47 protein-coding genes and 1 pseudogene are annotated in these 55,046 nt (G+C 65.8%); 18 read left to right on the forward strand and 30 right to left on the reverse strand.

Going from position 1 to position 55,046, the window contains the following annotated elements; all coding sequences use genetic code 11:
- On the forward strand, positions 1 to 907 hold a 907-nt coding region (locus JYJ84_RS01835; RefSeq protein WP_240201819.1), incomplete at its 5' end, for a methyl-accepting chemotaxis protein.
- A 112-nt stretch (positions 908 to 1,019) separates the two neighbouring features.
- Here the strand turns inward: JYJ84_RS01835 and JYJ84_RS01840 are convergent.
- From JYJ84_RS01840 to JYJ84_RS01915, 16 genes are all read right to left on the reverse strand, one after another.
- Positions 1,020 to 1,265: a TerD family protein gene (locus JYJ84_RS01840; RefSeq protein WP_175222511.1), complete on the reverse strand. Its 246-nt coding sequence runs from the start codon at positions 1,263 to 1,265 to the stop codon at positions 1,020 to 1,022.
- Positions 1,266 to 1,297: 32 nt separating this feature from the next.
- Positions 1,298 to 1,873 (reverse strand): TerD family protein, encoded by a 576-nt coding sequence (locus JYJ84_RS01845; protein WP_122948120.1) that lies wholly within the window; start codon positions 1,871 to 1,873, stop codon positions 1,298 to 1,300.
- Between the two features lie 28 nt (positions 1,874 to 1,901).
- The gene (locus JYJ84_RS01850) at positions 1,902 to 2,933 is read right to left on the reverse strand and encodes a TerC/Alx family metal homeostasis membrane protein (RefSeq protein ID WP_174958106.1); all 1,032 of its coding nucleotides are present in this window, start codon (positions 2,931 to 2,933) and stop codon (positions 1,902 to 1,904) included.
- 11 nt (positions 2,934 to 2,944) lie between these two features.
- The gene (locus JYJ84_RS01855) at positions 2,945 to 3,394 is read right to left on the reverse strand and encodes a tellurite resistance TerB family protein (protein ID WP_175222512.1); all 450 of its coding nucleotides are present in this window, start codon (positions 3,392 to 3,394) and stop codon (positions 2,945 to 2,947) included.
- A 48-nt stretch (positions 3,395 to 3,442) separates the two neighbouring features.
- Positions 3,443 to 4,651 carry a TerD family protein gene (locus JYJ84_RS01860; RefSeq protein WP_175222513.1) on the reverse strand — a complete coding sequence of 403 codons (1,209 nt, stop codon included), beginning with the start codon at positions 4,649 to 4,651 and terminating at the stop codon, positions 3,443 to 3,445.
- Positions 4,648 to 5,241, reverse strand: a complete 594-nt coding sequence (locus tag JYJ84_RS01865) for a TerD family protein (RefSeq protein WP_122948116.1) — start codon at positions 5,239 to 5,241, stop codon at positions 4,648 to 4,650. The genes JYJ84_RS01860 and JYJ84_RS01865 overlap by 4 nt, the downstream gene beginning before the upstream one ends.
- Before the next feature lie 245 nt (positions 5,242 to 5,486).
- Positions 5,487 to 6,434 carry an HpcH/HpaI aldolase/citrate lyase family protein gene (locus tag JYJ84_RS01870; RefSeq protein ID WP_175222514.1) on the reverse strand — a complete coding sequence of 316 codons (948 nt, stop codon included), beginning with the start codon at positions 6,432 to 6,434 and terminating at the stop codon, positions 5,487 to 5,489.
- Positions 6,434 to 7,528, reverse strand: a complete 1,095-nt coding sequence (locus JYJ84_RS01875) for a cysteine protease StiP domain-containing protein (RefSeq protein WP_175222515.1) — start codon at positions 7,526 to 7,528, stop codon at positions 6,434 to 6,436. The genes JYJ84_RS01870 and JYJ84_RS01875 overlap by 1 nt, the downstream gene beginning before the upstream one ends.
- Positions 7,521 to 8,279, reverse strand: a complete 759-nt coding sequence (locus JYJ84_RS01880) for a trehalose phosphatase (protein ID WP_175222516.1) — start codon at positions 8,277 to 8,279, stop codon at positions 7,521 to 7,523. Before JYJ84_RS01880 ends, JYJ84_RS01875 begins: the two co-directional genes overlap by 8 nt.
- On the reverse strand, positions 8,269 to 9,396 hold the full coding sequence (locus JYJ84_RS01885) for a phosphoribosyltransferase domain-containing protein (protein ID WP_164462737.1): 1,128 nt from the start codon (positions 9,394 to 9,396) through the stop codon (positions 8,269 to 8,271). Before JYJ84_RS01885 ends, JYJ84_RS01880 begins: the two co-directional genes overlap by 11 nt.
- 397 nt (positions 9,397 to 9,793) lie before the next feature.
- Positions 9,794 to 10,252: a hypothetical protein gene (locus JYJ84_RS01890; protein ID WP_236027525.1), complete on the reverse strand. Its 459-nt coding sequence runs from the start codon at positions 10,250 to 10,252 to the stop codon at positions 9,794 to 9,796.
- 71 nt (positions 10,253 to 10,323) lie between these two features.
- Positions 10,324 to 10,815 (reverse strand): hypothetical protein, encoded by a 492-nt coding sequence (locus tag JYJ84_RS01895; protein WP_226217344.1) that lies wholly within the window; start codon positions 10,813 to 10,815, stop codon positions 10,324 to 10,326.
- Positions 10,815 to 11,489 carry a M35 family metallo-endopeptidase gene (locus JYJ84_RS01900; protein WP_175222517.1) on the reverse strand — a complete coding sequence of 225 codons (675 nt, stop codon included), beginning with the start codon at positions 11,487 to 11,489 and terminating at the stop codon, positions 10,815 to 10,817. Before JYJ84_RS01900 ends, JYJ84_RS01895 begins: the two co-directional genes overlap by 1 nt.
- Positions 11,476 to 12,042: a PAAR domain-containing protein gene (locus JYJ84_RS01905; RefSeq protein WP_122948109.1), complete on the reverse strand. Its 567-nt coding sequence runs from the start codon at positions 12,040 to 12,042 to the stop codon at positions 11,476 to 11,478. Before JYJ84_RS01905 ends, JYJ84_RS01900 begins: the two co-directional genes overlap by 14 nt.
- 694 nt (positions 12,043 to 12,736) lie before the next feature.
- Positions 12,737 to 14,206: an NADP-dependent succinate-semialdehyde dehydrogenase gene (gene gabD / locus JYJ84_RS01910; RefSeq protein ID WP_021156413.1), complete on the reverse strand. Its 1,470-nt coding sequence runs from the start codon at positions 14,204 to 14,206 to the stop codon at positions 12,737 to 12,739.
- Positions 14,207 to 14,298: 92 nt separating this feature from the next.
- Complete coding sequence (locus JYJ84_RS01915; protein ID WP_122949629.1) at positions 14,299 to 15,582, reverse strand: 4-aminobutyrate--2-oxoglutarate transaminase; 1,284 nt, start codon at positions 15,580 to 15,582, stop codon at positions 14,299 to 14,301.
- A gap of 126 nt (positions 15,583 to 15,708) precedes the next feature.
- Between JYJ84_RS01915 and JYJ84_RS01920 the strand changes: the two genes are divergently transcribed.
- Positions 15,709 to 17,220, forward strand: a complete 1,512-nt coding sequence (locus JYJ84_RS01920; RefSeq protein ID WP_175222518.1) for a PLP-dependent aminotransferase family protein — start codon at positions 15,709 to 15,711, stop codon at positions 17,218 to 17,220.
- A 110-nt stretch (positions 17,221 to 17,330) separates the two neighbouring features.
- Here JYJ84_RS01920 and JYJ84_RS01925 read toward each other — a convergent pair whose 3' ends face one another.
- The 3 genes and pseudogenes from JYJ84_RS01925 to JYJ84_RS01935 form a co-directional block, all read right to left on the reverse strand.
- Positions 17,331 to 18,809: a YfcC family protein gene (locus JYJ84_RS01925; RefSeq protein WP_240201820.1), complete on the reverse strand. Its 1,479-nt coding sequence runs from the start codon at positions 18,807 to 18,809 to the stop codon at positions 17,331 to 17,333.
- 12 nt (positions 18,810 to 18,821) lie between these two features.
- A pseudogene (locus JYJ84_RS01930) lies at positions 18,822 to 19,580 on the reverse strand (IclR family transcriptional regulator); the annotation flags it as partial.
- On the reverse strand, positions 19,577 to 20,476 hold the full coding sequence (locus JYJ84_RS01935; RefSeq protein WP_175222519.1) for an N-formylglutamate amidohydrolase: 900 nt from the start codon (positions 20,474 to 20,476) through the stop codon (positions 19,577 to 19,579). The pseudogene JYJ84_RS01930 and the gene JYJ84_RS01935, both read right to left, overlap by 4 nt.
- Before the next feature lie 349 nt (positions 20,477 to 20,825).
- Here JYJ84_RS01935 and JYJ84_RS01940 point away from each other — a divergent pair, with 349 nt between their 5' ends.
- The gene (locus JYJ84_RS01940) at positions 20,826 to 21,929 is read left to right on the forward strand and encodes a porin (protein WP_164462734.1); all 1,104 of its coding nucleotides are present in this window, start codon (positions 20,826 to 20,828) and stop codon (positions 21,927 to 21,929) included.
- A 29-nt stretch (positions 21,930 to 21,958) separates the two neighbouring features.
- Here JYJ84_RS01940 and JYJ84_RS01945 read toward each other — a convergent pair whose 3' ends face one another.
- Positions 21,959 to 22,795, reverse strand: a complete 837-nt coding sequence (locus tag JYJ84_RS01945) for a DMT family transporter (protein ID WP_122948103.1) — start codon at positions 22,793 to 22,795, stop codon at positions 21,959 to 21,961.
- Positions 22,796 to 22,909: 114 nt separating this feature from the next.
- Between JYJ84_RS01945 and selD the strand changes: the two genes are divergently transcribed.
- The 3 genes from selD (at position 22,910) to JYJ84_RS01960 (ending at position 25,988) form a co-directional block, all read left to right on the forward strand.
- Positions 22,910 to 23,974 carry a selenide, water dikinase SelD gene (gene selD / locus JYJ84_RS01950; RefSeq protein WP_122948102.1) on the forward strand — a complete coding sequence of 355 codons (1,065 nt, stop codon included), beginning with the start codon at positions 22,910 to 22,912 and terminating at the stop codon, positions 23,972 to 23,974.
- A 72-nt stretch (positions 23,975 to 24,046) separates the two neighbouring features.
- Entirely contained in the window at positions 24,047 to 24,637 is a 591-nt protein-coding gene (locus JYJ84_RS01955) for a LysE family translocator (protein WP_175222520.1), read from the forward strand.
- A gap of 271 nt (positions 24,638 to 24,908) precedes the next feature.
- Entirely contained in the window at positions 24,909 to 25,988 is a 1,080-nt protein-coding gene (locus JYJ84_RS01960; RefSeq protein WP_043180933.1) for a purine nucleoside permease, read from the forward strand.
- 212 nt (positions 25,989 to 26,200) lie between these two features.
- Here JYJ84_RS01960 and JYJ84_RS01965 read toward each other — a convergent pair whose 3' ends face one another.
- Together JYJ84_RS01965 and ceoR are read right to left on the reverse strand one after the other, a co-directional pair.
- Complete coding sequence (locus JYJ84_RS01965; protein WP_122948100.1) at positions 26,201 to 26,494, reverse strand: DUF4148 domain-containing protein; 294 nt, start codon at positions 26,492 to 26,494, stop codon at positions 26,201 to 26,203.
- 490 nt (positions 26,495 to 26,984) lie between these two features.
- Positions 26,985 to 27,989, reverse strand: a complete 1,005-nt coding sequence (gene ceoR, locus JYJ84_RS01970) for a putative multidrug efflux transcriptional regulator CeoR (protein WP_122948099.1) — start codon at positions 27,987 to 27,989, stop codon at positions 26,985 to 26,987.
- A gap of 174 nt (positions 27,990 to 28,163) precedes the next feature.
- Here ceoR and JYJ84_RS01975 point away from each other — a divergent pair, with 174 nt between their 5' ends.
- The 4 genes from JYJ84_RS01975 to opcM are packed head-to-tail and all read left to right on the forward strand — an operon-like array spanning position 28,164 to position 35,066.
- Positions 28,164 to 29,024, forward strand: coding sequence for an alpha/beta hydrolase (locus JYJ84_RS01975; RefSeq protein WP_175222521.1), 861 nt, complete (start codon positions 28,164 to 28,166; stop codon positions 29,022 to 29,024).
- A gap of 32 nt (positions 29,025 to 29,056) precedes the next feature.
- A complete protein-coding gene (gene ceoA / locus JYJ84_RS01980) occupies positions 29,057 to 30,274 on the forward strand; it encodes a multidrug efflux RND transporter periplasmic adaptor subunit CeoA (protein WP_122948097.1) in 1,218 nt (405 codons plus the stop codon).
- 45 nt (positions 30,275 to 30,319) lie between these two features.
- A complete protein-coding gene (gene ceoB / locus JYJ84_RS01985; protein ID WP_175222522.1) occupies positions 30,320 to 33,520 on the forward strand; it encodes a multidrug efflux RND transporter permease subunit CeoB in 3,201 nt (1,066 codons plus the stop codon).
- A gap of 10 nt (positions 33,521 to 33,530) precedes the next feature.
- Positions 33,531 to 35,066: a multidrug efflux transporter outer membrane subunit OpcM gene (gene opcM / locus JYJ84_RS01990; protein ID WP_175222523.1), complete on the forward strand. Its 1,536-nt coding sequence runs from the start codon at positions 33,531 to 33,533 to the stop codon at positions 35,064 to 35,066.
- A gap of 316 nt (positions 35,067 to 35,382) precedes the next feature.
- Here opcM and JYJ84_RS01995 read toward each other — a convergent pair whose 3' ends face one another.
- Together JYJ84_RS01995 and JYJ84_RS02000 are read right to left on the reverse strand one after the other, a co-directional pair.
- The gene (locus JYJ84_RS01995; protein WP_175222524.1) at positions 35,383 to 36,876 is read right to left on the reverse strand and encodes a M81 family metallopeptidase; all 1,494 of its coding nucleotides are present in this window, start codon (positions 36,874 to 36,876) and stop codon (positions 35,383 to 35,385) included.
- 101 nt (positions 36,877 to 36,977) lie between these two features.
- Positions 36,978 to 38,282 (reverse strand): MFS transporter, encoded by a 1,305-nt coding sequence (locus JYJ84_RS02000; RefSeq protein WP_175222525.1) that lies wholly within the window; start codon positions 38,280 to 38,282, stop codon positions 36,978 to 36,980.
- Between the two features lie 141 nt (positions 38,283 to 38,423).
- Here JYJ84_RS02000 and JYJ84_RS02005 point away from each other — a divergent pair, with 141 nt between their 5' ends.
- The gene (locus tag JYJ84_RS02005) at positions 38,424 to 39,395 is read left to right on the forward strand and encodes a LysR family transcriptional regulator (RefSeq protein WP_175222526.1); all 972 of its coding nucleotides are present in this window, start codon (positions 38,424 to 38,426) and stop codon (positions 39,393 to 39,395) included.
- A 27-nt stretch (positions 39,396 to 39,422) separates the two neighbouring features.
- Here JYJ84_RS02005 and JYJ84_RS02010 read toward each other — a convergent pair whose 3' ends face one another.
- Positions 39,423 to 40,313, reverse strand: a complete 891-nt coding sequence (locus tag JYJ84_RS02010) for a LysR family transcriptional regulator (RefSeq protein WP_175222527.1) — start codon at positions 40,311 to 40,313, stop codon at positions 39,423 to 39,425.
- A 99-nt stretch (positions 40,314 to 40,412) separates the two neighbouring features.
- Between JYJ84_RS02010 and JYJ84_RS02015 the strand changes: the two genes are divergently transcribed.
- From JYJ84_RS02015 to plcR, 4 genes are all read left to right on the forward strand, one after another.
- Positions 40,413 to 40,856 carry a PACE efflux transporter gene (locus JYJ84_RS02015; protein ID WP_175222528.1) on the forward strand — a complete coding sequence of 148 codons (444 nt, stop codon included), beginning with the start codon at positions 40,413 to 40,415 and terminating at the stop codon, positions 40,854 to 40,856.
- A 152-nt stretch (positions 40,857 to 41,008) separates the two neighbouring features.
- A complete protein-coding gene (locus JYJ84_RS02020; protein WP_205184060.1) occupies positions 41,009 to 41,917 on the forward strand; it encodes a hypothetical protein in 909 nt (302 codons plus the stop codon).
- 378 nt (positions 41,918 to 42,295) lie between these two features.
- Positions 42,296 to 44,449: a phosphocholine-specific phospholipase C gene (locus JYJ84_RS02025; RefSeq protein ID WP_175222530.1), complete on the forward strand. Its 2,154-nt coding sequence runs from the start codon at positions 42,296 to 42,298 to the stop codon at positions 44,447 to 44,449.
- The gene (plcR, locus tag JYJ84_RS02030) at positions 44,449 to 45,048 is read left to right on the forward strand and encodes a phospholipase C accessory protein PlcR (protein WP_174976936.1); all 600 of its coding nucleotides are present in this window, start codon (positions 44,449 to 44,451) and stop codon (positions 45,046 to 45,048) included. The genes JYJ84_RS02025 and plcR overlap by 1 nt, the downstream gene beginning before the upstream one ends.
- Before the next feature lie 80 nt (positions 45,049 to 45,128).
- Here plcR and JYJ84_RS02035 read toward each other — a convergent pair whose 3' ends face one another.
- From JYJ84_RS02035 to JYJ84_RS02055, 5 genes are all read right to left on the reverse strand, one after another.
- A complete protein-coding gene (locus JYJ84_RS02035) occupies positions 45,129 to 45,980 on the reverse strand; it encodes an alpha/beta fold hydrolase (RefSeq protein ID WP_122948089.1) in 852 nt (283 codons plus the stop codon).
- 270 nt (positions 45,981 to 46,250) lie between these two features.
- Complete coding sequence (locus JYJ84_RS02040; RefSeq protein ID WP_122949625.1) at positions 46,251 to 46,580, reverse strand: DUF3579 domain-containing protein; 330 nt, start codon at positions 46,578 to 46,580, stop codon at positions 46,251 to 46,253.
- A gap of 22 nt (positions 46,581 to 46,602) precedes the next feature.
- On the reverse strand, positions 46,603 to 47,964 hold the full coding sequence (locus tag JYJ84_RS02045) for a sigma-54 dependent transcriptional regulator (RefSeq protein WP_175222531.1): 1,362 nt from the start codon (positions 47,962 to 47,964) through the stop codon (positions 46,603 to 46,605).
- Positions 47,954 to 49,837 (reverse strand): ATP-binding protein, encoded by a 1,884-nt coding sequence (locus JYJ84_RS02050; protein WP_175222532.1) that lies wholly within the window; start codon positions 49,835 to 49,837, stop codon positions 47,954 to 47,956. The genes JYJ84_RS02045 and JYJ84_RS02050 overlap by 11 nt, the downstream gene beginning before the upstream one ends.
- Before the next feature lie 103 nt (positions 49,838 to 49,940).
- Complete coding sequence (locus tag JYJ84_RS02055) at positions 49,941 to 51,305, reverse strand: 2-hydroxycarboxylate transporter family protein (protein WP_175222533.1); 1,365 nt, start codon at positions 51,303 to 51,305, stop codon at positions 49,941 to 49,943.
- A gap of 432 nt (positions 51,306 to 51,737) precedes the next feature.
- On the opposite strand from JYJ84_RS02055, the gene JYJ84_RS02060 reads away from it, so the two are divergent.
- The 3 genes from JYJ84_RS02060 to JYJ84_RS02070 form a co-directional block, all read left to right on the forward strand.
- A complete protein-coding gene (locus JYJ84_RS02060; protein WP_122948084.1) occupies positions 51,738 to 52,568 on the forward strand; it encodes a MetQ/NlpA family ABC transporter substrate-binding protein in 831 nt (276 codons plus the stop codon).
- A gap of 11 nt (positions 52,569 to 52,579) precedes the next feature.
- On the forward strand, positions 52,580 to 53,992 hold the full coding sequence (locus tag JYJ84_RS02065) for an LLM class flavin-dependent oxidoreductase (RefSeq protein ID WP_175222534.1): 1,413 nt from the start codon (positions 52,580 to 52,582) through the stop codon (positions 53,990 to 53,992).
- 18 nt (positions 53,993 to 54,010) lie between these two features.
- On the forward strand, positions 54,011 to 55,046 hold a 1,036-nt coding region (locus JYJ84_RS02070; protein WP_205189111.1), incomplete at its 3' end, for a methionine ABC transporter ATP-binding protein.

Consider the following 55,046-nt stretch of genomic DNA (forward strand, 5'->3'; position numbering starts at 1 on the left):
TGCGCAGATCGCGCGGCCGCTGATGCAGTTGCGCGACCAGGCGTTGCGCGTCGCGACCGGCGAAAGCCGCAGCGGCGAGGCGATGAACCGCGTCGACGAGATCGGCATGACGCTGCGCACGATCAACCAGCTCGGGCTGATGTTCCGCTGGCTCGTCGACGATGTCAGCGAACAGGTGCTGAATGTGCAGCGCGCGAGCAACGAGATCGCGCAAGGCAACAACGACCTGAGCGCGCGCACCGAGCAGGCGTCGACGAGCGTGCAGCAGACCGCCGCGTCGATGGCCGAGATGACGGCGACCGTGTCGAGCAACGCGGAAACCGCGTTGCAGGCGAATCAATTATCGGTGTCGGCGAGCGACGCGGCCGAGCGCGGCGGGCAGGCGGTGAGCGAGGTCGTCACGACGATGAACGACATCACGGCCAGCTCGCGGAAAATCTCGGACATCATCGGCGTGATCGACGGCATCGCGTTCCAGACCAACATCCTCGCGTTGAACGCGGCGGTGGAGGCCGCGCGGGCCGGCGATCAGGGGCGCGGATTCGCGGTGGTGGCGGGCGAGGTGCGGGCGCTCGCGCAGCGCAGCGCGAACGCGGCCAAGGAGATCAAGACGCTGATCGGCGCGAGCGTCGAACGGGTCGAATCGGGCGCACGGATCGTGGATGGCGCGGGCAAGACGATGGAGGACATCGTCACGCAGGTGAAGCGCGTGTCGGACCTGATCGCGGAGATCAGCTCGTCGACGGCGGAGCAGAGCACGGGGGTCGCGCAGGTCGACCAGGCGGTCGTGCATCTGGACAACATCACGCAGCAGAACGCGGCACTGGTCGAGCAGAGCACGGCGGCGTCGGAGAGTTTGAAGCAGCAGGCGACGCGGCTGGTGGAGGCGGTGAACGTGTTTCGGTGATCGCAGCGTGCCCCGTTGGCCTTCGCGCATTCCGACCGCCTCATGTGTGGGCCGTTCAGTTGCGAACTGAACGGCGTGATCGGCCAAGCTGGGGATTTTCCTGCCTTTCGGATTAACCGATGCTCACACCGTGGGCTTCCGCCAGAGGCTTCAGGCCGCCGGCGAAACCTTGTCCGATCGCCTTGAACTTGAACTCGTCGTTCTGACGATACCGTTCGCCGCAGGTCGAGGCATCGAGGTCGAACTCGGTGCCGTCGTTGACGCGCGGGCTCCAGCCCGGGCCGACGAAGGCTTCGCGCAGGCCCGGGGCCCCTGTCGACAGGGAGACGTTACCGCCTTTGGGCAGCCTGACAGCCACGGTGTGATTGCTTGGTCAGGTGAGGCGACCGTTCAGAAGTTCATGCCGTAGCTGTTGGCCAGGGCACGCAGGCCGCCGGCGTAGCCTTGTCCCACGGCGCGGAATTTCCACTCGCCGTTGCTGCGATACAACTCCGCGAAGATCATCGCGGTTTCGGTGGAGGCGTCTTCCGCCAGGTCGTAGCGGGCCACTTCCGCGCCGGAGAGCTCGTTCACAACACGGATGAACGAATGGCTGACCTGGCCGAAGTTCTGCTTGCGCGCTTCAGCGTCGTGGATGGTCACGGTGAAGGCGATCTTGTCGATCTCGGCCGGAACGCGGCTCAGGTCGACCTTGACGACTTCGTCATCGCCGTCGCCGGCGCCGGTACGGTTGTCGCCGGTATGCTCGACAGAACCGTCCTGGCTGCGCAATTGGTTGTAGAAGATGAAGTCGGCTTCACCGCGGACTTTGCCGTTGGCCCCCAGCAGGAAGGCGCTGGCGTCGAGGTCGAACTCGGTGCCATCGGTCGCTCGCGGGTCCCAGCCGAGGCCAACCAGGATCCTGGTCAGGCTCGGGTCGGTTTTGGACAGGGAGAGGTTGCCGCCTTTTTGAAGAGTCAGTGCCATGAAAACAGCTCCTTGTGGTTGTTACGGGTTACTGATTTTCGGCTTGCGCCTCTTCCTTTTTCGGGAAGATCACGCTGGCCAGGATTCCGATTGCCAGGACCGTCATTACGATGAGCAGGCTGGTGTTCGGATCGATGCTGATGCCGTGGTGGAACAGATGGTCGGTCGCGTTCAAACCCAACTTCGCTGCGATGAAGAACAGCAGTACGACCACGGCCTTCTCCAGGTGCACCACGTAGCGCTTCAGCGCTTCCAGGACGAAATACAGCGTACGAAGGCCAAGGATTGCGAACAGCATCGCGGAGTAGACGATCAGAGGTTCACGGCTGACCGCGATGACTGCCGGGACCGAGTCGAACGCGAACAGGACGTCGGACACTTCGATCACCACCAGGCAGAGGAACAGCGGAGTAGCGAAGAGGCTGCCTTTGGCCGCCAGGCTCATATCCCGCTCGGCCGTCCGCACTTCTGCCTCGAGCGTCTTGCGGCTCACGAAGAAATTGTGACCGTGCAGCCTGGGCCATACCGGGAAGAGCTTTTTCGCGAAGCGGCAAGCAAGATGCTGCGAGTAATCTGTCGCCTCGTCATCGTCGTCACCGCCCTTGAGCATCATGACGGCGGTCCACGCCACGATCAGCGCGAAGACGATTTCGATCCAGGGTCCGAAAGCCAGCAAGCCGGTACCGATGACGACAAAGACACCGCGGAATACGATGGCCCCGATGATGCCCCAGTGCAGGATGCGGTGACGCAAGCCGTCCGGAACCTTGAACCAGGCGAAGATCGCCATGAAGACGAACAGGTTGTCGACGGAGAGGACCTTCTCCAGTGCATAACCGGTGACGAACAGGCTGGCCACTTCCGCGCCGTGCTGCACATACAGGAAGCCGGCGAATGCGAGAGAGATGGCCACCCAGAACACCGACCAGATGGACGCTCGGGCCAGGGTGATCGGCTTGTCGTCGCGGTGGGTAACCATGTCCAGCAGCAGGGCGGCCAGCGCCAGGCCGACGAATACCGCCATGGTCAGCGGTGGAAAGCCAATGTGTGTCGTGTCCACGTTTCGGTTTCCTACAGTTCGAAGTCAGCCGGGTTCAGGCCGAGCTCGAGGCAAATGAGGCGGCAAGCTGCTTTTTCCTGGTCATCGAAATGACCGTCGGATGCGCCGATGGCACAGGCCACACGAACCAGCAGGCGTGCTTCCCCGTCCTTACCCTTGATCTTGCCGATGACCTTCAGAGCCTCGGCCTGGCCGATCTGGAAATCGAATTCGAACTTGCCGCAGGCGTCGTTGAATACCGTGATCACATCGTTCAGGTTGAAGACCTTCAACTCCGGGGAGTTGTTGATGAAGCCGACCATCTTTAGCTTCTCTTCGGATTTGATCTCGCCATCCGCCGCGGAAATCAGTGCGCAAGCATTGGCGGTTGCCTCCATGAAGGTTCGGTTCTTGAATTTGGCGACTTCAGTGGTCAAGGTTTCGCGGGCTTTGGTCGCGTTGGTTTTCAGCCATTCGAGCATGTGTTTCCCCTCGGTGAACGGGGCCAGACGGCCCCGCTGGATCAGTGGTTATTTCGAGCCTGCTTTCCAGCGCATACCCCAGCCGTAGGCACGATCCATTTCCTCGTGTCCGGGGTGGAAGTCGACTCGACGAGAGACCTTGACGGCCCCATTCACGTTTTCAAGAAGGGCAATCGCGCACATGCCGTGGCGGCCTCCCTCCTCATTCATGCGCACTTCGATTTCGGGCTGACCGGGCACGAAGACGGTCACAACACCGTCAGTTGCCTTCCAGTTCGGAGCGCCGTCGTAGATGAACGCGAAAACCAGGATGCGTTCGATCTCGCTCCAGTGTTGCCCGTTGATGCGAAGCCACTCGCCATCGGCAACCGAGCCAGTACGGTCATCGCCCATGAGCTGGATGTAAGGTTCTTCGCGCAGCGTGCCGAAACGCTTGCCGAGCGCCTGCACGGCCCCTTTGAATCCGTTCTGCATTTCAAACAGGCAACCCAGGTCCAGGTCGATAGCATTGCGTTTGCCCAGGAGGCCACCGAGCAGGCCACTCGTGTTCTGGTTCCAGTTCAGGTTCACCTTGATTTCGCCGAAGCCGGCTGCGGTCTTCTCGAGGTTGATGCTGGGGCGCGATTTGTCGAGCGTGACTTTGCTGAGGCGAATCGTGGACTTCGGCACGTCAGGCGGTACCGGAGCGACAGCCGGTGCCGGTACGGGCGCCGGTGTCGGCGCGCGCAGGCTCTGCGCCGGGCTACCCGAAGGCACGGCAATGTCGACTCCGAAGTACGTTGCCAGCGGCGCCAGGCCACCGGCAAAACCTTGTGCGACACAGCGGAACTTCCATGCGTCGTGGCGGCGGTAGAACTCCCCGAGGATCAGCGCGGTCTCGTTCATCCCGGCAGTCGGGATTCGAGCTTCGATCCCGCCCGTAACGGCCACTGTCAGCATCGAAACACGGTCGAAGGTCGCCTTGTTCTCATGGATGGTCGCGGTGAGCGCGACTTTCTCGACGGCAGGGTCGAGCCGACCGAGATCCACGGTGAACTCTGCCCGGCCGGCCGTCGTGTTGGTCAACTGAACCGCGCCACCCAGGACACTCGTTTGGCCGTAGAAGCACATGTCGCCATCACCTCGGACTTTCCCGGCAGAGGTGAGCGCAAACGCAGAGATGTCGATTTCGGCGCCTGGAATCGGAGCGCAGCTGATGTCCACACGCAATTGGCCGGTGGCAACCGGCGCATTTCCGCCAGGTACCAGCATCGTCATGCTTGCACCGCCTGAATTGCCAGGTTGACGAGATCGTCGGCGGTGCGGCCGTTGGTGGACTGGCCGATCGCCTTGAATTCCCAGCCGCCGCTGCCGCGGCTGAGGCTAGCCATGACAACACCGGTGTGGCGACCTTTTTCCGCCAGGTTGAAGCGCGCCAGCTCGTGGTTTTTCGACTCGTCGAGGATGCGGCAGTAGGCGTTTTCGATTTGGTCGAAGGTCTGACCACGGAAGCTGTTCACGGTGAACACAAGGTGCTGGATCGTGCCCGGCAGGCGCTGCAGGTCGACGTGGATGGTTTCGTCGTCGCCATCACCTTCACCCGTCAGGTTATCGCCCGAGTGTTCAATGGAACCGTCCTTGGATGCCAGTTGACGGAACCAGACCAGATCGACGGATTTCATGTCGCCGTCCAGCACGATGCAGGAAGCATCGAGGTCGATCGCGTTGCTGCCGCTACCCAGCATCCTGGAGAAGAAGCCGCCGGACTTTACCGGATCCCAACCCAGGCCCAGACTAATCGAGGTTAAGCCGCGGCCGGCAGTTTTCTCCAGCGAGATGCTCTGATTCTTGCTCAGGGTAAGTGCCATTTTTACGCTCCTTGTTGATCTTCGGTGTTCGTGTGAGGGACCGGACGGAATCCCGTTCCGCAGCCCCTGGCTTTGCCAAACCGCGAGCGGGATCGCCGTCGCACGGGGAAAAGTCGCCATGGCTCGTCTTGCGAGGCAGCCGGTAGCGCATGGTTCGGACGTGTGCCGCCGCGGCCGCTCGGCCTCGAGTCGGTGGACAGTAGGCCGCGCTCCTTTGGGACCGGGCTCACGCATTTCCACGCGCATCAACTGGCCTCCGCCAGTCGGACGCCGTGTTCGTCGCTACTCGGGACGGCGGGCCGCACCCCGTGCCACTTGGCGCGTTCGAGGATGTTGACCGCCCACTTGTGGTGGGTTGCCGGCTCACACATCGCGTCGTTGTGCTTGAAAACGGCAGGGGCCGCATCGTTGACAATCAACTTGGCGCAGTTGAAGTCATCGAGGCTCACGCGCAGCGCCTCCTGAATGATGCGGATCTGGCTCGGGTGAATGGCCGTCTTCCCTACCAGGCCATGAGCGATGTCCAGTTCCAGCTCTTCCTTCAGGAGATGGGGCGTGGCGAGTTGTTCGAAGACGGGTGCGGTCAGGGCAAATCCCTGAGCCCCCATGATTCCGGCAAGCATGGGGATCACGTAGCCGAGGGGCGTGCTGTAGAGCGTGGTGGCCGGATTGCGCCGCAGACCAAGACAACCCATGAGGTCGTTTCCGCCGATTCGCAGCGCAATGATGCGTTGGTTCAGGTTGGCTTTCAGGGCTTGGCCGAGCTCCACCATTGCGACCGGGTCATAAACGTCGGCCGTCTCCAGTGTAGGCATGAGGTACAGATCAGGATGACTGACAGCGTTCTCCCACGCCGACAGAGATCGCAGGGTCAACTTGGGTACGACGAACCCATCGACGTGCTTCATCAGCGGCCAGTCGCTCAGCACCGCCGCCATGGCGGCATCACGGGGTCGAACGAACAACAAGGGGCCGGATTCGACACGCCCTCCCCTGGCATCGATATCCATGAGGAGCGACTGCAGGTTCGCCAGTGCGCTTTCGACGTCGATTGCCGCCACCGCGTCTTCCAGGCAGACCACCAGCGAGCGCAGTTCCGGAATCCTGATGCCGAAAACCACATCCAGAATGTCGCTGCGGGTGGCCGGCATGTATAGCGTCGCCCCGAGGGCGAACGGAGAAATGGCTTTCATCAATTCGCATTCCGAATGATGGTTGCTGCGCGGTATGGGCCAAGATCGGCGCCGGCTTCCTCTACCGTCACGCCCGCGCGTTCGGTGAGATGCAACAGCAGCTGCACGTCGCTGTCATTGCGGTCTTGTACGAGCACGCGATCCGGTACACGGCGCAGGACCGCTCGGGTTGCCTCGGCGATACCCGGTTTCACGCGGTTCAGGTTGCCGATGTCAAAGCGGGTTGCCAACGTGGACACCACGTCGTCAGCGGCCGCCTGGAGCGTCAGTCGCTGATCGCTGGTCCATGGAGCGGCGGGACGAATGTCTGCCAGCGCCCGACGTTCGGCGTCGATCGTGTCGATGAACTCGCGCGTCACATCGTGCTCGCGCAGGTGTTCGTAAAACACGCAACCATGCAGGCCCCCTTGAGCCGGCCAGATGGAGCGGGACACCAGGCCGGACACGGTTGCACCGAGAATGCCGGACGGAATGGTCCAGTCCTTCGCGGAGGCGGCCAGCCACGCACGGCCGCACGGGTCTGCCAGAACCACGAGGCGAGGAGCTTCAGGGAAGCGCGTATCGTCCGCCAGGGTCCGTTCGAGTTCGCCGGAGATTGCGCCTTTGCCGGTCCAGCCATCCACGAAGACGATGTTTCCGGCGCCATGCAACCGGACGATGGCTTCCAGGGCAACGTTGTCGATCCCGCGATCGCGAATGATGCTGATCCCGTAGTGGCGGACGTCGCGCCCCATCTCCACGAGTGCCCGGCGCAACAGCACGCCGAGCGGCAGGCCGGCGCGAACAAAGGAGACCAGGGCGATGTCCGGCCCGGTGTAAGCAGCACTCAGCGCCATCGCCAGGGACTGCACGTCTGAAGCCATGCGGGCGCCGTTCTGCACCAGGGCGCGGGCGTAAAGGCCCTTGTGCACATCGGTGGGCGCATGCTCGAGGCCGATCATTTCCGAATAGTGTTTCTGATTCGTCTGAATCAGACGCTCCTTCTCCTCAACGCCGGTGACGCTCATCCGGACGTGTCGCAGAAGGAAGTGCACATCTTCGGGGGCGTAGCTGCCGCTGCCGACGGTGCTCAGGCTGGCGAGGAGATTACCCATTGATCAGCCCCGCCACCAATTTCGCCAGCTGGCTGCGCGCCGGTGTCGCCCACATGTGGCAGAGGTCCATGTACCCCAGATCGGTGATGCTGTCGCCGAAGCCCAGGACCGGCCGCTCGCCGTGGATCTCGCGGTCGCGGCGCAACCACTCCTGAACGGCCAGGCGCTTGGCCAGCCCCATTGGCAGGAAGGCGAGGTTGTTGCCGTTGGCGTGAACGTGCATGTCTTCCAACATGCGCCGGGACCGAACTTCGACCAGCACCTCGGCGAGCACCGAGTCATCGGGCTCGTTGTGCTTGACCACCACGTAATGGCGCAGGCCTTCCTCTTCCACCACCCAGCTGCGAAGCGAGTAGCCGAGTTCCCTGCCGATCCGCAACGCAGCCTCGCTCAGTGCCGGCAGTCGGTCCTGAACGCTCCGGAGGGACTCGGCCATCCGTCTGTGCCAGATCGGATCGAGTAATCCGTCTGGACGGAGTATTACGCCCCCATGCGAGCAGATTGCACCGTTGACGAAGGGAAGCATGACGCGGCTGTAGGCCTCCACGCTGCGCGCGGTGACCGGAACGACGTCGGCGGTGGCCAGCAGCCAGTTGATGAACGCGTGCTGGACCGGGCACATGAATCCGTTGGGCTGACCGTGCACATCCAGCGTGGCCGGCGTTCGCGGGGCGCCTTCCGCCATCTTGCGGACGGTCTGGAACAGGGTGTCGTCGAGGTCGACGAATGCCAGCGGGCGATTACCACTCATCGCAAATCACCTCTGCCTTCAGTGCCTCGACCAGTTCGGCAGGGAGTGCCTGCGACGGGGTTTCCGTGCAGATCAGGACCCGGTCGAACTGGCCGGGCTTCACGTTGTAGAGGAAATTCGGGATACCGAGGCCGTAGTTGTCGGAGAACGACAGCGCATGCTCGATCGCGTGGCCCACGGCGATGGGGGACCGGGTGGTCGAGCTGAAGCGGACATCCGCGCCAGATCGCTCCAGGCGTTCCGCCAGCAGGAAAGGACGCCAGACGAACTCGCCGGTCCCTACCACGATGACTTTCTCGCCGGGCTGGACCTGAACGTCCGGCGCGAGCGTGTCGTCCACATGCCGAATGCCCAGACGTCCCCAGTCATTGCGGGGCGAGAGAGGCCATTCACCGATGGAAACGGCACCGACGTCCGGCATATCCGGCAGAGGCACGGACTGATCCTCGTGGAACTGATAGGAGCCAGTCAGCAGCGATACGGCGGTGGCCGGTTCCCCGATGGCTTGACGAACAGCACCGGCAGACCAGTCCGTCAGGACGCAAGTGACCACTCGCTGGACCTTGCTCAGGCCTGCTTCGACCAGTGCGCGGTGCAGGTTCACGAAGGTCTTGCCAGTAGAGGCTTCATCGTCCACCAGGACCAGGGATCGAGCCTGCAGCATCAGATCGCGAACCTCGAGATCGACCGGCAGGTGGATCAGATGGGCGCTGGCATGGCTGTGCTCTTCCTCGAATCGAGCGAAGACGCCGGTACCCAGCGGATGACGGGTGCTGGTGAGGTACACACTGTCAGGACGGGCCGCACGGTAGGCGCGGTGCACGCCGGCGCCGAGGCCAACTGCGGTTTCGGCCATGCCGATCACGAGTACCGGCCCGGGCAGGTCCGCCGGAATTCTGGCAGCCAGGCGCTCGAAGCTGGCCGCCATGATCGACGGGCGCACAGGTATATGCCGGCCCAGGACTTTGGATACGAAGAGGAATGCCCGCTTGGGATTCCGGCGCTCGGCGAAACCGAACAGATTCGACGGGGGCAGGGCGGCGGCGTCGACTTTGATCTCGAGCAGACCCCGCTTGAGTTGGGCGCGCAGGCACGTTGGTCCTACGTGGCTTTCCATGAACAGCATCCTCGTTTAGCGTGGCTCGGAGATCCACGACGACCGCCTGCACCTGGTGCGCAGTCGTTAAGAACTGTGTTCGCGCCAAGTACCAGCAACCTTGTCCCGGATTCGCTGATTGAACCCGAAACCTTTCAAAATGAAATGTAATCGTATCAAATATGAAAGGAGTGTGGGAGTCCGCTTGTACGGGTAGCCCAGTGATCATCGATTTCGGCTTTGTTCGAGAGGATGGGCTTGCGGGCCAAGCGTGGCCTGGTGACGACGGTCGGCCTTTGGAGCGAAGCCGATGCGGTGATCGCGGTCCGCTGAAAGCGATGAGGTGAGGGGAGCGGAAAGGTGAGGCAGGAGGACGGCGGCCCGCATTGCGCGGGCCGGTGTGGGGTGTCCCGCAAAGTCATTGCGCCTTCGGTATGGGATTGAGGTTCGGGCAACAATGGTTGGGGCATCCTGGGCCGAATGTGACTTCGACACGTTGGCCTGTATCGTCAAACTCGCTCGCGGGAAACGGTAACTTGTAGATTCGGGCGATCATGGAATTTCGTTCGCCTCGGATCGAAAATTGATCTAGTGCTGCCTTAACGTTCGCAGCACGTCGATGAGCAAGAGCTGTCGGCTTTCTCTCCGTCGGCTCAGCTAGTCCAACGATCGACACCACGTCGACAATGGGGAAGCGATTGCGTATGTCGTTCGACCATACGGAAAGCTTCGCCAGTTCGTCGGTAGATAGGTCGCTTGAATTGTTGTCGAATCGAACATCAAGACCCCGACCGGGCATGTTCGATGGGCCATCGCATCCGAACGCGGTATGTGCGCAACTCAACGCGAGCGTGACGGCAGTCAGGAACTGAGTCACCGTCGATATCGTACCCGGCGACACTGTTGGCATTTGGGCGTGACAACACCGCATACGCGGGCGTTCCGTGGTCAGCGATTGATGAGTTTGCTGTGTGGCGTCACGCGAGGGTCGTCACACATCCATGCGCAGCTGCCTTTGCATATCGGCGTAAATTCCAGGATCATCTGATTGGTTTTTATTGTGCCGTCCGGTCGTCGTGTAATCATTTCATCGGTAAATGTCTTTTTGTCGATTAGGATATGATCGGTGCTGATGCCAAGTTGTTGCAAGTATTCCTTTGCATTTTCTCCGCGCATATCCTTCAATTCTTCGATGTTCCTCTCGTGGGTGAAGGCGCCCGCAATTATTATTGCTTGAATTTCAACATCTGGCCATTTCTTTGCCTCGATAACGCTATCGGCTATCGTCACTCTGTCTGCATTGGAAAGTGTTGTTGTGTTGAGCGGAAGTTGCAAACGCGCTTCCTCGCCTATCGTGCACGCCGCTGCTGAGTTCAATAGCATTGACGACAACGCGAGTGCACAGGCTGCAACGCTGGATCCGAGGGGGTTTCTGTTCATTATTCGATCGTCTTGTCAAAAGTTGCTATGTATCCGGTAATGCTGTCCGCATTATTAATGGCAAGGTCCGGGTTGTTCGCTGCGAAAAATTTCATTCCGGATTCGCTATTTCCATACATGGCGTCATCTGAATCGAATGTGTCGGTGAAGTGGGTGCACTCGTGAATTAGCACCTTTATCTGCGCCTCATGATACAACTCACCAAACGGGTCGCTGCAAAATGACGAGTAGATAGCAATGACTCGTTTATCGGAGTCGGGCTTGCAGACGGCGGCACGGTTTTGACCGCTGTCAGGTACGACTGTGCAGGATAGATTCCTGCTGGTTGCACTGTCCCATCGAACAATTTTTTCTGGCACCAGCTCTAGCATCGCGGAGCGCAATCGTGGAAGACCGGCCGATAACGTGTTGCGAATCTGCGCATTAGCACGTCCAAAATAGGTGGTGATGCGCGCTTGTTCGCTTGTGTCCCACCTTGCTAGCGCTGCAATGCGGGAATTGATCAGACGGACGGCTTCATCGCGAGCGCGCATCACGATCTTTCTGAACGCTTCATTGCTCATGTTCGGGCAAATCGGCTTCGTGTTGATATCGACATACACCTTGGAACCGGGCCTTGTGTTCGTCATGGCCGTGTCGTGTACCAGCACGTAGTCGTCGTCAGGATTCGACATGTCTGTTCCTGGCGATCTCGAACTTGATCGATTCCGCAGACGCGGATGTGACGCGTTGTGTGTGGCCTGTTGCGTCTGTCACGCCGCTGAATATCTTTCCGGACGATAGGCGAATCCGATATCGGACATTCGCGAGCGGTCGTCCGCTATCCGCCTCGCGTAACACATACTGTTCGTCGTGGATGCCTGATGCAGACCCGTATCGCGTGGGTGCGAACGAAGAAAGCGCGGTGGTCGAGCTTGCCGCGTAGTAGCCACCGTCGCCGCAGTCATCGTCGTCCTCGTAGAAGAAAGTGCAATCGCCGCCGGACATGAGAAGGTTTTGTCCGCACGGGCAGAGCACCGCGTCGCCCTCCAAAGCCATACATCGCCCATGGGATACCACGCGTATCGCGCTGCCAACTATCGGAAACATGCCCTCGCAATTTCCGCACGTCGCCTTGTCACCGTCTACGGCGATGGTTTTGTCGTTGCTAAACATATCTGACGAACCACTGATGACGATTCCGCCTGTCGTCGTCGGGTCGCCGATCCTCACTGCTCGTCGGCTCATGGTTATATCCTCAATTGAAGTTGGTAGAGACCTGATCGGCTGACTTCGAGTCATGCATCGCGTATTGATCGATCGCGGCGTCTTCAACGGAGATAGCCGGCTGCATGTTCTTCTTCCATCGACCCGGATGCGTTGTGTACGGACAAGCTATAGACAATGGCGGGTGAGATTTTCTCTGTCTATAGAACGAGTACGATTTTTGGTTTGTAGTCCGACTTAATTTGGTGGTGTGAAACGACCATCGAAACCGGGGCGAAGGGTGGTCGAGCGGAACGCGGCAGCATCGGTACGTCTGAGGCAGCGGGCGACGCGCGCGGTGGGCACGGTGAGCGTGTTTGGATGAGCACGCCGAGAGAGGCCAGGAACGCGGCGGGGCGGTCACCCGCCCGTACGTCATTCTGGCTCTGCGTACGTTGGGTCGTCAGGAGTGGCGTGCATGTGCGGGCAAACCGGATCGAGGTGGAGCGCTCAATCTAGCGATTTGCTGCGAAATGAGAAATGAGACTTGAACGAAATTCGTGCGCGATATGAGGTATCGGCCGATACGGTGTCGAAATCGCGTGCGCAGAGTGGGGCGACATCGTGCGTATCAAGATGACGCGGGCACGGCGGAGAGGGACACCGGCCCGCGTCGGACCGCCCGGTTCCGGCCGGGCGGTCAGGGCCTGTCGCTGGCGCGCCAGGCCCTGAACCGTCAGACGGCGAGGCAGAGGTACTTGATCACGACGTAGTCGTCGATGCCGTAGTGCGAGCCTTCGCGGCCGAGGCCCGATTGCTTCACGCCACCGAACGGCGCGACTTCGTTCGAGATCAGGCCCGTGTTCACGCCGACCATCCCGTACTCGAGCGCTTCCGCAACCTTCCACACTCGGCCGATGTCGCGGCTGTAGAAGTATGCGGCGAGGCCGAATTCGGTGTCGTTCGCGAGGCGGATCACTTCGTCGTCGCTGCCGAACTTGAACAGCGGCGCGAGCGGCCCGAACGTCTCTTCCTTCGCGACCTTCATCGCCGGCGTGACACCCGTCAGCACGGTCGGCTCGAAGAAGCCGTGGCCGAGCGCGTGGCGCTTGCCGCCCGTCACGACGGTCGCACCCTTCGCGAGCGCGTCCTCGATGTGCGCCTCGACCTTCAGCACCGCCGCTTCGTTGATCAGCGGGCCTTGCGTGACGCCCGGCTCGGTGCCGCGGCCGACCTTCAGCTGACCGACGGCTGCCGCGAGCTTCTGCGCGAACTGGTCGTACACGGCTTCATGCACGTAGAAGCGGTTCGTGCACACGCAGGTCTGGCCGCTGTTGCGGTACTTCGACGCGATCGCACCTTGCACGGCCGCATCGAGATCGGCATCGTCGAACACGATGAACGGTGCATTGCCGCCGAGCTCCAGCGACACCTTCTTGACCGTCGCCGCGCACTGCGACATCAGCAGGCGGCCGACCGGCGTCGAGCCGGTGAACGACAGCTTGCGCACGATCGGGTTCGACGTCAGCTCGCCGCCGATCGCCTTCGGGTCGCCCGTGACGACGCTGAACACGCCGGCCGGTACGCCCGCGCGCTCGGCCAGCACGGCCATCGCGAGCGCGGAGAACGGCGTCGCTTCGGCCGGCTTCACGACGATCGGGCAGCCTGCCGCGAGTGCCGGGCCGACCTTGCGCGTGATCATCGCCGCCGGGAAGTTCCACGGCGTGATCGCCGCGCACACGCCGATCGCTTCCTTCGTCACGACGATGCGCTTGTCGCTCGCCGGCGTCGGGATCGTGTCGCCGTACACGCGCTTGCCTTCTTCCGCGAACCATTCGAGGAACGATGCGGCATAACCGATTTCGCCCTTCGCTTCAGCCAGCGACTTGCCCTGCTCGGTCGTGAGGATCAGCGCGAGGTCGTCGGCGTTTTCCATCATCAGGTCGTGCCACTTGCGCAGGACGACCGCGCGTTCCTTCGCGGTCTTCTTGCGCCACGCCGGCCACGCGGCGTTCGCGGCTTCGATCGCGTGACGCGTCTCGGCCGTGCCCATCGCCGGCACGGTGCCGAGCAGGCCGCCCGTTGCCGGGTTGCGGACTTCGAACGTCTCGCCGTTCGTCGCGCCTTGCCATTCGCCGTTGACGTACGCCTGCTGGCGGAACAGCGACGGGTCTTTCAGTGCCAGGGTTTCCTGAACAGTGCTCATGTGAATCACCTGCTTCGAAAAGGACGGATGAAACGGCCGCCGCCGTCATGAAGACGGCGGCGGCGCATTCAATGGATGAAGTCGACGGGAACTCAGGCCGGCACGCCGACCGTTTCCTTCAGCACTTCCTCGAGGATCACGAGCGCTTCGTCGAACACGGCTTGCGGGATCGTCAGCGGGAACAGGAAGCGCACGACGTTCGAGTACACGCCGCACACGAGCAGCAGCAGGCCGCGCTCGAGCGCACGCGCCTGAACGCGCTTCGTGAATTCCGCATCCGGCTCGCCCGAGCCCGGCTTCAGGAACTCGACCGCGATCATCGCGCCCGGGCCGCGCACGTCGGCGATCTGCGGCACGTCGGCCTGCAGTGCGTTCAGCTTTGCCTTCAGCACGTCGCCGAGTTGCGTCGCGCGCTCGCACAGCTTCTCTTCGTCGATGATCTCGAGCACCGCGTGCGCCGATGCGACGGCCAGCGGGTTGCCCGCGTACGTGCCGCCGAGGCCGCCAGGCGCTGCCGCGTCCATCACGTCCGCACGGCCGACGACGCCCGACAGCGGCATGCCGCCTGCGAGGCTCTTCGCCATCGTGATCAGGTCGGCCAGCACGTCGTAGTGCTGCATCGCGAACAGCTTGCCGGTACGCGCGAAGCCCGTCTGGACTTCGTCGGCGATCAGCAGGATGCCGTGTTCGTTACAGATCTTGCGCAGTGCGCGCACGAACTCGGCCGGCGCCGGGTTGAAGCCGCCTTCGCCCTGGACCGGTTCGAAGATGATCGCGGCGACGCGCTTCGGATCGATGTCGGCCTTGAACAGCATCTCGATCGCCTTGATCGAGTCGGCGGTCGTCACACCGTGCACGGCGTTCGGGTACGGGGCGTGGAACACGTCGCCCGGGAACGGGCCGAAGTTCAGCTTGTACGGAGCGACCTTGCCGGTCAGCGCCATGCCCATCATCGTGCGGCCGTGGAAGCCGCCCGCGAAGGCGATGACGCCCGGACGGCCGGTCGCTGCACGTGCGATCTTGATCGCGTTCTCGACGGCTTCTGCGCCGGTCGTGAAGAACGCGGTCTTCTTCGGGAAATCGCCCGGCGCGCGGTCGTTGATCTTCTCTGCCAGCTCGACGTACGACGCGTACGGGACGATCTGGTAAGCGGTGTGCGTGAAATTGTTCAGTTGGTCCGCGATCGCCTTGACGATCTTCGGGTGGCGGTGGCCCGTGTTCAGCACCGCGATGCCGGCGGCGAAATCGATGAAGCGGCGGCCTTCGACATCCCACAGTTCCGCGTTCTCGGCGCGGGCTGCGTAGAAATCGCACATCACGCCAACGCCGCGCGGGGTGGCGGCGTTCTTGCGGGCCTGCAGGTCGGCATTCTTCACGGTCATCTCCTTGATGTTCTTTCCGGTGAGTAGGGAAGCGGGCGCGTTGGCAGCCCATGGAGGCGACTATAATCACATTTGGCTCTGACAATCAGAGCCATTTCAATAAATATACAGGAGCCAATCATGCGCGCGAGCGTGTTGTCGGACTGGCTGGCGCAGCGCCTCGTGCGCGGCGGCGAACAGCCGATCTACCGGCAGCTTCACCGGCTGCTGCAACAGGCGATCCTGTCGCGCGAACTGCCGGCCGGTACGCGCGTGCCGTCGTCGCGGCTGCTCGCGGCCGAGCTCGGGATCGCGCGCAACACGGTCACGCAGGTTTACGAACAGCTTGCGCTCGAAGGCTATGTGAACTCGGCGACGGGCCGCGGGACGTTCGTCGCGGACAGCGCGCCGGACGAGATCGTCGGCGCACCGCCCGATGCGGCCGCCGTGCGACCGGCGTTCGTGCAGTCGTCGGTGCGGCGGCTGTCCGCGCGCGGCACGCGGCTCGTCGAAGGCGCCGGCGTGTCGAAGCGGCAGGGCGGCGCGTTCATGCCGGGCGTGCCCGATGTGTCGCGATTTCCTGCGCGCGTATGGACGCGGCTGCACAACAAGTATTGGCGGCGCCTGCGCCCCGACCTGCTGACCTACGCGCCGGGCGGCGGGCTCGCGCTGCTGCGCGAGGCGCTGGCCGACTACCTGCGCACGTCGCGCTCGGTGCGCTGCACACCCGAGCAGATCGTGATCACGACCGGCATCCACCAGTCGATCGACCTCGCGGTGCGGCTGCTGACCGACCCGGGCGACGCGATCTGGACCGAAGACCCGTGCTACTGGGGTGTGCGCAGCGTGCTGAACGTGTCGGGGCTGACGACGCGGCCGATTCCGGTCGACGACGAAGGCATCGCGCCGTCGGCCGCCGATCTCGCCGAGCCGCCGAAGCTGATGCTCGTCACGCCGTCGCACCAGTATCCGCTCGGCATGGTGATGAGCCTCGCGCGCCGGCGGATGCTGCTCGAATACGCGCGCCAGCACGGCTGCTGGATCATCGAGGACGACTACGACAGCGAATTCCGCTACGGCAGCCGGCCGCTCGCGTCGCTGCAGGGCCTCGACACGTCCGGGCAGGTGATCTACGTCGGCAGTTTCGGCAAGACGCTGTTCCCGGGGCTGCGGGTCGGTTACCTGGTCGCGCCGGAGCCGCTTGCGGAAAGCTTCGCGACTGCGAGCGCCGAGCTGTATCGCGAAGGGCAGTTGCTGCAGCAGGCCGTGCTCGCCGAATTCATCGCGGAAGGGCACTTCGTGTCGCATATCCGCAAGATGCGCACGCTGTACGGGCAGCGCCGCGAAGTGCTGCTCGACGCGGTCGCACGCCGCTATGGCGACACGCTGCACGCGCTCGGCAGCGATGCGGGGCTGCATCTGGTCACGCAGTTGCCGGAAGGCGTCGACGATCGCGCGGTCGCGCAGGCCGCGCTCGAACGCAATATCGTCGTGCGGCCGCTATCCGGCTACTACGCGGATCGCGAGCGCGCGGCGTCGGGCTTGCTGCTCGGCTATGCGTGTGTGCCGGAGGACGAGATTGCGACCGCGTTCGCGACGCTCGCCGAGGCGATTGACGAGCGGGCGTTCGGCAAGGCGGTCGAGGTGGCTTGAACGGAGTATCCAACGGCAGCATTGCGTCGCGATGCGCGCTGTTGATGGCCGACCGAGCCATTCTCTCCGCAGTGCGGAGAGAATTCGCAGTTTCATTGCACCCCCGACCCTCAATACCCGATCCACACCGCGAACGTCAGCACGACGCACGACAGCGCGAGCAACGTCAGGAACAGCGGCAGCACGAAGCGGATCCACGCGCCGAAATCGACGCGTGCCGTTGCCAGATACGCGAGCAGCATCCCCGACGTCGGCGTGACGAGGTTCGTCAGCCCGCCGCCGAGCACGAACGCGAGCACCGAGGTCTGGCCGCTCACGCCGGAGAGCTGCGCGATCGGCCCGATGATCGGCATGCTGACCGCCGCCTTGCCCGACACCGACGGAATGAACACGTCGAGCACCATCTGCACGCCCATCAGCCCGTTCGCGACCCACACGGGCGACTGGCCGTCCGCCATCCGCGTGAAGAAGTTGATCAGCGTGTCGAGCACGAGGCTGTTCTGCAGCAGCAGTTCGACGGACGCGGCGAGCCCCATCAGCAGCGCCGCGAGGATCATGTTCTTCATCCCGTCGACGAACGCGTCGGCCGCGCTGCGCGAATCGAGCCCGCCGATCACGGCCGTCGCGATGCTCACGAACGTATAGAACGCCGCCAGCTCGACGTTGCCCCACTTCAGTTCGCGCGTGCCGTAGATCAGCATCGCGACGGCCGCCGCGAACACGGCCAGCGTCGCCTTGTGGCGCAGCGACAGCTTCGCGGCCCCATGCGCGGCGTGGCCGGCGGCGGTCTGCCCGGCGCGATAGCCGGTGCTGCGCACGTAGCGCAGCAGGTACAGGATGCCGATCGTCAGGAAGACGACGAACACGGCTGCGCGCAGCGCGACGCCGCTGAACAGCGGCACACCGACGAGCGGCTGCGCGACAGCCAGCGCGAGCGGGTTCGTGACCGACGCGATGTAGCCGATCTTCGCGGCGAGCGCGACCAGCGCGACCGCGAACAGGTCCGACAGGCCGAGGCGCCGCGCGATCACGACGACCATCGGAATGATCACGAGGTACTCGGAGATGAAGCCGAGCAGCGTGCTGCCGAGCCCGATCAGGATCATCAGCAGCGGCGTGAGCAGATACGCGTTGTTGCCGGTGAGCTGCAGCAGCCGGTCGATGCCCGCATCGACCACGCCGGTGCGGCGCATCACGCCGAACATCCCGCCGACGAACATCACCATCACGATCAGCGGCGCATTCTTCAGCAATCCTTCCGGTATCGCGACGAACGCCGAGACGAGGCTCGCGGGCATCGCATGCGTGGGCGTGCTGTGGCTGACCGCTGGCGCGACAAGTGTCGAAAAGGCGGTGGTCTTCGGCACCACGTGATAGGTGCCCGGCACGACGAGCCGGCCGTTGCGCTCGAAGCGGCCGGAATCGACGCTCCACGTGAGCGCGATCGCGACGGCCAGCACCCACAGCATCATCACGACCGGATGCAGCATCTTGCCGTGCGGATGCGGCGCGCGGCCGGCGTGGGCCGATGCGTCGCCGGTTGCGCTGTCGGCCGCGTGGTCGGTCGATGCATCGGCCGGGGCCGCGATCGCAGTGGCGTCGGCGGCGCGCGCCGGGACGTAGCCGAGTTCGGCGGAAATCGCGTAGCTGCACGCCTGCAGGCGTTCGAGATAGTCGGGGATATCGGCGTGGCTCACGCGCACCTCGGGCCCCGTCACGCTGACCGACGCGACCGTCGCGCCCGTGAGGTCGCGCACCGGCACCGCGATCCCGACCGCGCCGGGCGTCACCTCGCCGCTGCTCACCGCATAGCCTTTGCGCGCGACCGCGTCGAGTTCGCCGGCGAGCTTCGCCGGGTCGTCGGCCTGCCCGTTCCGGCGTAGTTGCGCGAGATATTCGTCGCGCACCGCGTCGGGAGCGAACGCGAGCAACACCTTGCCCGATGCGCCGAAATTGATCGGCCGGCGGTTGCCGACCGCGCCGACGGTGCGCACCGTGTGCGTCGTCTCGCAACGCGCGACGCACACCGATTCGAGCCCTTCGCGCACGCGCAGCACGATGGTCTCGTTGATCGCCTGGTTGAGCGCGAGCATGTGCCGGTGCGCGGCGCGCACGAGCGCGTTCTGCTGCGACGCGGCCACGCCGATCACGAACGCCTGCGGGCCGAGCGCATAGGTGGACGTGCGCGGGTCCTGCACGACGAAGCGGTGCAGTTCGAGCGTGCACAGCATCCGGTACGTGCGCGACTTGTTGATGCCGAGTTGCGACGCGAGTTCGGTCACGCCGAGGTTCGGGTGCTCGGCTACGTAGGTCAGCAGCTTCAGCGCGCTGTCGACGGCGTCGACGATGTAGGTCGTCATGCGATGTCTCCCTGCGGCGCGATGCGCGCGCGGACGTAATCGGCGAGCGCGTCGAGGTACGCATCGACCGAGCGCTTCAGCGTGGCGAAGCCCGCGTGTTTCGCGAACGCGGCTTCGTCCATGTACAGCGCGCGATTGAATTCGATCTGGATGCTGTGGCGTTGCCTTGCGGGGTCGGCGAGCGCGGTCAGCAGGTCGCCGCCCTGGTACGGGTCGTTGACCTGCACGCGATAGCCGGCGTCGACGAACCATTGCGCGGTCCACGCGGTGAAGGCCGGATCGGCGGTCGTGCCGCGCCGGTCGCTGACGACGACGTCCGGCCGCAATTCGCCCGCGTCGACGTTCATCGCGTTGCCGCGCGACTTCATCGAATGGCAGTCGATGTGCCACAGCGCACCGTGCGCGCCATGCAGCGGCTCGGCGATGCCGGCGAGCGCACGGCGGTACGGCAGGTAGTACGCGTCGATGCGGTGGCGCACTTCCGCGAGCGACAGCTTGCGGTCGTACAGCGGCACGCCGGGCAGCGCGTCGCGCCGGATCAGTCCCATCCCGCGCTGCGTGTACGGCTGCGGCGACAGCGGCTCGGGCCACGGCTCGGCGAGCAGCGTTGCGTCGATGTCGGTTTCTGCGCGGTTCGGATCGATGTACGCGCGCGGAAACGTCGCGCCGAGCAGCGTGCCGCCGCGCGCGGGTGTGCCTGCCCACAGTTCGTCGATGTACGCGTCCCACGTCGTGCGGATCGCGTCGTCGGGGGCGACGGTGGCGAAGTCCGGCGGATACGCGATGCCGCTGTGCGGCGAGTCGACGACGATCGGCAGGGCCGGCACCGTCGGCGTCGCGATGAAATGCGCGGGCGATGCATCGGCAGTCGCGTTGTTGCAATTAAACGTCAGCATGGGGATCAGGTTCTTTACCTAGTTTCTCGAAGCGTCTCGTGCGTTTGTTTTAATCATTAAAACAGCGTATCAATATTTCACAACGACTGAAAATCGCGGTCAAGGGCTTTTTGCGATACCGGGATTACGCGCCATGATCGGGCTGTAATGCCGGTGGTTATTGGGCTTGTTTCATTCCTCGAAACGCCTGGCGATTCAAGGGTATTTGACTCCCGTGTACGATTTTTGGCATCGCTTGACGCTTCAAATCACCAAATTCGACAATGAATAAGACGATGTTTTATTCAATAAAACACGTTTCGAGCGAAATAAATCGCTCCCCATATTCAATCGATAAAAGGGGTCGGAGATGAAACGAAAAGGGATGGCGGTCGCGCTGGCGGGTATCGCAACGGCGGCGGGTGCGATGCACGCGCACGCACAGTCGAGCGTGACGCTGTACGGCGTGGTCGATTCCGGGATCACGTACACGAACAACCAGAACGGTCATGCCGCGTGGCAGGCGACCGGCGGTAACGAACAGGGCACGCGTTTCGGGCTGCTCGGCAAGGAGGAACTCGGCGGCGGCACGCGTGCAGTGTTCCGGCTCGAGAACGGCTTCAACATCGAGAGCGGCGCCGCGAGCCAGGGCGGCCGGCTGTTCGGGCGCCGCGCGTACGTGGGGCTGGAGAACGATCGCTGGGGCACGCTGACGATGGGCCGCCAGTACAACGCGGCACAGGAAGTGCTGGAGCCGCTGCAGATCGGCGCGACCACCGCGCTCACGCAGTACGCGCTGCACCCGTTCGACACCGACGACCTGAACAACACGTTCCGCACCAACAACTCGGTGCAGTACCAGACGCCTACCTGGTACGGGTTGCGCGCGGTCGGCCTGTACGGGTTCTCGAATTCGACGTCGTTCGCGCAGAACCGCGTGTGGAGCATCGGCACGAGCTACGAGAACGGGCCGCTGCAGCTCGGCGCGGCCTACGTGCGCGTCGATCATCCGGCCATCGACACGACGGGCGCGGCCGCGTCCGACAACTACTACACGTTCATCAAGGGCGTGACGCGCCAGCAGATCTGGGGCGCGGGCGGCGCGTATGCATGGGGCGCCGCGACCTTCGGGCTGCTGTACACGAGCTCGCTGTTCAACCTGCAGACGGGCGGCTCGACGCGCTTCAACAACTACGAGGGCAGCGTGCGCTACCTGATGACGCCCGCGCTGCAGTTCGCGCTCGGCGAAACCTACACGCAGGTGCTCGCGTCGCAGAGCCCGAAGCCGAGCTCACACTACCTGCAGACGAGCGTCGGCGCGCAGTATTTCCTGTCGAAGCGCACCGATGTCTACGTGAACGCGTTCTACCAGCGCGCGTCGTCGAACGCGGTGGCCGCGATCGAAGGGATCTCGAATCCGTCGAGCACGCGCACGCAGATCGTCGCGGTGACGGGCATCCGCCACAAGTTCTGACGCAGCGCGCCGCGGGCGGCGCGCGCCGGCTACAGCCGGATCAGCGCCGCGCCCGCCACCACCAGCGCGCACGCGACGAGCCGCTGCGCGCCGGGCCGCTCGCGCATCACGAGCCAGCCGATCGCGACCGCGAAAATCGAGCTCGTTTCGCGCAGCGCCGACACCGTCCCGACCGGCAAGTACCGGTACGCGAGGATCACGATCCCGTACGCGGCGAGCGAGATCGTGCCGGCGATCGCGCCCTGCTTGAGCGCGGTGCGCGAGCCGAGCACCGCGCGCGGGCCGCCACGCACCGCGCAGACCAGCACGAACTGCGGCACGCTCCACAGCACGTACACCCATGCGATGTAGCCGAGCGCGCTGCCGGACACGCGCGAGCCGATGCCGTCGCAGATCGAATACGCGGCGATGAACACGCCCGTGAGCAGCGCAAACGGCACGCCTTCGCCGGAGAACCGGAAGCCGCGCCGCAGCGCGAGCGACATGATGCCGAACGACACGAGCGCGATGCCCGCGAAGCCGAACGGCGTCGGCCGCTCGTGCAGGATCGCGAGCGCCAGCACCGACACGAGCAGCGGCGAGATGCCGCGCGCGATCGGGTAGATCTGCCCGAATTCGCCGCTGCGGTACGCGCGCGCCAGCGTGAAGCAGTACGCGACCTCGAGCACGGCCGACCCGGCGATGTACGGCCACGCGGCGGGCGCCGGCGCGGGCAGCAGCGCGGCGCCGACGACGCCGAACGCGAAATACGGCAGCGACATCGTGCCGAGCTGGACGAGCCGGTCTTCGCTGACGTGGAGGAAGGCATTCCAGATCGCGTGCAGCAACGCGGAGCACAGCACGAGGCCGATGAAGAGGTGGTCCATGGACGAAGGGGCGGACAGGGGCGGGAGCGGAGGGGCGCCGTCATTATGTGGGTATCGGGCGCACTCGCATGGAATTGTCGATAATGGTGTGTTGTTATTCACCGGATGCCGACCATGACCGAAGCCACCCAAGCCCAGCCTGCCGTTCCGCGCCTCACGAGCCTGTCACATGGCGGTGGCTGCGGCTGCAAGATCGCGCCGGGCGTGCTGTCCGAGCTGCTGAAGCGCGCGACGCCGCCCGCCCTGTTCCCGGATCTGCTGGTCGGTACCGAGACGTCCGACGACGCGGCCGTCTATCGCCTCAACGACGAGCAGGCGATTGTCGCGACCACCGACTTCTTCATGCCGATCGTCGACGATCCGTTCGACTTCGGCCGCATCGCGGCCACCAACGCGCTGTCCGACGTCTACGCGATGGGCGGCAAGCCGATCCTCGCGCTCGCGCTGGTCGGGATGCCGATCAACGTGCTGCCGCACGAGACGATCGCGGCCGTGCTGCGCGGCGGCGAATCGGTGTGCGCGGATGCCGGCATTCCGGTCGCCGGCGGCCATTCGATCGATTCGGTCGAGCCGATCTACGGGCTCGCGGCGATCGGCGTCGTGCATCCGTCGCGCGTGAAGCGCAATGCGGCCGCGCGCGCGGGTGACGTGCTGGTGCTCGGCAAGCCGCTCGGCGTCGGCGTGCTGTCCGCCGCGCTGAAGAAGAACCAGCTCGATGCCGATGGCTATGCGCAGATGGTCGCGACGACCACCAAGCTGAACCGGCCGGGCACCGAGCTTGCCGCGCTGCCGGGCGTGCATGCGCTGACCGACGTCACGGGATTCGGGCTGCTCGGCCACACGCTCGAGCTGGCACGTGGCGCACACCTCACCGCGCGCGTGCACTATGCGTCGTTGCCGTGGCTCGCGGGCGTCGAGGCGTTCGTTGCCGACGGCGTGTTCACCGGCGCGTCGGGCCGCAACTGGGCCGCGTACGGCGCGGACGTGCAGCTGGCCGACACGCTGCCACCCGTTGCGCAGGCGCTACTGACCGATCCGCAGACGTCGGGCGGCCTGCTGGTCGCGTGCGCGCCCGAGGCCGTCGATGACGTGCTCGCGTGCTTCCGTGCCGACGGCTTCGACCGCGCGGGCGTGATCGGCGAGATGGTGGACGGGCCTGCGCGCGTCGATGTCGCGTGACGTTGAATCGCCACACCGGGCTTGTTTGCGGTCGCTAGAATCGATGCCTTCCATCGAAGGCATCGACGACCGATGAACGATTTCCTGTTCGGGCTGATGATCGCGCTGTCGGTCGGGCCCGTTGCGCTGATGATCGCGAACTACGGGATGCGCGCGGGCACCGCAAGCGGTGTGCGCGCGGCGGTGGGTGTCGCGACGGCCGACGGCTGCTATGCGGTCGTCGCGTTCACGCTCGGCGCGATGCTCGCGACCACGCTCGCCGCGCATCTGTCGCTGTTTCGCCTGGTCGGCGCGCTCGTGCTGCTCGCGATGGGTGTACGGATGCTGTGGCAGGCGCTGCGGGATCGCCGCCGCACGCTGGACGGCGATGCGCGGCCGCCGGGCAGCCGCCCGTTTGCATCGATGTTCTTCGTCACGCTGGCGAACCCGCTGACGATCCTGTTGTTCTACGGCTATGCAACGGCCGCGGCCGGTGCGCATCGGCACTGGCTGCTCGGTGCCGCGTGCGTGTTTGCCGGCAGCCTCGCGGGGCAACTCGTGTTCGCGTTCGGCGGTAGCGTGATCGGCCGGATCGTGAAGTCGCCGGGGCTGCTCGCGGCGAGCCATGTGGTGGCTGCGCTCGTCGTGCTGGGTTACGGAGTCGCAGGGCTGGCGCGGCTGTAGCAGTATGCGGAGGGCGGTTGTGCGGGCACGGCGGGCGAGTCGGTCAATTCGATAGCATTCCTGATGGTGTTGCATGAGGTGGATGCCGATTGCTGCGCAATTGCGCGCGAATTCCGGCGATGTGCATCACGCTTGCGCGCGCATCTCGTCCGTACGGCAACATCGCTGCCGTTTCGTAGTCGGGTTCCGGATCGCGCATGCCCGTTCTATACTCCGTCGCGCAGTCTACGAGAGCCGTTCTCACCCAACATCATCGAAACAAGGAACGCCGATGCTGACTCGCTCCATTCTTTCCGCCGCTGCATTCTCGCTCGCCGCCTGTGCCACTGCGCCGTCGATCGCGCAGGACAACCAGGGCAACGACGCGGGCAACAATGCATTCGCCGAGACCGGTGCACAGGGCCGCCCGGTCAAGGTCATGATCATCACGATGTTCGGTCCGGAGGGCCAGGCATGGCTCGACCGGCTCGGCCCGTGGCGCGACATCGCCGTGCCCGGCCTGTCGCCCGATTATCCGAACGTGCATTGCAACAAGCAGGACGTGTGCGTGGTCACGACCGGCATGGGCTATGCGAACGCGTCGGCGACGATCATGGCGCTCACGTTCTCGCAGCGCTTCGATCTGCGCCGCACGTACTTCCTGATCTCGGGTATCGCGGGCGTCGACCCGGCACAAGGCACGATCGGTTCGGCCGCGTGGTCGAAATACCTCGTCGATTTCAGCCTGCAGTGGGAGCTCGATGCACGCGAGATTCCGGCCGGCTGGAATACCGGCTTCCTCGGCATCAACACGAAGAGCCCGAACGACAAGCCGCCGCTCGACTATCGTACCGAGGTGTTCCAGCTCAACCCGCAACTGACCGACGCCGCGGTCGCGCTGTCGCGCAACGTGGTGCTCGCCGACAGTGCGCAGGCGCAGGCCGCGCGCGCGAAGTTCACGTATGCGCCGGCGAACCGGCCGCCGACCGTGATTCAATGCGACACGTCATCGGGCAACACGTGGTTCTCGGGCACGCTGATCGGCGAGCGCGCGCGCCAGTGGACGAAGATCCTGACCGACGGCAAGGGCACCTACTGCATGACCGCGCAGGAAGACAACGCGACGTATGAAGCACTCAAGCGCGCGGCGAGCGTGAAGCGGGTCGACCTGTCGCGCGTCGCATTGCTGCGCACGGGGTCGGATTTCGACCGGCCGTATGCAGGGCAGACGAGTGCCGACAACCTGCTGAACTACGCGGACCAGGGCGGCTTCGCCCCGGCGACCGAAAACCTGTATCGCGCGGGCAATCCGCTCGTTCAGGACATCGTGACGCACTGGGGCGAATGGCGCGATGGGGTGCCACGCCGCTAACGGCCGGGTAGCGACTCAGCTGGCGGTCAATGCGCGTGCGGGGCCGAACGGAACGGCGTCCATACCGGCGTGGTGTCGTCCCAGTGGTCGAGCGGAGAAGGGAGTTGGTCGTTCATCATGTGCTCCTGCAACTAACTGACTGACTCGGCGAGTCGTCGATAGGGAAATCACGACGCCGCGCACGGAGCAACCCGTTGCGCGGCGTTGCGCGTTTACCGGCCTCCGCCGGCGAGCTGGTTGCTTTCCGGCATCGAGCGATACGGGCCTTGTGCCAGTTCGAGCCCTTGCGGATACGAGTTCGCCTTGCGCAGGTACGCGAGCGTGCCGTCTTTGCGTGCTTGTACGACTTCCGCATTCACTTCGGCGCGCGTACGCGGGCCGTTGTGTTGCGAGTACCACGACGTGTTGCCGTAGTCGCCGGCGTGCGGCGTGCCCGAATCGGCGAAAGCCGGTGCGGACACCGCGAGCGTGAGGGCGAGGGCGGAGAGAAGATGGCGGCGGTTCATGGCGAAACTCCTGTGTCGATATGAGTTAGCGCTTCAGCGCTTACTCAGATCCCATGCTTGGCGGTCGATATGAGTTAGCGCTTCAGCGCTTACTCAGATCCCATGCAAGGCATTTCGGAGCTGGCGCCAGAGCGCCTACTCCGGTCCCATCAAGCGGGATCTGTTCGGTGCGCAACGAGGTGCGCGACAGGGTTTACTCTAGGTATCTGTTCCGTCGCGATAAATGCGGCAGATGCGAATTGAATAGTCGTGTCAGTGGAACAATCGACATCCGTACACCTGGCAGGGTTATGCGGAAACCGCTCGAACCCGCCTGCAGCGGGCCTCGCACGGGTGCGGCGAGGACGCGCGACGACGCATGCGGACGATTGCGTCGCCTGGCACAAAGGTTTGCTGCGGATTCGGGAAGGATCAGGTGCGCCGGGCTGGAACGTGGCGCGGAGGCGGGGCGACGCGCGGACCGCTCAGCCCGCGCGTGCAGTTCAGACGATTACGCGACCCACTCGTTGATGACCGGCGTGTCGAGCACCGGCGCGCGCTCGGCTTCCTCGAACGTGCGCTTGCTGCACGTCGCGTCGAGGCTACCCTTGCCGCTCAGCAGCGGGCAGCGGTCGAACACCTCGGCGACCCAGTCGACGAACACGCGCACCTTCGGTGACAGATGCCGGCTGTGCGGATACACGACCGAGATCGGCATCGGCAGCGGCTTGACGCCGGGCAGCACTTCCTTGAGCCGGCCTTCGCGCAGATGCGGCAGCACCATGAAGAGCGGCGGCTGGATCAGCCCGAAGCCTTCGATCCCGCAGGTCACGTACGCATCCGCGTCGTTCACCGACAGGATGCCCTCCATCTTCATCTCGACTTCCTTGCCGTCGGTCAGGAACGTCCAGTCGATCGTGCGGCCGGTGCGGCTCGAGAAGTAGTTGACGGCCTTGTGCTGGTTCAGGTCGTCGATCGTCTGCGGCTCGCCATGGCGTTCGAGATAGTCGGGCGACGCGACCGTCACGCATTCGAACAGGCCGACCCGGCGTGCGACGAGCGACGAGTCCTGCAGTGCGCCGACGCGGATCACGCAATCGACGCCTTCCTGCAGCAGGTCGACCGGCCGGTCGGACAGGCCGAGCTGCAGGTCGATGTCCGGATAGCGCGTATGAAATTCGCACAGCGACGGAATCACGAGCAGCCGCCCGATCGAACCCGGCATGTCGATACGCAACTTTCCGTGCGGCTTCCGGTTGTTCGCCTGGAAGCTCGCCTCGGTTTCCTCGACATCCGCGAGGATCCGCACGCATCGTTCGTAGTACGCGGCGCCGTCCGGCGTGAGCGACAGCCGGCGCGTGGTCCGGTGCATCAGCCGCACGCCGAGGAAGGCTTCGAGATTCTGGATGATCGTCGTGACGGACGCTCGCGGCAAGCTGAGCGTTTCTGCTGCCTTGGTGAAGCTGCTTGTATCGACGACGCGAGTAAACACCTGCATGGCCTGAAGCCGGTCCATCACAACCTCCGCAATCTAATGAGCCTCCCGAATAAGAAGGCTGCGCTACCTCGTGGGTAAACGCAGCCTCGGATTGTTCGGGGGCGTTGAATTGTGTTGCCGGATTATAGGCATTTATCCCAATGTCTGCCGGACCCAGAATTCGTTCCATCTCGAAATGGATGCTGCATCGTCATGGACGCTTCTGAATTCAGCAAATTCCTGAAGGCCGCGTTGCCCGTGCAAGCCACGGCAGGCGCGGCGCTGACGGTCACCGAAGTGGAAATTCCCGGCTACGCGCAGGACATCGTGCTGCGCCTCTACCGGCGCCCGGACAAGACCGGGTTGCCAGTAGTGCTTTATTTCCACGGCGGCGGCTTCGTCCGCGGTTCGCTCGAAGACGCCGATTTCGCCGCGCGTTTTTTAGCAGAACGCTTACCAGCACTCGTAGTGTCGGTCGATTATTCGCTCGCGCCAGCCTTTCCTTTTCCGGCCGCGCCGGAGGATGCGTATCGCGCGGCCGTGTGGGCCGCGACGCGCGCCCGCGCGTTCGGCGGCAACCCGAAGAAGATCGGTGTCGCGGGCCACGACGCGGGCGGCCAGCTCGCGAACTGCCTGGCGTTCATCGCGCGCGATCGCGGCGAAGTGTCGATCGTCGCGCAGGCGCTGTTCGGGCCGATGCTCGACCCGAGCATGACGCGTATCGGCGACGCCGATCGTCTTGCCTCCGACATCACGGCGCGCGAATGCGCGGCCTGTTATCGCGCGTATCTGCCGCAGGCCGCGCAACGCATGCACCCGTACGCGGCGCCGCTCGAATCGGTGCGCCTCGCGGGGCTGCCGCCGACGCTCGTCGTCACCGCGCAGAACGACGTGCTGCACGTCGAGGCGGAGAAATATGCGAGCTGCCTGATCTCGTCCGGCGTGCTCACGCAGGTGATCCGCTATCCGGACATCACGCACGCCGCGCTCGCGACGCATGAAGCCGCCTTCGAGGAAGCCGTGCGCTTCTTCCAGTGCCGCTTCCAGGCGCGCCAGCCGAACCGTTCCGAATAAGCAAAACCAATCCACGTTTACTGGAGATCCACATGGCCATCCTACGCACCTCCCGCTCCCGAATCGCGACAGCGGCGATCGTGACGCTCGCCGTCGTCGGCCTCGGCACGTTCGGCGCGATGCGCGTGAACGCGAACGCACCGGAGAAATCAGCAGCGCCGCTGCCCGAAGTCGACGTTGCGACCGTCGTGCCGCAGACCGTGACCGACTGGCAGAGTTATTCGGGCCGCCTCGAAGCCGTCGAAAAAGTCGACGTGCGCCCGCAGGTGTCGGGCACGATCGTCGCGGTGAACTTCAAGGACGGCGCGCTCGTGAAGAAGGGCGACGTGCTGTTCGTGATCGACCCGCGCCCGTACCAGGCCGAAACCGATCGCGCGGCCGCGCAGCTCGCGGCCGCGCAGGCGCGCAACGGCTACGCGCAGACCGACTGGCAGCGCGCGCAGCGGCTGATCGGCGACAACGCGATCGCGAAGCGCGATTACGACGAGAAGCAGAACGCGGCCCGCGAGGCGACGGCGAACCTGAAGGCCGCCGAAGCCGCGCTCGAAACGGCACGCATCAACCTCGGCTATACGCGGATCACCGCGCCGGTTGCGGGCCGCGTGTCGCGTGCGGAAATCACGCTCGGCAACGTCGTGTCGGCCGGCGCGTCGGCCGCGCCGCTGACGACGCTGGTGTCGGTGTCGCCGATCTACGCGTCGTTCGATGCGGACGAGCAGACCTACCTGCAATACATCAACGGCGCGCGCAACGGCCGCAAGGTGCCGGTCGAGCTCGGCCTCGCGAACGAAACCGGCTACTCGCGCAGCGGCGAGATCGACTCGGTCGACAACCGGCTCGACACGTCGTCGGGCACGATCCGGGTGCGCGCACGCTTCGACAACGCCGATGGTGCGCTGGTCCCGGGCCTCTATGCGCGCGTGAAGGTAGGCGGCAGCGCGCCGCACGAGGCGCTGCTCGTCGACGACGCGGCGATCAACACCGATCAGGACAAGAAGTTCGTGTTCGTCGTCGACCAGCAAGGCCGCGTGTCGTACCGCGAAGTGCAGCAGGGGATGCAGCACGGCAACCGGCGCGTGATCGTGAGTGGGCTCTCCGCCGGCGATCGCGTGGTCGTGAACGGTACGCAGCGCGTGCGCCCCGGCGAACAGGTGAAGCCGCACATGGTCCCGATGACGGGCGGTGACGCGCCGTCCGCGCCTCTGGCGGACAACGCGAAGCCGGCCGCACCGGCGAAGGCGGATTCGTAAGCGGCACGCCGCTTCGCATCCGCGTTCAACCAGACAGAGCAACCCATGAACATTTCAAAATTCTTTATCGACCGGCCGATCTTCGCAGGAGTCCTATCGGTGATCATCCTGCTCGGCGGGGTGATCGCGATGTTCCTGCTGCCGATCTCGGAGTATCCGGAGGTCGTGCCGCCTTCCGTGATCGTGAAGGCGCAGTATCCGGGCGCGAACCCGAAAGTGATCGCCGAGACGGTCGCGTCGCCGCTCGAAGAGCAGATCAACGGCGTCGAGGACATGCTCTACATGCAGTCGCAGGCGAACAGCGACGGCAACATGACGATCACCGTCACGTTCAAGCTCGGCACCGATCCGGACAAGGCCACGCAGCTCGTGCAGAACCGCGTGAACCAGGCGCTGCCGCGCCTGCCGGAAGACGTGCAGCGGCTCGGCATCACGACGGTGAAGAGCTCGCCGACGCTGACGATGGTGGTCCACCTGATCTCGCCGGACAACCGCTACGACATGACCTACCTGCGCAACTACGCGCTGATCAACGTGAAGGATCGCCTGTCGCGGATCCAGGGCGTCGGCCAGGTGCAGCTGTGGGGGTCGGGCGACTACGCGATGCGCGTGTGGCTCGATCCGCAGAAGGTCGCGCAGCGCGGGCTGTCGGCCGAGGACGTCGTGCAGGCGATCCGCGAGCAGAACGTGCAGGTCGCGGCCGGCGTGATCGGCGCGTCGCCGTCGCTGCCGGGCACGCCGCTGCAGTTGTCGGTGAACGCGCGCGGCCGCCTGCAGACGGAAGACGAGTTCGGCGACATCGTCGTGAAGACGACGCCGGACGGCGGCGTCACGCACCTGCGCGACATCGCGCGGATCCAGCTCGACGCGTCCGAATACGGGCTGCGCTCGCTGCTCGACAACAAGCCGGCCGTCGCGATGGCGATCAACCAGTCGCCGGGTGCGAACTCGCTGCAGATCTCGGACGAAGTGCGCAAGACGATGGCCGAGCTGAAGCAGGACATGCCGGCGGGTATCGACTACAAGATCGTCTATGACCCGACGCAGTTCGTGCGGTCGTCGATCAAGGCCGTCGTGCACACGCTGCTCGAAGCGATCGCGCTGGTCGTGATCGTCGTGATCGTGTTCCTGCAGACGTGGCGCGCATCGATCATTCCGCTGATCGCGGTGCCGGTGTCGATCGTCGGCACGTTCTCGCTGCTGCTCGCGTTCGGCTATTCGATCAACGCGTTGTCATTGTTCGGGATGGTGCTCGCGATCGGGATCGTGGTCGACGATGCGATCGTGGTGGTCGAGAACGTCGAGCGCAACATCGAGAGCGGGATGAACGCACGGGCGGCGACCTACAAGGCGATGCAGGAAGTGAGCGGGCCGATCATCGCGATCGCGCTCACGCTCGTCGCCGTGTTCGTGCCGCTCGCGTTCATGTCGGGCCTGACCGGCCAGTTCTACAAGCAGTTCGCGATGACCATCGCGATCTCGACGGTGATCTCGGCGTTCAACTCGCTGACGCTGTCGCCGGCGCTGTCCGCGATCCTGCTGAAAGGGCATGGCGACAAGGAAGACTGGCTCACGCGCGTGATGAACCGCGTGCTCGGCGGCTTCTTCCGCGGCTTCAACAAGGTGTTCCATCGCGGCGCGGAGAACTACGGCCGCGGCGTGCGCGGCGTGCTGTCGCGCAAGACGGTGATGCTCGGCGTGTACCTCGCGCTGGTGGGCGCGACCGTGCTCGTGTCGAAGGTCGTGCCGGGCGGCTTCGTGCCCGCGCAGGACAAGGAGTACCTGATCGCGTTCGCGCAGTTGCCGAACGGTGCGTCGCTCGACCGCACCGAGAAGGTGATCCGCGACATGGGCTCGATCGCGCTGAAGCAGCCGGGCGTCGAGAGCGCGGTCGCGTTCCCGGGGCTGTCGGTGAACGGCTTCACGAACAGCTCGAGCGCGGGCATCGTGTTCGTCACGCTCAAGCCGTTCTCGGAGCGGCATGGCAAGGCGCTGTCGGCCGGTGCGATCGCGGGTGCGCTGAACCAGAAGTACGGCGCGATGAAGGACTCGTTCGTCGCGGTGTTCCCGCCGCCGCCGGTGCTCGGCCTCGGTACGCTCGGTGGCTTCAAGATGCAGGTCGAGGATCGCGGCGCAGTCGGCTATGCGCGGCTCGCGGATGCGACCAACGACTTCATCAAGCGTGCGCAGCAGGCGCCTGAACTCGGCCCGCTGTTCACGAGCTACCAGATCAACGTGCCGCAGCTCAACGTCGATCTCGATCGCGTGAAGGCGAAGCAGCTGGGCGTGCCGGTGACCGACGTGTTCAACACGATGCAGGTGTATCTCGGCTCGCTGTACGTGAACGACTTCAACCGCTTCGGGCGTGTGTACCAGGTGCGCGTGCAGGCCGATGCGCCGTTCCGGCAGCGCGCGGACGACATCCTGCAGCTGAAGACGCGCAACGACAAGGGCGAGATGGTGCCGCTGTCGTCGCTCGTCACGGTGACGCCGACGTTCGGCCCGGAAATGGTCGTGCGCTACAACGGCTACACGGCGGCCGACATCAATGGCGGCCCGGCACCGGGCTTCTCGTCGGGCCAGGCGCAGGCCGCGATCGAGCGCATCGCGCATGAAACGCTGCCGCGCGGCGTGCGGTTCGAGTGGACCGACCTCACGTACCAGCAGATTCTGGCGGGCGATTCGGCAATGTATGTGTTCCCGATCAGCGTGCTGCTCGTGTTCCTCGTGCTCGCCGCGCTGTATGAAAGCCTGACGCTGCCGCTCGCGGTGATCCTGATCGTGCCGATGAGCATTCTGTCGGCGCTGACGGGCGTGTGGCTCACGCAGGGCGACAACAACATCTTCACGCAGATCGGCTTGATGGTGCTGGTGGGGCTGTCGGCGAAGAACGCGATCCTGATCGTCGAATTCGCGCGTGAACTCGAACACGACGGCAGGACGCCGCTCGAGGCCGCGATCGAGGCGAGCCGGCTGCGTCTGCGCCCGATCCTGATGACGTCGATCGCATTCATCATGGGTGTGGTGCCGCTCGTCACGTCGACGGGGGCCGGTGCGGAAATGCGCCATGCGATGGGGGTCGCGGTGTTCTTCGGGATGCTCGGCGTGACGCTGTTCGGGCTGATGCTGACGCCGGTGTTCTACGTCGTGCTGCGGACGCTCGCGGGCGGCAAGATCCACGTCGCCGGCAAAGACTCGACCGGCTACGGTGTGCCGTCCCAGGGTGTGCCGGCTTCGGATGCTTGAGGACCAGAAGATGAATAACTTGCACAACACGAATGGCCTGATGCGCTTCGCGAAGGTGGCGGCCGCGAGCACCCTGCTCGCGACGCTGCTCGCCGCGTGCGCGGTGGGCCCCGACTACAAGCGCCCGGATGCGCCGACGCCCGCCGCGTTCAAGGAAGCGCCGACGCTGGCTGCCGGTGAACAGGCCGGCACGTGGAAGACAGCCGAGCCGTCGGACGGCGCGCATCGCGGCGAATGGTGGAAGGTGTTCGGCGACCCGGTGCTCGATTCGCTCGAGGCCCAGGCGCTCGCCGCGAACCAGAACCTGAAGGCCGCAGCCGCACGTGTCGAGGAAGCGCGCGCGGCGACGCGTTCGGCGCGCTCGCAATGGTTCCCGCAGATCGGCGCCGGCTTCGGGCCGACGCGCGAAGGGCTGTCGTCGGCGTCGCAGTTCCAGCCGCAGGGCACGGGCCCGACCAATGCGACGCTGTGGCGCGCGCAGGGCACGGTGTCGTACGAAGCCGACCTGTTCGGCCGCGTCGGCCGTAACGTCGAGGCGTCCCGTGCCGACCAGGCGCAGAGCGAAGCGCTGTTCCGCTCGGTGCAGCTCGCGCTGCAGGCGGACGTCGCGCAGAACTACTTCGAACTGCGCCAGCTCGATTCCGATCAGGACCTGTACCGCCGGACGGTGGAACTGCGCGAGCAGGCACTGAAGCTCGTGCAGCGCCGCTTCAACGAAGGCGACATCAGCGAGCTCGACGTGTCGCGCGCGAAGAACGAGCTGGCGACTGCGCAGGCCGATGCGGTCGGCGTCGCGCGCCGGCGCGCGGCGTCCGAGCATGCGCTCGCGATCCTGCTCGGCAAGGCGCCCGCGGATTTCGCGTTCAAGGAAACGCCGATCGTGCCGGTGGCGGTGAAGGTGCCGCCGGGCCTGCCGTCCGCGCTGCTTGAGCGCCGCCCGGACGTGTCGGCGGCCGAGCGCTCGATGGCGGCCGCGAACGCGCGGATCGGCCTCGCGAAGTCCGCGTACTTCCCGAAGCTCGATATCACCGGCGCGTTCGGCTATGAAGCATCGACGCTCGGCAGCCTGTTCATGTGGTCGAGCCGCACGTTCCTGCTCGGGCCGTTCGCGGGCACCGCGCTGACGCTGCCGCTGTTCGACGGCGGGCGCCGTGCGGCCGGCGTGCAGCAGGCGCGCGCGCAGTACGACGAGCAGGTCGCGAACTACCGGCAGCAGGTGCTCGTCGCGTTCCGCGAGGTCGAGGACAATCTCGCCGACCTGCGCCTGCTCGACGACCAGATCCGTGCGCAGGATGCGGCCGTCAACGCATCGCGGCGCGCGGCGACGTTGTCGCGCACGCAGTATCAGGAAGGCGAGGTTGCCTATCTCGACGTGATCGACAGCGAGCGCTCGGTGCTGCAGTCGCAGCTGCAGTCGAACCAGTTGACCGGTGCGCAGGCAGTGTCGACCGTGAACCTGATTCGTGCGCTGGGTGGCGGCTGGGGCGCGGCGCCGACGGCGGTCGGCAGCGCGGTGTCCGGCAAGGAGGACGTTGCCGCGCGATGAGTGTGCGTGACGGGCGGCGATGCGTGATGCATCGTCGTTCCCGTCATGCAGCGTATCGACGAACCCCGGTCATGCGGCTTTTGCCGGATGACCGGGGTTTTTTCATGGCATCGCCGCGGATGGCGTGATGTCGTCCATCGTCATGTTGCAACTAACGGTCAATCCCTGCCGGCACCTGCCAGCGGTGCGGCCGGCGCCCCGCCGCCCGCACCGGTCAGGCACCGCCGCCAGCAGGACTCGGGACGGAACGGGGCCTTGGGCTGTGTTGCCGGATACGCGCGCGTGACACGCGTCCGGCAGCCTGGATGCGCACGCGTCACGCGCCCGCGAACGCGTCGCCGGTCGGCCTCGTTCGCATGCCGCGCGCGAGCCGCGTCCACGGCAGGTCGGCCGGGTCGGCCTGCATCGGTCCCGGCGCCTTCGCGATCAGGATCGCGTGCGCGATGCCCTGGAAGTCGGCGCGGAAATGCACCGAACTCTTGTTGACGAGGATTTTCATTGCTTCCGGTTCGATGCCGCCCACGCGGTACAGATTGCGATCGAGCATCTGCGCCTTGCCGCCGCTGACGACGATCCGCACGCCGTCGATCCTCAGGCAGGCGACCGGCCCGACGTCGGCCAGCATGCCGTTCATCATCGGTCCGTCGTAGCGGCACACGCCGTCCGATACCGCGACGACCTCGAAGTGTCCGCGAAACGGCTCGTCGCCGGGTACGCCGGAGCCGCCGAGCGACAGTTCGATGTGCGCGCCGACACCGGCCCTCACCGCCGCCGCCGCCGCGGCCGGGTCCCACAGCAGGCCGAGCGCTGCGTCTTGCGCGCCGTTGCGCAGCAACGCGCGCAGCAGGCCCGTCGTATTGGAATCGCCACCCGCCCCCGGGTTGTCCTGCGTGTCGGCGATCACGACGGGCCGGCTCGCGCCTTCCGCGAGCCGCATGGCTTCGCGCACCGCGTCGTCGGGCGACAGGAACGGCACTTGCCACAGCGCTTCGTCGGCCAGCATCTTGTCGTACAGCGCCTGCACGGCCGCGTCGACTGCGTCGGCGTCGCCATAGCCCCAGACGACCGGCCCGCACTCGGGGAAATCCGCTGCCGGAAAACCCGGCGCGAACGACAGCGATGCGACGCCGTCCGTCTCCAGCGACGCGAGGCGCGCGTACATCTCGCGCGCGGGATCGAGCAGCGTGCACATTCCGTTGATCGGGATCAGGAACGGCAACCGCCGTGCCGCGCGACGTAACGGGTCGCCGCCCGCGAGGAGGCGTTCGAGCAGCCCGGCCGTGCGTTCGCCGGTCTCGGCCATGTCCACGTGCGGGTACGTGCGATAGGCGACCAGCGCATCGGCATGGCTCAGCATCCGTTCGGTGACGTTCGCGTGCAGGTCGAGCGACGCGACCACCGGCACGGCCGGGCCGACCGCGTCGCGTACGCGTTCGAGCAGCGTTCCTTCGCCGTCGTCGGTATGCTCGGCGACCATCGCGCCGTGCAGGTCGAGATACACCGCATCGAAGTCGCCGTGCCGCGCCGCGTCGACGATCTCGCCGGCGATCCGTTCGAACGCATCCTCGGTGACATGCGCCGACGGGCTCGCGCCCGCCCAGATCACCGGCTGCAACGCCCAGCCGCGCCGCTCCGCGGCGTTGATGAAGCCGCCAGCCGGAATGTTGACGTGGCGCAGCGCGAGCACGTCCGCGCCGCGTGCCATGGCCGGAAAGCCTTCGCCGCGTTCGAAGTTCGCATAGGCGGCCCGCGTGGGTGCGAAGGTGTTGGTTTCGTGCTGGAAACCGGCGATCAGGATGCGTGTGGTCATGAGACTGATTCCAGGAAGACGGTTGGTGCAGGCGACGCGCGCCTGCCGGCAGGGCCGGCGGTACGGCGCCGCACGAGGTCAATGGGGCAACGCGACGTGGATCAGCGCGTCGCGACGGGGAGGCGGTTCATGATCAGCGTCACGGCGCCTGCGACCATCAATGCGACGATCACCAGCAACCCGGCCTGCATGCTGCCGGTCGCGGTGCGGATCTCGCCGATGACGGTCGGGCTGAGGAAGCCGCCGATCAGGCCGATCGTGTTGATGAGCGCGATGCCGCCAGCGGCCGCATTGCCTGTCAGGTATTGCGACGGGATTGCCCAGAACACGGTATAGGCCGCCCACGTCATCGCCGTCGCGATCGTCATGCAGACGAGCGATATCGCGAGGTTGCCGTCGGAGAAGGTCGCGGCAGCCAGCGCGGCCGCGGCGACCAGTGCCGACACCGCGCTGTGCAGCCGGCGTTCGTCGCGTCGATCCGAGCGTCGGCCGATCACGAGCATCGCGCCTGCGGCCGCGATATACGGAATCATCGAGTAGAAGCCGATCTGCATCGTGTCGGTCACGCCGTTCGCCTTGAGGATCGACGGCAGCCAGAAGCTGACCGCGTAGATCCCGCAGATCATCGTGAAGTAGGCGAAGGCCAGCAGGTAGACGCGCGGGTCGCGCGCCGCCTGCCCGAACGCGTGGTGGCCGGCCGCGGGCGTGTGCAGCTCGGACGCGAGCAGGCTTCGTTCGCGGTCGGTCAGCCACGCGGCATCGTCGGGCCGGTCGGCCAGCACCTTGAAGACGAGCAGGCCGAGCAACGCGCACGGCAGGCCTTCGACGACGAACATCCATTGCCAGCCGGCCAGGCCGTGTGCACCGTCGAGGGCGGTCATCAGCCAGGTCGACAGCGGTGAGCCGACGATGCCGCCGATCGGGCCGGCGAGCATCACGATCGCCATCACGCCGGCCATGCGCCGCGTGCCGTACCAGTACGTCAGGTAGAAGATCATCCCCGGCGCGAAGCCGGCCTCGAATACGCCGAGCAGGAAGCGCAGCACGTAGAACGAGGTTTCATCGCGCACGAACATCATGCCGGCCGACGTCAGTCCCCAGAGCACCATGATCCGGCTGATGGTCTTGCGTGCACCGATCCTGGGCAGCAGCAGGTTGCTCGGAATCTCGAACAGCACGTAGCCGAGAAAGAAGATGCCGGCACCGAGGCCGTACGCTGCGTCGGAGAAGCCGAGCGCGCTTTGCATGTGCAGCTTCGCGAAGCCGATGTTCACCCGATCCAGATAGGCGAACGTGTAACACAGCAGCAGGAGCGGCAGCAGGCGCCAGTTCAGCTTGCGATACAGGGCCTGCACGGGTGCACTGTCCAGGGCCGCCGGATGGCGGGAGGAGGAAACGGCGGACATAGATGTCTCCGGTGACGTGGGCGACTTGCGACATGGATCTCGGTTGCTGCATCGTCAGAGAGACGAAAAAGCAGAGCAAGAGCAACTTCCATGAGTTAATGTTGCTCAACAGGCAACACACTGCGACGAACCGGATTCCCCATGCGCGAACTGAACCAGCGCCGCTTGCGCTACTTTCATGAAGTCCTGACCCACGGTTCGATCCGCGGTGCGGCCGACAGCATCAACACCGCGCCGTCGGTGATCACGCGGCAGATCCGGCTGCTCGAGGAGGAAATCGGCGTCGAGCTGTTCGAGCGCCAGGCGCGTGGCGTGCGGCCGACCGAGGCTGCCGTGCATCTGCTCGAATACTGGCGCGGTTGCCGCTCGCAGCAGGAACTGTTCGAGGAGCGGTTGCAGGCGCTGCGGCGGCTGCAGTCCGGCCAGGTGCGCATCGTGACCAGCGAAGGCTACGTCGACGTGCTGATGGACGAGGTGCTGACCGATTTCTGCATGCGTTATCCGAAGCTCGACGTGATCGTCGACGTGCTGCCCGTCAACAACGTGCTGCAGGAGGTGGCCGAGAGCCGCGCGCATATCGGGCTGGCGTACAACCCGCCCGCGCATCCGGAGATCCAGAATCTCGCCACGTCGTCGCAGCCGGTGGTGGCGCTCGTCCACGCGGGCCATCCGCTCGCGGTACGCGGCGGCGCGGTGCGCGCGCACGAGCTCGGTGCGTATCCGCTCGCGCTGATGCCGCCGGCCTTTGGCCTCGGCCAGGTTGCGCAGATGCTCGCCTATACGGAGAACCTGCCGATCCGCCCGACGCTGACGACCAACTCGCTTGCGGTGCTGCGTCATTTCGTCAAGCGCCATGAAGGGGTCACGCTGATCGGCGCGTTCGCGGCCTATCGCGAACTGGAGAGCGGCGAACTCGTCGCGCTGCCGATCGAGCATCCGTTGTTCGATTCCGCGAAGGCGCGCCTGCTGGTGAAGGTGGGGCGGCCACTCGGCGTGGCGGCCGACACGCTGCTGAACTGCTTGCTGCACGACATGAAGATGTTCGCGACGGCGGATGGCGCCGGCCGGAACAAGGCGGCGACGCGGAAGCGGGCGGCCCGGCGCGTGCGATAACGCGAGTCGGGCCGTCGCGCGCAACGATCAGGTGGCGTCGCGGCCCGCCCGCAGCGCGCGCACCAGTTCGCTCGCCGCCTTGCCGAGCCCCGTGTGTTTCGGCCGCCGCAGGTACACGGGCAGCGGCAGCCCGTTGCGGATGTTGGCGAACACGAGCGGCGCGAGTTCGCCGTCGGCGACGTATCGGGCGATCACGGATTCGGGCAGGTTCGCCCAGCCATGTCCGGCTTTCACGAGTGCGATCGCGGTCGCCATGTCGGTCACTTTCCACGTGCGGTTGCCGATCAACGGCCGAATGTCGGTCAGTGGTCGCTCCGGATCGGCGATCACGATCTGCCGAAAGCCCGACAGCCGCTCGATCGCCTCGGGTGGCGCGCCTTCGGCGATCGCCGGATGGCTCGGCGCGGCGACGGCGACGAGCGTCTCGGTCCACAGCGCATGAATCTGCTCCTGCGGATGCAGGTCGAGCCCGCAGTACGCCACACAGAGATCGATGGTGGTGCGATGCAGCGCATCGACGATCGCGTCCTGCGGCGCCGTGACGACGCTGATGGCGAGCGCCGGATACTTCGCGGCAACCGCCATCAGCGCGCGGGCGACGGGCGCCGGGTCGATTTCGGCCGCGACGCCGAGCCGCAGCGTGTCTTCGACGCCTTCCGACAGATGCTGTGCGTGTGCACGCAACACCTGCAACTGCTCGGCGATCGATCGCGCGTCGGGCAGCAGCGCGGCCATCGCGGCGGTCGGCGTCGGTTCGCGTGTGCCGCGGTCGAACAGCACGAGGCCGAGCTCGGCCTCGAGGTTCGCGATCGCCATGCTGATCGCCGACGGCGTGCGGCCGAGCGCGCGCGCGGCCGCGGAAAACGAGCCTTTGTCGATGACGGTCAGCAGCATGTCGATGTGGTCGCTGGTCAGCATGCGCGGGCCTCCTGTCAGAAAAATTGAAAGGACCTGACTTTTGCGGGCACGCTACCCGCTGATAGTCTCGCCACCTTGTTCGATAGAAGGGGGATGGTCATGCAAGGGTTGAAGAGACGCATAGTCTACGTCGTGATGTTCGAGGTGCTCGGCATCCTGATCGCATCGTCGGTGCTCGGCATGCTGAGCGGCGCGAGCGCGGCGACGAGCGGCGTGATGGGGGTGATGATCTCGACGACGGGCGTCACCGTCAACTTCCTGTACAACCTCGTGTTCGAGGCGTGGGAGCGGCGGCGTGCCGCGACGACGCGCACGGTCGGGCGCCGCGTGCTGCATGCGATCGGCTTCCAGGTCGCGCTCGTGACGTTCCTGATCCCGCTGATCGCATGGTGGCTCGACGTGTCGCTGCTGCATGCGTTCCTGTACGACGCGGTGCTGATCGTGTTCTTCCCGATCTTCACGTTCGTGTACAACTGGGCGTTCGACAGCGTGTTCGGGCTGCCGGATGCGGTCACGCGCAAGGCTGAGCCGGCGGTCTGGTAAGCGACGGCGCGGCGCGATGCAGGCAGCCGCTACAATCGCGCAAAGCATCGTTCGGGCGTGCGGGCCGCATGCCCGACGGTATTCCGTCGCGATTCATGCGCCCGAGCGGGCCGTTCAAACCGATGAGCATTCGAAAGACGTCGATATCCTGCGTGGCGTGGCTTGCCGGCGCATTCATCCTCGCATCGTCCGCGCAAGCGGAAGGGCCGAGGGTGCTGCCGCGCAGCGAACAGGCCGATAACGGTTACGCGTCGACGCAATTGCTGCTCAAGCCGTGCGTCGACGTGCGCAAGCTGAGCGACGACCCGGATGACGATCTGTTGAAGGCGGCCGCCGCCGCGCGTGCCGCGCTGCCGCCCGGCACCTGCGACAACGCTGCGTTGGCGGAGAAGGTGTTTACCGCGCGATTTCTCCAGTACGCGACGCTTGCCGCGGTGGACGACCCGTGGAATATCGACGAGAAGATCGATGCGCAGAACCGGGCAATCGGGCGCTGCAAGGACACACGATGTCTCGATCGCGAACTGGATGCGGTGATCGGTGCGCTGTCGCCGCTGTACCTGCATGCGCATCCCGTGTGGCCGCGCGGCAACGGCCTGTGCACGAACGCTCCGGTCGATGCGCGTGCCGATCGCGCGCTGGCACCGCTCGGCACACGTGTACGCATAGCACTGGCCCGCGAATGCGGCGACGAAGCGGTGATCGCGCAAACCTGCGAGGGCCCGCACGGCAAGGTGCTGTTCGTGAGTTGCGAGATGAGCGGGAACCAGGTCAACGCGAATCAATGGCTGTACCGTGCGCGCAAGCGCGGATTCGAACCGCTGCTGGGCGTCGAAGACGGCCCGGTCGGCGTGCTCGACACCACCTGCAACGGGTGGCCCGACCTCAAGACGCTGGCCCGGATCAGCATGGGTGAGCATCAGGCGACCTATTACCGCTACGACGGCGGCACGTACCAGCCCGTCTACTCATACACCGAAACGGGTGTCGGTAGCGACGGCAACGGCCGCGACCTGGTCGTTGCGCAGGGCGGGCCGTCCGTCCGCGTGACCTGCCGATAACGGCCAGACCGCCGCGCTGCCTCGGATCGCCTGGCCGACGCATGGCGAATGCGCCGGCCCCCACGTATCCGCCGATTCCCCCATACCCGACACATGAAGCGCCACGTTGCCGCCGGATTGCATCGCTGAAAAATTGTAGAGGACTTCTAATGTCGTAATCGTCTGGATATTTGTCGGATCTTAACAAAATTGTCCGATTTCCCTTTCTAGAATCCGACAGATCGATGACGCGCGCGGCGGGCAGGAGGGGGCCGTCGACGCGCCGCGCGCCTGGTTCGGAACCGCTTTGCGGCCCCGAGGCCGCGCATCGCCCGCACGCGGCGCACGCCGCCTGCATGACCATCCCCGTCCAGCCAGAAAAACGAGGAGGGATTGCCGATGTCGCGTATCGATCGCCGTACGTTCCTGACCCGCTCGGCGCAGGCGGCCGGCGCTGCCGCGCTTGCGGCGACGCTGCCCGACAGCATTCGCCGCGCACTGGCCGTCGAGCCGGCCCGCGTGACCGGTACGATCCGGGACGTCGAGCACATCGTCGTGCTGATGCAGGAAAACCGCGCATTCGACCATTACTTCGGCACGTTCCCGGGCGTGCGCGGCTTCAACGATCCGCGCGTGGTCGCGCGTCCTGACGGCAAAAGCGTCTGGTATCAGAACTACAAGGGCCGCGATTACGTGCCCTGGCATCTCGACACGTCGAAGACGTGGGCGCAGTGGATGATGCCCGAGAACCACGAGTGGGATGCGTTCCACAAGCTGTGGAACGAAGGGTGCAACGACCAGTGGATGGCCGTGCAGTGGCCCGACGCGATGGGCTATTTCAAGCGCAACGACCTGCCGTACTACTACCCGCTCGCGAGCGCGTTCACGATCTGCGACGCGTACCACCAGTCGATGATGGGGCCGACCAATCCGAACCGGCTCTACCTGATGACGGGGCGCTCGTCGCCGAACGCGGACGGCAGCCAGGTCGCGATGTCGAACTGGATGGGCGACCGCTCGGGCACGGTGTCGTGGAAGACTTTCCCCGAACGCTTGCAGCAGGCCGGCATCGACTGGCGCGTCTATCAGGAAGGCGGCGTCGGTTCGTTCAACGTCGCATGGAATTTCCTGTCGAGCCGCTACTGGATCGACAACACCAACAACTACGACTGCAACGCGCTCGCGTGGTTTTCGCAGTACAAGTCGGCAGCGTCGAGTTCGCCGCTCAACCAGCGCGGGCTGACTGCGCGCGGTGTCGCGTCGTTGCGCGACGACGTGCTCGCGAACCGGCTGCCGCAGGTGTCGTGGATCGTGCCGCCGTTCTCGTCGTCCGAGCATCCGTGGTGGGGGCCGTCGTTCGGCGAGGAATTCGTGTCGCGCATTCTCGATGCGCTCACGGCGAATCCCGACGTGTGGGCGAAGACGGTATTCCTGATCTGCTACGACGAAGGTGATGGCCGTTTCGATCACGTGACGGCACCCGTGCCGCCGTGGAAGGCCGGCAAGGGGCTGTCGACGGTCAGCGTCGAAGGCGAGATCGAGCAGGCTTCCGGGCTGCCGATCGGGCTCGGCACGCGCGTGCCGTTGCTCGCGATCTCGCCGTGGTCGAAGGGCGGCTGGACCTGCTCCGAAGTCTTCGATCACACGTCGGTGATCCGCTTCATCGAGAAGCGCTTCGGCGACGATCATCCGGATGTCTATGAATCGAACATCACGCCGTGGCGTCGCGCGGTGTGCGGCGACCTCACGTCGGCATTCGATTTCGCGGGCGACGCGGACCGCACGGTGCCGCCCGCGCTGCTCAACCTGACCGCGACGAAGGCGCAGCTCGACAACGCGTACTGGGTGCAGTACTACCTCGCGAAGCCGAGCTATCCGTCGAGCTACCCGGCCGAGAACGCGCCGTTGCCGGTGCAGGAGCCGGGGCAGCGCAAGCTGCGCGCGGTGCCATACGAGCTGTTCGTCGAAGCGGCGCTCGATACGCGTGCCGGCGTGCTGAACGTGAGCTTCGCGAACAACGGCAAGGCCGTGCCGGGCAACGCGGCCGGCACGTCGGCCGCGGTGTTCCATGTGCACGACGCGATCGCGCAGAACGGCCCGCGCTTCTACACGATCCAGAGCGGCCGCGTGCTGAGCGACCAGTGGTGGCCGGTACGCGACACGCAGGGGCGCTACGATCTCGCGGCGTACGGTCCGAACGGCTTCTTCCGCCGCTTCAAGGGCGGTGCGACGTCGAGCGCGCCGCTGTTCGACGTGACGGTCGCGTATCGCGCCGACGGCAATCTCGTCCTGCGGATGCGCAACGCGGGCCGCACGCCGCTGGTCGCGACGCTCACCGATAACGGCTACGGCGCCGCGTCGCGTTCGGGCACGGTCGCGGCAGGCGCTGCCGTCGACACGGTGCTGAACCTGTCGGCAAGTGGCGGCTGGTACGACTTCAGCGTGACGATCGATGCGGATGCCGGTTATCTGCGCACGCTGGCCGGCCATGTCGAAACCGGTGCGGCGAGCGTGACCGATCCGCTCTTCGCGCGTGTGACAGGGGCCGCATGATGAACCGAACCGTCATCGTATGGGGCACGGTCGCGCTGGCGGCAGGCGCCGTCGCGTCGGCCGTCGTGTTGTGGAGCGGCCGCCCGGGTGGCGCGCCGCAAGCCGCTTCTTCCACCGTTGTCAGCCAGGACTCCGCCATGACCAATCAAGCGTCCGCATCGCCCGTCAATTTCCGCGCGCAGCTCGACGGCTACGCGCACGAACGCGACGCGCTGAACGCGGCCGACCGTCAGGCGCGTGCCCGTTCGTTGCTCGCGCAACTGCGTGCCGATGCCGATGCGGGCAAGCTCGATCCGCGCGAGGCGTCGGGCCTCGCGGATCTGCTGTTGCAGGATGCAGAACCGGATGCCGGCGCGCGCCAGGCCGCGAGCGATGCACTGCGCGACCACCTGCGCGATCTCGCGATGGGCGAGCGGCCGGCCTCGCCCGCGCGCGAGCGGCAGGATGCGGACTATGTCGCGCAGAGCCGCAAGATCATCGACGAGGTGACGCGCACGGTGCCGGACCGCGAGCAGCAGCGCGTGGCGCTCGATACGCGGCTGGCGGAGTTGCGCAGGCAGATCTACGGGACGGACGCGCCGGTGACGCACGGCGGTTGATGAAGCGGCGATGCGGCGCGTATGGGCATCGTCGTTGAACAGCGAGGAGAACGGGCGGCGCAGAAGCCGCCCGGGAGCACTTACGCGGCGACGAACTCGTGCACGTAGCGGTTGAACACGGCGGGGCTTGCCGCGTTCATCCCGTGCGACGCGCCGGCGACGGTCTGCCGTTGCGCATTGCCGATCCACTGCGAAAGGGTATCGACGTTGTTGCGGAACATCTTCGGGCTGCGCTGGCCGTCGATCAGCAGCGTGCGGCATGCGATGTCGCCGGCCGTGTGCTGCGAGTACGCGGGCAGCGGGTCGCGCAACTGCTTCGGCAGCGTGCTCGCGTTGTCGATCGCCATCGTGCGGAAACGCGACGTGCTCTTCTTCCATGCACCCGGCAGGCTCACGGAATCAACGAACATCTCGAGGCCCGATTCGACGTCGCCTTGCCCGATCAGGTTCACGGCGTTCGTGCGCAGCGCGATCGCGGCGGCCGGCAGCGCGGCTTCGCGCACGCCCGGCTGTTGCAGCGGGCCGCCCGGATCGGCGAGCGTCAGCGACTCGACGAGGTGCGGATGCTGGCGTGCGACGTTGAACGCGACGCTGCCGCCGCGCGAGTGGCCGACCAGATGCACGGGGCCGAGATCGAGCGCGTCGATGAATTCGGCGAGCTCGTTGACGTGGTTCTGCCAGCTGAACTCGTCCTGGATGCCCGCTTCGACGGCCGGCCAGTAATGGCTGAGGCTCGGCGCGATGCAGCGGTAGTGGGCCGACAGCGCGGCGAGCTGCGGATCCCAGTAGCGGTAGTCGCACAGCGAGCCGTGCACGAACACCATCGGCGCGCCGCTGCCCCGCTCGACATACGGCAGGCTGATGCCTGACGAAAGCGTCGCAAATTGCAGGTCGGGGTTCGCGAGCACGGACGGCTCGATTCGCATGTTCATCTGAAAGACTCAAAGGTGCGTCAACACGACGCAACTATGCATCACGGCGACCTGCAAGGAAAACGCATAATTTTCATCGTCACGATCATTTTTTTTGATGGCTCGGCCGCAAACCCTTGTCGGAGGGGGATGGGTGTCGATGCTTTCAATCGTCTAACGATTGACCGTGGTGCCGGACTGGCCGGAAAAGGGGCGTGTGGCAGCCTGCGCACCTGCGCATCGCACCTTGGGAAAACGGGAAGGTCGCGAGCCGCGAAAGCGGCCCGCAGTTCAGCGCACCGCCAGCGCGGGCGCGGTCTGAAGCACGACGGGGAGGTCGTTGTCGGCCGCGAACTGCATTGCGAAATCGAATGCGTCCGCGCACACGGTGCGCAATTCGTCCGACACGAACAGGCATTTGACGTTGCCGTCGACGACGGGCATCGCGAGCCGCGACAGCGCGCACGGATAGCCGGGCCGCCGTTCGCCGACGAACAGCGTGATGACGCCCGCGAGGCGCTCGGGCCAGTCGCTCGGGCGGAAGGTTTTTTGCGCGTGCGTGACGCCGCGGATCAGGTGGCCGGTGATGCGGCCCTGTTCGGTGACTTCGATGCGATCCATGCTGTGCGTGTCCTTGTTCGCGTCATTCGCCGCCATCGGCCGCCGCGTCGCCGCGCGCGGGAATCCGCAGGTTGCGCAGCTTGTGATAAAGCGTCTTCTTCGGCATCCCGAGCGCTTCGCTCGCCTCCGCGACATTGCCGTTGTGACGCTGCAGCATGTCCTCGATCAGCATCCGTTCGAAATACGCGAGCTGTTCCGCGAGCGTGCCGCCCGCGGCCGGCGTGCCGCCGGACGACAGCAGGCTGTCGCCGGTCAGCCCGAGCACGAAGCGGTCGGCCACGTTCTGCAGCTCTCGCACGTTGCCGGGCCACGCGTGCGTCATCAGTTCGGATACCTGCGCAGCGGTGACGACCGGCGCCGGTTGCCCGAAGCGCCGAGCGGCCGCGAGCACGAAATGCTCGAACAGCAGCGGCACGTCCTCGCGCCGCTCGCGCAGCGGCGGCAGTTCGATCTGCGCGACGTTGAGGCGATACAGCAAGTCCGTGCGAAAGCGCCCGTCGGTTGCAAGCTCGGCGAGATCGGCCTTCGATGCGGCGACCACGCGGCAGTCGACCGGGATCAGCTCGTTCGCACCGAGCCGCTCGACCACGCGCTCCTGCAGTACGCGCAGCATCTTGATCTGCAGCGGAATCGGCATCGTCTCGATCTCGTCGAGGAACAGCGTGCCGCCGTCCGCCCATTCGATCTTGCCGATGCGCTTCTTGATCGCGCCGGTGAACGCGCCGGCTTCATGACCGAACAGCTCGCTCTCGAAGACCTGCTCGGGCAGGCCGCCGCAGTTCAGCGCGACGAAATGCGCGTCGCGCCGGCCGCCGAAGTCGTGCAGGCTGCGTGCGATCAGTTCCTTGCCGGTGCCCGTTTCGCCGGTGATCAGCACCGACACCGACGTATCGGCGAGGCGCAGGATCTTCTTGCGCACGTCGGCCATCGCGGGCGACTTGCCGAGCACGAACGCCTCGATGCCCTGCCAGTTGTTCAGCGCCGCGCGCAGCCCCTGCACCTCGAGCGTCAGGCGACGCTTCTCGACCGCGCGCGCGACGCGCCCCGCGATCACGTCCGACGAAAACGGCTTCTCGATGAAGTCGTACGCGCCGACCTGCATCGCGCCGACGGCCGTCGAGATATCGGCATGGCCGCTGATCAGCACGACCGGAATCTGCGCATCGATCGCCATCACGCGATCGAGCAACTGCAGCCCGTCGATGCCCGGCATTCGCACGTCCGACACGATCACGACCGGCGCGCCGGGGGCGACGTGATGCAGCGCGTCGGCGGCCGACGCGAACGCATCGACCGCGAAGCCGGCAAGCTCAACTGCCTGCTCGACGCCGATCCGGACGTTTTCATCGTCCTCGACGACCAGCACCCGAATCTCATCTTCCATGCTCTGTCCTTTGCAGCGTGGCCGCCGCGAATTCGATACTGAACTGCGCGCCGCCTTCGTCGCGGTTCGTCGCGGCGATCTTCGCGCCGAACGCCTCGACGATGCGCGACGTGATCGCGAGGCCGAGCCCGAGGCCCTGGCCGCGCGGCTTGGTCGTGACGAACGGCTCGAACAGGTGCGGCAGCACCTCGGGCGCGATGCCCGCGCCGCTGTCGGCGACGGTGAAGCGCACGCGGCCGGCTTCGTCCGGGCCGGTGGCTTCGACGACGATGCTGCGCACGGGTGCGTCATGCACCGCGTCGAGCGCGTTGCCGAGCAGGTTCACGATTACCTGCTGCAGCTGGCTCGATTCGGCCGATACGGCGGTGCCGGGCGCGATGTTCACGTCGAGCTGCACGCCTTCGTCGCGGATCCGCGCATCGTAGATCAGCCGCGCATGCGCGACGGCCTCGTTCAGCGAGACCGCGACGCGCTCGACGTCGGGCTTGCGCGCGAAGGTCTTCAACTCGCCGGTGAGCACGGCCATGCTGTCGACGAGCTTGCCGATCCGTTCGAGATTGGCGAGCGCCGGCGCCGGCTGGCCGCGCTCGAAGAACGTGCGCGCGTTGTCGCACAGCGTGCGGATTGCGACGAGCGGCTGGTTCAGCTCGTGCGTGAGGCCGGCGGCCATCTGCCCGAGCACCGCGAGCTTGCCGGCGTGCACGACTTCCTGCTGGGACGCGCGCAGCCGCTGCTCGGTGCGCTCGCGCTCGACGATCTCGCGCTGCATCCGCTCGTTCGCAGCCGTCAGCGCGGCCGTGCGCTGCGCGACGGTCAGCTCGAGCTGGTCGTTCGCCCGGCGCAGCGCGTCCTGCGCGTTCAGCCGCGCGACGATCGCCCGGCGGCGCTGGATCGCGTAGCCGGCGAGCAGCGCGGCGATCAGGAACGCGCCGGTGACGAACACGAAGGCCGTCTGCTGCTGGCGCCGCGCGCCCGCGATGTCGAGCAGCACCATCAGCGAATCGCCGGCCTGCGGCGCGGGGCGCGACATCACGAGATAACGCGTGGTGCGGCCGCTGTGGCGCGGATCGGGGAAGGTGCCGAACCACGCGGCCGCGCTGCGGTCGCCGATGCGGCGGTACGGCAGCGCGTCGACCGTGCGGCCCGCGTATTGCCGCGACGCCTGGATGTCGCGCTGCTGCTGCGCGGTGATCGGGCGCAGCGCGGTGAATTTCCACGCGGGTTCGGTCGAGATCACGACCACGCCGTTGCTGTCGACGACCATCGCGGCGACGCCCGGCGCGCGCCACGCCGATTCGAGCGAATCGACGCTGATCTTCACGGCGGCCACGCCGATCGGCACGCCGTCGTCGCGCACCGCGCTGGCGAAGTAGACGCCCGGCACGCCGGTGTTGGTGCCGATGCCGAAGAAGCGGCCGCTGCCGCGCGCGAGCGCGTCCTTGAAATACGGCCGGTACGACACGTTGGTGCCGACGAAGCTGAGCGTCTCGTTCCAGTTGCTGGCGGCGATCACGTCGCCCTGCAGGTCGATCACGTCGACCGCGCCGCTGCCCGCGTCGCGGTTCACCGCTTCGAGGTACGTATCGACCGTGTGCACGAGCCTGGGGGCGTCCTGCGGCGCGGCTTTCAGCATCGCGCGCACGCCGTCCTGCCGCGCGACGAGGCCGGGCAGGATCTCGAAGCGGCCGAGTTCGCTCTTCAGGCTCGACGCATACAGGTCGAGCCGGTGCGCGCCGGTTTCCTCGAGCGCGTCGATCGCGCGTTCCCACGCGAAATCGACGGCCGCGGCCGCGACGCACACATACAGCACGCCGGCCGAGGCCCAGCCCCACCACGGGATTCCCTTGAAGCTCTTCTGCACGTTCGCCCTCATCGAAGCCCGCAACCGGTCGCCCTGAACGACGCGCGCCGCGCGCCGGCTGGGCCGGCGGCGGCGCGTGCGAAGCGGCCTGCGCGACGGTGCGCGCGGCAGCGCGTCATCCGAAGTGGGCGATCAGGATCAGCGTGACCGTGACGACGATCGCGCCGCCGATACGCGTCGCGATCTGCGCGAACGGCATCAGCTGCATCCGGTTCGCGGCGGTCAGGATCGCGACGTCGCCGGTGCCGCCTTGCCCGCTGTGGCAGGCGTTCACGATTGCGGTGTCGATAGGGTACATCTTCATCAGGCGGCCGACCACGAAACCGGTGCCCATCAGCGTCGCGACGGTCGACACGATCGTGATGACGTTGACGATCGTGAACGCGGCGGTCAGCTTGTCCCACGGCGTCATCGCGACGCCGATCGCGAACAGCAGCGGATACGTGACGGCGGTCGAGAAGAACTTGTAGACGACGAACGCGCCTTCCTGCAGCGGCGGCGACACCGCGCGCGCGAGCTTCACGAGCACCGCGAGGAACAGCATCGCGACCGGTGCGGGCAGGCCGAACAGCTTGAACGCCATCAGGCCGACGAGGTACAGCGTGATCGCCGTGATACCGGCGCCTGCGATGTGCGTGACGTCGACGTGGCCGCGGATTTCCTCGTTCTCGGGCGTCATGTCGCCCGATTCGCCGACCTGCAGGCGGCCGTTGCCGGTCAGGTGCGGCAGGCGCTTGCCGAGCATGTCGAGCGCGCCCGACAGGATGATCGCGGTCAGGCTGCCGAGCATCACCGGCGGCAGCACCATCGCGAACATCTCGCCTTGCGGCAGGTGCATCAGTTCCGAATAGCCGATCGACAGCGGAATCGCGCCTTCACCGACGCCGCCCGCCATGATCGGCACGACGATGTACAGCAGCGTGTGGCGCGCGCCGAGGCCGAGTGCGGTGCCGACCGCCGTGCCGACGATTGCGGCCGCGACCGAGCCGGCCGCGAGCGGGATGAAGATCTTCACGAAGCCCTGGATCAGCACGCGGCGATCCATGCTCAGGATGCTGCCGACGATGATCGACGCGATGAACAGGTACAGGAAGTTGGTCGATTTGGTGAATTCGACCGTCAGGTTCAGCACCGGCTTCGGCAGCAGGTGGTAGTAGGTGAGCGCGGACGGCACGAAGGTCGCGAAGATCGCGGCCGCGCCGATGTTGCGCAGCAGCGGCAGGCGCTTGCCGAGTTCCGCGCAGGTGAAGCCGAAGAACGCGAGCACGGCGATCGCCATCGAAATTTCGCCGGGCACCTTGCCGGTCACCGAGAAGCCGACGATCAGCGCGAGCAGGATGAAATAGACGGGCAGCGGAATGATGCCGATGCGGATTTCCATCAGTTTCCACCAGCCTTCCGGCCAGAAGCGCTCGCGCGGGGCGGCGACAGCGTCGGAAACCGGCTCCGGATGGGACGGGGTATGGATAGAGGTCTGCAAGACGTGTCTCCTGATGTTGGAATGCCTGCATGGCTTCGCGGCATCGTGTGCCGTCTATTACGCAACCCCCGTGCCAGAAATCCGGCCTGCCGGAATATTTTTAATGCATTGATTTATAAGGGGTTTGTTTCGTCTGCGGAAAGGGCGGCCCGCTCTGCTGGCCGAGATTTCGGAATTCGCCCGGCGCCCAGGCCGAGATTTCGGCCTGGCGGCCGGCCGCGCGCCCGGTCTGTCCCCCGATCCGGCGTGACCGGCCGCCATATCGCCGCGCGCGATTTTCTTCGCACAATCGCTTCGTAGACCGTCCCCGCGCCGCTCTCTATCATCGACTGATCCTTTTCCGATGCGATGCCCCCCGTCCGGAGAACGCCCTGCGTTCGCCGCGGCGTCGCTCATCCGTCGATACCGTCTTTGGACAGGAGAGTGGTTTCCATGCTGCATGCCGTTTTTTCCGCCCGCATTTCCGCCGGCCGCGTCGCGCGTCTGCTGGCCGCCGCCGTGCTTGGCGTCGCGCTGCTCAACGGCGCGCAGGCCGACACCGCGCCGCTGAAGGTCGGCATCTCGACCAGCCCGCAGATCGAAGCGCTGAAGGTCGCCGCGAAGGAGGCGAAGGCGCAGGGGCTCGACGTGAAGATCGTCGAATTCACCGACTGGAATACGCCGAACGCGGCGCTCGCGAACAAGGACATCGACGTCAACTACTTCCAGCACATCCCGTTCCTCGAGAACGCGAACAAGCAGGGCGGCTACAACTTCGTGTCGATCGCGCCCGGCACGATCATGAAGATCGGCCTCTATTCGAAGAAGGTGAAAAACTTCAGCGAGCTGAAGGACGGCGCGAAAGTCGCGATCGCGAACGATCCGGTGAACGGCGGGCGCGGGCTGTTGCTGCTGCAGCGCGCGGGGCTCATCACGCTGAAGCCGGGCGCCGACTACCGTGCGACGACGCACGACATCGTCGCGAACCCGAAGCACCTGAAGATCATTCCGCTCGAAGCGTCGCAGCTCGCGCGTTCGCTCGACGACGTCGATCTCGCGCAGGGCTACCCGAGCTTCATCAAGCTCGCCGGCACGACCGACCCGAACAGCGCGCTGCTGTTCGACGGCACCGAGAACAAGATCTTCGCGATCCAGTGGGTCGTGCGGCCGGACAGCGTGAACGACCCGCGCATCCGCAAGTTCATCGCGATCTACCAGCATTCGCCGGCCGTGCGCAAGGCGCTCGACAACGCGTTCGGCTCGCTGTACGCGATCGCGTGGTGACGGAGGCGACCATGACGACGGCGAACCGCAAGAAGATCCTGCTCAACGCGTTCAACATGAATTGCGTCGGGCACATCAACCACGGTCTGTGGACCCATCCGCGCGACCGCTCCGCGCACTACACCGATCTCGACTACTGGGCCGACCTCGCGAAGACGCTCGAACGCGGCAAGTTCGACGGGATCTTCCTCGCGGACATCGTCGGCGTGTACGACGTGTTCGGCGGCGGCCCCGATGCCGCGCTGCGCGAATCGGTGCAGGTGCCCGTCAACGATCCGCTGCTGCTGGTGCCCGCGATGGCGCAGGTCACGCGGCATCTCGGCTTTGGCGTGACCGCGAACCTGACCTACGAACCGCCTTACCTGTTCGCGCGCCGCATGTCGACGCTCGATCACCTGACGAAAGGGCGCGTGGGCTGGAACATCGTCACCGGCTATCTCGACAGCGCCGCGCGCGGCATGGGCCTCGCGCAGCAGATCGGCCACGACGACCGCTACGAGCGCGCGGACGACTACATGGACGTCGTCTACAAGCTGTGGGAACAGAGCTGGGACGACGACGCGGTGATCCGCGACGCGCAGGCCCGCGTGTTCGCGCAGCCGGGCAAGGTGCGGCGCGTGAAGCATGACGGGCCGTTCTATTCGATCGACGCGATTCATCTGAGCGAACCGTCGCTGCAGCGCACGCCGGTGCTGTACCAGGCCGGTGCGTCCGCGCGCGGCGTCGAATTCGCGGGGCGTCACGCGGAATGCGTGTTCGTGAACGGGCAAAGCAAGGCCGCCGCGCGCGCGGCGGCGCTCGACATTCGCGCGGCCGCTGCACGGCAGGGGCGCGACCCGGCGTCGATCAAAATCTTCGCCGGCGTGAGCGTCGTCACGGCCGAGACCGAGCGGCTCGCCCGCGAGAAGTTCGACGAATACCGCCGCTACGCGAGCCCCGAAGCCGGACTCGCGCATTTCGCGAGTTCGACCGGGATCGACTTCGCGAAGTACGGCCTCGACGAGCCGATCTCGTATGTGAAGACCGATTCGATCCAGTCGGCCGTCGACGCGATCTCGCGCAAGAGCACGACCGGCACGTGGACCGTGCGGCGGATGCTCGAACAGATGTCGCTCGGCGGCCGCTACGCGCCGATCGTCGGCTCGCCGTCGCAGGTCGCGGACGAGCTGCAGTCATGGATCGACGAGACCGGCATCGACGGCTTCAACCTGACGCGCACCGTGATGCCCGAGTCGTTCGAGGATTTCGTCGACTGGGTCGTGCCCGAGCTGCAGAACCGTGGCGTCTACAAGGAAGACTACGATCCCGCGCCCACGCTGCGCGAGAAGCTGTTCGGCGCGGGCCCGCGGCTGCCCGCGTGGCATACGGGCGCGCAGCACCGGCCGGCCGCCGCGGCCGAATCCGCGCATCCCGCGCATGCGTGAACGTGACGGAGCGAAGCGATGACGCAATTGTTCGATACGCTGGGTTTCATCGACGCGTCGGCCGCGCGTGCCGGCGCCGCTGCCACGACGCATGACGAAGCGGCCACGTTGGCCGACTCGGCCAGCGGCGCCGCCGTGTCGCTGGAACACGTCGGCAAGGTGTTCGCGACGCCGCGCGGTCAGGCTGCCGCGCTGCGCGACGTGACGCTCGACGTGCGGCGTGGCGAGGTGTTCGGGATCATCGGCCGCAGCGGCGCGGGGAAATCGACGTTGCTGCGGCTCGTGAACGGGCTCGAACGGCCGAGCTCGGGCCGCGTGCGCGTGCAGGGCGTCGACGTCGGCGCGCTCGACGAGGACGGTCTCGTCGCGCTGCGGCGTCGCACCGGCATGGTGTTCCAGCATTTCAACCTGCTGTCCGCAAAGACGGTGTTCGAGAACGTCGCATTGCCGCTGAAGATCGCCGGCGTGCCAAAGGCCGAGCGCGTGCGCAAGGTCGAGGCGCTGCTCGAACTCGTCGGGCTTGCCACGAAGCGCGACGCGTATCCGGCCAGCCTGTCGGGCGGGCAGAAGCAACGCGTCGGCATCGCGCGGGCGCTGGTCCACGATCCCGAGGTGCTGCTGTGCGACGAGGCGACCTCGGCGCTCGATCCGGAGACGACACAGTCGATCCTCGCGCTGCTCGCCGACATCAACCGCCGCCTCGGGCTGACGATCGTGCTGATCACGCACGAGATGGAAGTGATCCGCGCGGTGTGCGACACGGTCGCGGTGATCGAACAGGGTGAAGTCGTCGAAACGGGCCCCGTGTGGCGCGTGTTCGGCGATCCGCAACATGGCGCGACGCGCGCGCTGCTCAGCACGCTCGTGCACGACCTGCCGGCCGAACTGGCCGCGCGCGTGCAGCCGTTGCCCGAGCAGGCCGCGTTGCCGGAAGGCGCACAGGTCGTGCTCGATGTGCGTTACACGGGCGAGAGCGGTGGCGAGCCGGATGTCGGTGCGCTCGCGGCGGCGCTCGGCGGTTCCGTGCGTTTCCTGCACGGCGGGATCGAGCGCA

It is taken from the genome of Burkholderia sp. LMG 13014, assembly GCF_905232215.1.
GTDB lineage: Bacteria > Pseudomonadota > Gammaproteobacteria > Burkholderiales > Burkholderiaceae > Burkholderia.

What these genes read in the sequence shown, in the direction of transcription:
- JYJ84_RS01845 (WP_122948120.1), bottom strand. Translation starts at nt 1,873, where the DNA reads ATGGCACTGACTCTTCAAAAAGGCGGCAACCTCTCCCTGTCCAAAACC.
- JYJ84_RS01855 (WP_175222512.1), bottom strand. Translation starts at nt 3,394, where the DNA reads ATGCTCGAATGGCTGAAAACCAACGCGACCAAAGCCCGCGAAACCTTG.
- JYJ84_RS01860 (WP_175222513.1), bottom strand. Translation starts at nt 4,651, where the DNA reads ATGACGATGCTGGTACCTGGCGGAAATGCGCCGGTTGCCACCGGCCAA.
- JYJ84_RS01865 (WP_122948116.1), bottom strand. Translation starts at nt 5,241, where the DNA reads ATGGCACTTACCCTGAGCAAGAATCAGAGCATCTCGCTGGAGAAAACT.
- JYJ84_RS01870 (WP_175222514.1), bottom strand. Translation starts at nt 6,434, where the DNA reads ATGAAAGCCATTTCTCCGTTCGCCCTCGGGGCGACGCTATACATGCCG.
- JYJ84_RS01875 (WP_175222515.1), bottom strand. Translation starts at nt 7,528, where the DNA reads ATGGGTAATCTCCTCGCCAGCCTGAGCACCGTCGGCAGCGGCAGCTAC.
- JYJ84_RS01880 (WP_175222516.1), bottom strand. Translation starts at nt 8,279, where the DNA reads ATGAGTGGTAATCGCCCGCTGGCATTCGTCGACCTCGACGACACCCTG.
- JYJ84_RS01885 (WP_164462737.1), bottom strand. Translation starts at nt 9,396, where the DNA reads ATGGAAAGCCACGTAGGACCAACGTGCCTGCGCGCCCAACTCAAGCGG.
- JYJ84_RS01895 (WP_226217344.1), bottom strand. Translation starts at nt 10,815, where the DNA reads ATGAACAGAAACCCCCTCGGATCCAGCGTTGCAGCCTGTGCACTCGCG.
- JYJ84_RS01900 (WP_175222517.1), bottom strand. Translation starts at nt 11,489, where the DNA reads ATGTCGAATCCTGACGACGACTACGTGCTGGTACACGACACGGCCATG.
- JYJ84_RS01905 (WP_122948109.1), bottom strand. Translation starts at nt 12,042, where the DNA reads ATGAGCCGACGAGCAGTGAGGATCGGCGACCCGACGACGACAGGCGGA.
- gabD (WP_021156413.1), bottom strand. Translation starts at nt 14,206, where the DNA reads ATGAGCACTGTTCAGGAAACCCTGGCACTGAAAGACCCGTCGCTGTTC.
- JYJ84_RS01920 (WP_175222518.1), top strand. Translation starts at nt 15,709, where the DNA reads ATGCGCGCGAGCGTGTTGTCGGACTGGCTGGCGCAGCGCCTCGTGCGC.
- JYJ84_RS01935 (WP_175222519.1), bottom strand. Translation starts at nt 20,476, where the DNA reads ATGCTGACGTTTAATTGCAACAACGCGACTGCCGATGCATCGCCCGCG.
- JYJ84_RS01940 (WP_164462734.1), top strand. Translation starts at nt 20,826, where the DNA reads ATGAAACGAAAAGGGATGGCGGTCGCGCTGGCGGGTATCGCAACGGCG.
- JYJ84_RS01945 (WP_122948103.1), bottom strand. Translation starts at nt 22,795, where the DNA reads ATGGACCACCTCTTCATCGGCCTCGTGCTGTGCTCCGCGTTGCTGCAC.
- selD (WP_122948102.1), top strand. Translation starts at nt 22,910, where the DNA reads ATGACCGAAGCCACCCAAGCCCAGCCTGCCGTTCCGCGCCTCACGAGC.
- JYJ84_RS01955 (WP_175222520.1), top strand. Translation starts at nt 24,047, where the DNA reads ATGAACGATTTCCTGTTCGGGCTGATGATCGCGCTGTCGGTCGGGCCC.
- JYJ84_RS01960 (WP_043180933.1), top strand. Translation starts at nt 24,909, where the DNA reads ATGCTGACTCGCTCCATTCTTTCCGCCGCTGCATTCTCGCTCGCCGCC.
- JYJ84_RS01965 (WP_122948100.1), bottom strand. Translation starts at nt 26,494, where the DNA reads ATGAACCGCCGCCATCTTCTCTCCGCCCTCGCCCTCACGCTCGCGGTG.
- ceoR (WP_122948099.1), bottom strand. Translation starts at nt 27,989, where the DNA reads ATGGACCGGCTTCAGGCCATGCAGGTGTTTACTCGCGTCGTCGATACA.
- JYJ84_RS01975 (WP_175222521.1), top strand. Translation starts at nt 28,164, where the DNA reads ATGGACGCTTCTGAATTCAGCAAATTCCTGAAGGCCGCGTTGCCCGTG.
- ceoA (WP_122948097.1), top strand. Translation starts at nt 29,057, where the DNA reads ATGGCCATCCTACGCACCTCCCGCTCCCGAATCGCGACAGCGGCGATC.
- ceoB (WP_175222522.1), top strand. Translation starts at nt 30,320, where the DNA reads ATGAACATTTCAAAATTCTTTATCGACCGGCCGATCTTCGCAGGAGTC.
- opcM (WP_175222523.1), top strand. Translation starts at nt 33,531, where the DNA reads ATGAATAACTTGCACAACACGAATGGCCTGATGCGCTTCGCGAAGGTG.
- JYJ84_RS01995 (WP_175222524.1), bottom strand. Translation starts at nt 36,876, where the DNA reads ATGACCACACGCATCCTGATCGCCGGTTTCCAGCACGAAACCAACACC.
- JYJ84_RS02000 (WP_175222525.1), bottom strand. Translation starts at nt 38,282, where the DNA reads ATGTCCGCCGTTTCCTCCTCCCGCCATCCGGCGGCCCTGGACAGTGCA.
- JYJ84_RS02005 (WP_175222526.1), top strand. Translation starts at nt 38,424, where the DNA reads ATGCGCGAACTGAACCAGCGCCGCTTGCGCTACTTTCATGAAGTCCTG.
- JYJ84_RS02010 (WP_175222527.1), bottom strand. Translation starts at nt 40,313, where the DNA reads ATGCTGACCAGCGACCACATCGACATGCTGCTGACCGTCATCGACAAA.
- JYJ84_RS02015 (WP_175222528.1), top strand. Translation starts at nt 40,413, where the DNA reads ATGCAAGGGTTGAAGAGACGCATAGTCTACGTCGTGATGTTCGAGGTG.
- JYJ84_RS02025 (WP_175222530.1), top strand. Translation starts at nt 42,296, where the DNA reads ATGTCGCGTATCGATCGCCGTACGTTCCTGACCCGCTCGGCGCAGGCG.
- plcR (WP_174976936.1), top strand. Translation starts at nt 44,449, where the DNA reads ATGAACCGAACCGTCATCGTATGGGGCACGGTCGCGCTGGCGGCAGGC.
- JYJ84_RS02035 (WP_122948089.1), bottom strand. Translation starts at nt 45,980, where the DNA reads ATGAACATGCGAATCGAGCCGTCCGTGCTCGCGAACCCCGACCTGCAA.
- JYJ84_RS02040 (WP_122949625.1), bottom strand. Translation starts at nt 46,580, where the DNA reads ATGGATCGCATCGAAGTCACCGAACAGGGCCGCATCACCGGCCACCTG.
- JYJ84_RS02045 (WP_175222531.1), bottom strand. Translation starts at nt 47,964, where the DNA reads ATGGAAGATGAGATTCGGGTGCTGGTCGTCGAGGACGATGAAAACGTC.
- JYJ84_RS02050 (WP_175222532.1), bottom strand. Translation starts at nt 49,837, where the DNA reads ATGAGGGCGAACGTGCAGAAGAGCTTCAAGGGAATCCCGTGGTGGGGC.
- JYJ84_RS02060 (WP_122948084.1), top strand. Translation starts at nt 51,738, where the DNA reads ATGCTGCATGCCGTTTTTTCCGCCCGCATTTCCGCCGGCCGCGTCGCG.
- JYJ84_RS02065 (WP_175222534.1), top strand. Translation starts at nt 52,580, where the DNA reads ATGACGACGGCGAACCGCAAGAAGATCCTGCTCAACGCGTTCAACATG.